Genomic DNA, 44751 nt, shown 5'->3' with positions numbered 1-44751 from the left:
GGCCGGCCTTCCGCCCCGCCGCGACGTGATGGCGGCGACCGAATCCCGGACACGCGTGAAATTGCTGTGACAATCGCCTGGTCGGAGAAAGTCGTAGTAGTCTGAAGACAGCCCTGCCGGGAAGGAAGGCCTCGCGTGTCCGGTTCCAGATTGTCAGTCACACCCAGCCTCTGCGCCGTCGCGTTCATGGCACTGCTGCTCGCCGCGCCGACGGCATCGGCGCAGGACGACGCGGCCAAGTCCGCTTTGTCGGCACCGGCGAATCTCTCGGGTCGTTGGGACTTCAATGCGCGGCAGAGCGACAACCCCTCCGAGGCCGCACGAGGGGCTGGCGAAGGCGGAGAGGGTCGAGGCGGACGGGGCGGCGGCGGCCGTCCCCCGGGGGGTATGGGCGGCGGCATGGGCGGACGTGGCGGGGGCGTGGGCGGCGGTGCGGGAGGCCGGGGCGGTCGGATGGCCGGCGGCGAGGGCCGTCCTGCGGATCGCGGCGGCGCGTCCCGCGAGCAGATGCGCGCGTTGCTGGCGGCGCCGAAGACGCTGGTCATCGTTCAGCACCCCGACTCGATCAGCCTGACCGACGACGAGGGCCGGATAGTGGTGCTGAAGCCGGACGGCAACAAGGAGAAGCAGACGTTCGAGGGTGCGACCGTCGAGCGGAAGACCAGGTGGGACGGCCGCTCGCTCGTCACCGAGGTGAAGCTGGATGGCGGCATGAAGGTCACCCAGACCTACGTGAAGGCCGCCGAAGGCCTGCAGCTGATCGTGACGACCAGGGCCGAAGGTGGGCCGATGGGGCGCACGGTTGAACTGAAGCGGGTCTACGATCAGGCGCTCGACAGCGTGCGCTAGCGCGAAGCGGAGTCCTCCAGAGAATTCGCAGCGGCCGCAGAGTCGCTCGGGAGGCTTTCCCACTCCCTCCAGCCGTGAGATCATCTGGCTGACCCCCGTCAAGGTGCACGATGAGACAGCGAGTGACTATTCTCCTCTTTGTTGGCCTTCTGGCCGTGGTCGTGATGGGGCTTCGCGTGGCGGGTCAAGTGAACCCTCGCGGGCCGTCCGGGGCCCTTCGGTTCGTGGTGAGCCTGCCGGCGCAGGCGGGCTCGATCCCGATCGACGGGCGCTTGTTGGTGATGATCTCGAACGACGACCGCGCCGAGCCGCGCTTCCAGATCAACGACAGCCCGACCACGCAGATCGTCGCCGGCGTGGACGTCGATCGAATGACGCCGAACGTCCCCGCCATCCTCGACACGACCGCGGTCGCGTATCCCATCGACGACCTCTCGCACGTTCCGCCCGGCACCTATACCGTGCAGGCGCTGCTGCAGCCCTACGAGACGTTCCATCGGGCCGACGGCCACACGGTGAAGCTGCCGATGGACAGGGGTGAAGGACGACAGTGGAGTCGTGCGCCTGGCAACCTGTACAGCTCGCCGCGCAAGATCCGGATCGACCCGACGCGCAGCGGCGAGATTGCGTTGACCCTCGACAAGGTGGTTCCGCCAATCCCGGATCCGCCGGAGACCAAGTACATCCGGCACATCCGCATCCAGAGCGAGAAGCTGACGAAGTTCTGGGGGCGGCCGATGTTTCTCGGCGCTCACGTGCTCGTGCCGTTCGGCTTCGACCAGCATCCCGAAGCGCGCTACCCGCTCGTCATCGATCACGGTCATTTCCCGTACACCTTCGAGGGATTCCGCGAAGAGCCGCCGGATCCCAGCCTGAAACCCGAGCACTCCGAGCGTTTCAACTGGCCGGGCTACAACAAGACGGAGCAGGAGTACGCCCACCAGTTCTACAAGGACTGGACGGGGCCGAAGTTCCCGCGCTTCCTGATCGTGCAGATCCAGCACGCGAACCCGTACTACGACGACTCCTACGCGGTGAATTCAGAGAACCTCGGGCCGTACGGCGATGCGATCAACGAGGAGCTGATCCCGGCGATCGAGAAGCAGTTTCGCGGCCTCGGCGAAGGGTGGGCGCGGTTCATGTACGGCGGTTCCACGGGCGGATGGGAGGCACTCGGCGTCCAGGTGCTGTACCCGGATTTCTACAACGGCTGTTTCGCGGCGTGTCCCGATCCGATCGACTTCCGCCAGTACACCGTCATCGACATCTACAAGGACAAGAACGCGTACTTCACGGAAGGGCCGTGGCGGAGGGTCCCGCGGCCTGGCCTGCGCAATTACCTGGGACATATCAGTACGACTATCGAGGCGATGAACCGGCTGGAACTCGTGCTCGGTGACAAGGGGCGATCGGGCGGGCAGTGGGACATCTGGCAGGCGGTCTTCTCACCGGTCGGCCCCGACGGCTACCCGAAGCCGATCTGGGACAAGCGCACGGGCATCATCGATGCCGGCGTCGCGGCGTACTGGCGCGACCACTACGACATCGGCCACATCCTGCAGCGCGACTGGGCGAAGATCGGACCGAAACTCCGTGGCAAGATCCACATCTACGTCGGCGAAGCGGACAACTACCACCTCAACAACGCCGTGTACCTCGTCGAGGAATTCCTGAAGACCACCACGACGCCACCCTACGAGGGCGAGGTCGACTACGGCGCGCGTGCCGAACACTGCTGGAACGGTGACCACACGCAGCCGAACGCGATCTCGCGGCTGCGCTACGCCCAGATGTTCGCGCCGAAGATCGTCGAACGGATTCTGCTGTCCGCGCCGCCCGGGGCGGATGTGAGGAGTTGGAGGTACTGACGCGGTGATGGAGACGTGCAAAGTGCCAAGTGCTATGTGCGCTCGTTCTCGATGATGCGGAGCCGATCGGCCAGTTGCTCCGGGGAGACGAGGTGGAGGAGGAGCAGGTCGGCCGCGCGGAAGGCGTTGCGCAGGAGGTCCGCGTCGAGCGGCCGGCCGGCCGATGCGCATTGCCTTGCCGCCTCCAGGCGCAACACATCGAGAGCAACTTCCACCGAGCGCACCACCGTGCGGAGGCCGTGACCCTGATACGCACTCCAGTTGGCGAAGGCTTTCGACGCGACGTAATTGGCAATCGCGCGTGAGAACGCCGGCCAGGAAGGATCGACGTTCTCCGTCAAGGCCTTCTCCAGATCGAACGACGGGCCATCGCCCATCGTCTTGTCGGGAATCGCGGAGCAGACCAGCCGATAGGAGTTGATGACCGCTTGCGATGGGGGGCGCGCGGGCGGCGATGCGGCCGGTTGGTCGGCGATGGGATCACCCACGTCAGCGATCGCCGAATCGAGCGCCTCCGGAAGCGCGGTCGGTCCGGGCTGCCAACGACGCAATCGCTCGGTCACCTGTGATACCCGTGCAAGGGCGCGCTCCGGCGTGGCGTCCTCGCCGAGCGCCTCGATGAAGAAACGCTCCCAGGCGTGATAGATCTCGCGATCCGCGAGCAGGCCGGGACGAACGAGCGGCGGAAAAGTCTCTCGCGCGTCCAGCCCTTCGACCTCGATCTCGTTTCCATTGAGCGTGGAGGGAGCCTCGACGACTGACAGCTCGACGTCGGTCCGGAAGAGCAGATCGACCGCCGTGGGGCAGTAGTGGGAAAGCGTGACCCACACCACATCCGGCTCGAGGAGACACACACGAGGGAAGTGCTGGCAGGATGCCGGGAGGCTACCGTGGCCGAGCGCGTGCTGGATCGCGCACAGGCCGTCGCCACGACGGTAGAACGAGCAGGTGCCCGCCGCATCTGTCCGCAGCACGGCCGCGACCTCTGCCGGTGCGTGGTCGGGCACGAGGAACGGCGACGGAGTCCCGCTCGGCGCGGACGGCACGACCAGACGACCGGCGTCGATTGCGCTCGTGAGCCTGGGCAGCAACCCGCGCTCGACCGGGATGGCCCATCCGGACGTGCAGCACGCACCCGAGTGGCGGCAGCGATAGTCGGCGTGAATCGACAGGCACCGCACCTTCATCCGGGCCATTCTCGCACTCTTCGCCTCAGAGACACGGGCCTCGCTCCGAGCGCGGCCGGCCTGGAGCCCCGCGCCCCGCGCCCCGAGCCATGATAGTCTGTCGCTGTCGACCAGGAGAGAGCCACACGTGTACAACCGCAGCGTCTCCGACGCCGATCTCGTTCGCCTGAAGGGCGAGCGCGAGCAGGCCGATCGTCTCTACAACGACGCCCTTGGCGGCGTGGACGCGGCACTCACCAAGCCGCCTTCCCTGCCGCCTCTTCCGCCTCCGCCCGATCATTCGCAGCTGTCATCGCTCCAGGAGTTGCAGACGATCGTTCCGGCGCAGCCCGTGCCGTTCGACGGCTGGAAGGCGCGGGTCGCGGGTTTCGTCTGGCGGCTGATCGGGCCGATGCTCCAGCAGCAGCAGGCTTTCAACGCCGCGGTCGTTCAGCACGCCGTCCGCAACGCCACGCGCGGCGACGAATCGGCGGCGGCCGTGGCGGCCATGGCGGACCGGATCACCGACGAGTTCGGGGCGCTCGTTCGACTCCAGTCACGCCTCATCCACTATCTCCAGCAGGTCACGCTCTACGTCGATACGAAGGACCGCTACGAGATCGCCGTCCAGCGCCATGAACTCGAACGTCGCACCGAAGGCCTCGCGGCCGGATTGAACGCGTTCGGCGACGAACTATTGAAGCGCCGCGAGCAGTCCCAGTTTCGCGATCAACGCCTCGACACGAGGTTTGCCGAACTGCGCGCGCGCATCGAGCAGGAGTTGCGGCTCGCCCGGCCGGCAAGCGAGAAGAGTTACACGGTGGCGTCGAGTCCGTCGGTCCCACAGAGTGGGACGGGCGTCCCGCCGGGAACGAGCCTGTCCTCCCCACAGAGTGGGACGGGCGTCCCGCCCGTCGTATCTCCCTCCTCGCGCGAGCAGCTCGCCAGCGACGCCGATTCGCGGACCTACGCCGGCTTCGAGGACCTGTACCGGGGCTCGGTCGAGGACATCAAGGATCGCCTGGCCGACTACCTGCCGCTGCTCTCCGAGGCCGGAGATGTCGTCGATCTGGGGTGCGGGCGGGGCGAGTTCCTGCAGGCGCTGAAGGAGCACGGCATCACGGCGCGCGGCGTCGACCTGAACATGGAGATGGTGGCGCGGTGTCACGCGCTCGGCCTCGACGTCACGCAGGCCGACGGCCTGGACTTCCTCGCGGCGCTGCCCGACGAGTCGGTGGGGGCCGTGTTCGCCGCGCAGGTCGTCGAACATCTGCCGCCCGACCGGCTGCTCCACCTCCTCGATCTCGTGCGTGCCAAGCTTCGGCCTGGTGGACGCGTCGTGCTCGAAACCGTGAACCCGGCGTGCTGGGCGGCGTTCTTCTCGAGCTACATCCGGGACATCACGCACGTGCGCCCGATCCACCCTGACACGCTGCGCTTCCTGCTCGTGGCCCGCGGCTTCGGGAACGTGGACATCCGCTACCGCTCGCCCTACCCGGTTGAAGCGAAGCTGCATCCTCTCTCGCTCGCCGTTGGCGGCGTTGACCCATCACTCCGCGAGATCGCCGAGGAGTTCAACCGCAACGTGGACGTGCTCAACGGGCAGTTGTTCACCTACATGGACTACGCGGCCGTCGGGGAGAAACCCTAGCACTTCGACTCGCAACTACGGCCACAATCCGCACTCGGCGGCCGTCGCCGGTCATGGCCCCACCGCCTCCGAGACGACGCGCACCAGCGTGTCGGAGGAGAACGGTTTGGTCACGACCGTCGTGGCGATGTCGGCCCCGTCGCCACCGATCGGCTCACCCGCGAACCCCGTCATGCAGACGATCGGCGTGGTCGGACAGCGTTCCCGGAAGCGCGCGATCAATTGCCGGCCGTCCATCTCCGGCATCACGAGATCGGTCAGCAGCAGGTCGACCGCGGTCGATTCGGCGTCGAGAATCGCCAGCGCTTCCCGGCCTCCGGCGGCATCCAGTACCTGGTACCCGGCGCGCTCGAGCATGCGACGCACCACCGTCCGCACGCCAGGCTCATCGTCGACGAGCAGCACCCGGCGCCGTGCGCGCACGAGGCCTGGCGGTGGCGGCGTGTCGGCAGAGACCTCGGGTGCGTCCATGGTTCGCGGGAACAGGATAGTGAACGCCGTGCCCTGGCCCTCGGTGCTCTCGACGGCGATGTGCCCGTCGGACTGGGCGACGATCCTCTGCACCATCGCAAGGCCCAGTCCCATGCCCTTGTCCCTGGACTTCGTGGAGAAGAACGGCTCGAAGATCCTGAGCCTGACCGTCTCCGACATCCCCACGCCATCGTCGCTGACGATGATTGAAACATACTCCCCGGCTTCTGCCCCCCTGATGTCGAGGGACGGTGCGGTGATGGTCCGGTTCGTGGTCGTGATGCGCAGGCTGCCACCCCGGGGCATGGCGTCGCGGGCGTTCGTGGCCAGGTTGATGATCACCTGTTCGAGCTGCCCAGGGTCGGCTTTGATCGGCCAGAGCGACGGGCTGCATTGAAGCCGAACCTCGATGCGATCGGTCACGAGTTGACGCAGGAGTGGCCCGAGGCCTGCCAGAACCATGTTGAAATCGAGGACCTTGCGTTGAACGGCCTGTCGTCGGCTGAACGCCAGCAGCTGCCCGGTCACCGCCGCCGCCCGGTCGACCGCCTCTGTGATGTTCCCGAGGTCCGCCGCCGTTGACGATGTCGGCGGCACCTCTTCGAGCAGGAGCTCGGTGGACCCCCGGATGGCCGTCAGGGCATTGTTGAAGTCGTGTGCGATGCCGCCCGCCAAATGGCTGATCGCCTCGAGCTTCTGCGTGTGACGCAGTTTGCGCTCCACATCGTTACGGTCGGTGACGTCGCGGCCGTTCAGCACAAAGCCGCCGACGGCCGGGTCCGATCGCAGGTCGGTCGACAGCATCTCGATGTCGCGCCATCCGCCAGTGGCGGTCCTCATACGGCACGCGAGGCGATTCGAGTCGCGGAGCGTTCCGTCCAACAGCGGGGCCAGCCCCGCCAGGTCGTCGGCCGGAACGAGATCGCGGAGCGCGGAACCGACTTCGATCGCACCGTTCCCCAGGGCGTGCGAGGCGGACGGGCTGACGTACGAGATGCGGCCCTCATCGCCGATCACCAGGACGATGTCCGACGAGTTCTGGATGAGGGACCGAAACCGTGCCTCCAGCGCGAGCTGGTCCTCGAACAATCGTCGGCTCTCGCGCAGTTCGGCCACCTGTCTCGAGACCAGGAGCGTGCCCATCGCGGCCGCCGCGTACACGAAGACCCGGATGGCTCCAGACGGATCGGTGAATACCTCGTAGACGAGCAGCACGAACGCCGTTGCCACGATGGCCCGGGGCAGGGCTGCCCCGCGGAACTCACTGTCATCGTCGCTCTCGTCGCGGCCGCGCCCCAGGCGATACCGATGCCACGCGTATCGGGCCGCAGCGGCCTTCAAGACCCACGCGGAGAACCACAGGGCATCGACCGGGTTCCCGGCCCGATAGCTCGGCAGCGTCGTGAGCAGCCAGTTGGCCATCAGCACGCAGATGTTCGCGGCGAGCAGGCAAGCCGCGACCACGCGGATTGTGCGGTCGCGCTTGTGGAAGACCCCCACGGCGAGCGTGAAGAACACACCCCAGTCGAGCGCCGCCCGCACGATCACCAAGTTCAGCCACTCGACATTCGACACGGGTGCGATCACGGAGCTTCGGTAGAGCGCGGCGAGCGCACCCGACGCGACGAGCATCAAGGCGACATCCAGCCAGAAGCGGACGCGTGCCCGCGGGACGGGCCGGCGGGCAGGAAACGTCAGGCAGGCCGCGATGGTCAGGGACAGCTGGAGATACTCCAGGCCGTGGATCCAGCCCGGCGTGCTGGTCAGCCCGGTGAGCTTCACGAGGTTGGCCCAGGCCGTGCCACTGATCCAAAGCGTCAGCGCAGAGGCCGCGAGCAAACGCCACGCCACGCTGTCACGAACGCCCAGGCCCGTGCGCGAAGCGGCGCGGGCGTTGCGCAAGGCCAGCCAGCACACCGTCAAGCCCAACGGGTAGAACGCGGCGTCGGCGATGAAGTCGTTCAGCGGCGTCCCGGACTCGTGCACGGCTGCCCAGGCGAGATACGCCACGGCGTACAGCGCGGCCACGCCATCGCCCAGGTAGGGGGAACAAAGCGCCGCCCGCACCCGCGGAATCATGACGCGCGGTCCTCCACGCCGCGCGGAAGCAGGATCGTGCACGTCGTGCCGCGGCCCACGGCGCTCTCGACGACCACGCGTCCTCCGGAGTGGGTGACGATGCCGTGGACCATCGCGAGCCCAAGTCCGAGACCCTCATCCTTCGGCTTGGTCGAGAAGAACGGCTCGAAGATGCGCTCGCGCACCTCGTCCGACATCCCGGTGCCCTGGTCACTGACGACGAGAGCGATGTAATCGCCCGCCGGCAAGCCACCGGTTGCCGGCATCGGTGCGGTGAGAATGCGATTGGCGGTGCTGATTCGCACGCGGCCACCCTGCGGCATCGCGTCACGCGCGTTGCTGACCAGGTTGACGATGACCTGTTCCATCTGGCTCTGGTCGGCCCTGATGGTCCACAGCCCGACCCCGAAGTCGATGTCCACCTCGATTCGATCCGTCAGCAACTGCCGTAGCAGCGGACTGAGTCCGCGCAGCACCGCATTCAGATCCAGCACGGTTCGGTGAACGGCCTGCTCCCGGCTGAAGGCCAGCAGTTTCTGGGTCACGGCCGCGGCACGGTCGACGGCCTCTTCGATGTTCTGAAGATCCATTCCCGCCCGAGACGACGGCGGGAAGTCGTCGCGGACCAACTGGGCGTACCCGCGGATGACCGTCAACACGTTGTTGAAGTCGTGAGCCAATCCGCCCGCGAGATGGCCGACGGCATCGAGCTTCTGCGCCTGGCGGAGCTGGTCCTCGAGTTCGCTGCGCTCGGTCACGTCGCGACAGTTGAGCACGATTCCGCCGACGGCCGGATCGGCCCGCAAGTCGGTGGCCGCGATTTCGACGGCACGCCATTCGCCGCTGGCGGCGCGCAGCCTCGTCTGCCGCCGGGCCACGCCCCCCGGAGCCTTGGCGAAGGTGGCCGCGAGGTCCGCGACATCCTCGTTCGGAAGGAGGTCGGCCAGGCGAACTCCCGGGACGATGGCGCGTGGGCCAAGTATGCGATCTGCCGAAGCGCTGACGTACGACACGCATTCGCGTTCATCGATGATCAGCACAACGTCCGACGCGTTCTGGACGAGGGAGCGAAAACGGGCCTCCTGCGCGAGATGACCTTCGAAGACACGCCGGTTCTCGCGCAGTTCCACCACCTGCCTGATCAGAAGCAAGCCGGCCATGACCGTGGCCGAGAGCACGAACATCTCGAGGTGCTCGCGTTCGCCGAACGTCACCCGTCCGACGAGAAGCGCAAACGTTCCCGCGACGAGCGCGTACGAGAACAGGCCGCCACGGAGGTCGCTGACCGGCGTGTCGGCAGCGCGAAGGCTCGTGACCGGCGCCGCTCGATAGCGGTGCCACGCAGATCGGGCGGCCGTCCACCGACAGGCCCAGGCAGCGAACCAGATCCCGTCCACGCTGTCGCCAGAATGATAGGTGGGCGTTCCCGCCAACTGGTAATTGGCGGCCAGGTACAGCGTGTTGGCCACCAGCAACCACAGGAAGGCGCCGCGCGTCGCGCCCTCCCGTTTCTGCAGCACGCCCACCGCCAAGGCGACGAACACCACCCAGTCGAGCACGGACTGCACGTACGCCACTTCCGAGGGGCTCGCCGGCGAAGCCCGGGCTGCGGCGCGCGTGCCGTAGTGATAGGCCAGCACGAAGCCGGCGACCAGGATCAGCCCGAAGTCCGCCGCGAGACGTCTTCTGCCACGAGAGGTCACCGTGCGTCCGGGAAAGACCAGAAACGCAGCAACCAGGAGGAGCTGTTGGAGGATTTCCAGCGGGCCATCCCAGGCGGGATCCGTCGCGCTGCCGACCGAGCCAATGAAACTCGACCACGTGGCGCCGAGAATCCAGAGGACGAAGGCGCCGAAGCCGAGGAGCGTCCAGCCAAGACGGGTTCGGCGTTCCAGACCCGGCACGCCGGCGTTTCGGAGGTACAGCCAGCCGACGGCCAGCCCGAGGGGGTAGAAGGCGACTTCAGCAACGAAGAGGGTGGCCGGCGTTCCGGGCGTTCGGACGCAGAGCCAGCCGCAATAGGCCAGCCCGTAGGCCAAGGCCAGATAGTCGGCGGTGTATTCGGGCCGGACAACCCGTCTCATCGCGGCGCCCTCGAGCCCCCGCTCGCGCCCCGTGGCGCGGCTTCCCAAAGCGGCCCGAGTAGTCTATCGGCCGTTCGCGCGAAAAGCGAACACGACGAGTCCGATTTCCAACTCGCCTCGACCCCCACGACGCCCAGAACGCGGAGGTGCTGTCGGCCGTGTCAGGGCAGCCGTTCGACGCCGAGCCAGACGTGGTGTCCACCCGGCACGAGGCGCAGTCCGCGCATCGTGCCCGGCCGGACCGCGCCCGCCGGCAGGACGCTCGAGGTTGGCAGCGACGGCGTGGCACCGTCGAAGCGTGCAACCGTCCGGTTGACGAGGTCGCCGCCCACCATGTTCACGAGTTCCCTCATCGCGTCGAGGCGCAGGCCCTCGTCCTCGCCCGGGTCCTGGCCGGTGATGCGATTCGACAGTTCGCCTGCGGCACGCGCATCAGTCGCGAGGCGCACGATCCACCGTTTCATGTCGGCATCCAGCCGGACGCTGGCGCCGAACAGGATCGTCGTCGGCGGCTCGTCGCTCACGACGATCACCTCGGTGAACGCCATCTGTTCGAGGACCGACTGAAGGGCAGCCAGGCCGAGCGTCGTCAGCGCGGCTCCGTCCGGCAGGGGCGTCTGCGGCGGCTCTGCCTCGGCCTGCTCCGCCGCCGATTGGACCTCGTGCCGCAGGTACGGCCCGATCACGTCGGCGAGCATTGTCGGGTCGAACGGTTTCGGGACGATCTTCTGCGCGCCCAATCGCATGAGCTCGAGCTTCTTGCGGGCCGTGGCGACGCTCGTCACCATCACGAAGACGTGCTTCTCCGGGAGAGCGGCGGCCTTCTCCAGCAGGATCTCCCCGCTCATCCTCGGCATGTTCACGTCGCACAGCACCAGGATGGGGGCCTGCTGCGCCTGCAGCACCTCGAGGGCAGCGAGGCCGTCGCCCGCCTCGCCGATCTGGTCGTCTCGGATCCCGCTGTTGACCAGGCTGCGCTTGATGACCTTCCTGGTCGTCACCGAATCGTCCACGATGAGGATATCCATGTCAGTCCTCGCCACGCCGAAGCGCGAGCTCGACGTACAGATCCTCGCCGTCCACGCTGAATTTCCTCGCGCGGCGCGGCGGGACGGTGTTGAGAATCGAAGTCACCAGGAATTTGCCGACGATGACCGTGGGAAGCGAGAGTTGGATGGTCTCGCCCATGTCGCCGAGCACAATCGCGACGTTGCCGGCAATGATGTTGGCCACCTCACCGAACGCATCGCGCACCTCGTCGTCCACCTCGTGGCGTTCTTCGCCGAGCAGGGCTCCCGCGATGTGGCAGGCGAGAGCACTCGAGGAGTACACGCCCACCATGCCCGCGGAGCTTCCCGACAGGCCCACGAAAGCGACGATTTCCGTGCTGGCTTCAGTGTTGGGCAGGTCGATCAACGGGCCCTCCTTCGCCTGAAGACCCATCATCGACGCGAACAGTTCCTGCGTGGTTGCCGACACCCGTTCAGCGACTTCGAGCACGCCACTCCTCCTCCCGTGGTCCGCCTTCCACCGGCGCAACCATGCGGCCATCGTTGTGGAATCCGACCGACACTAGCCTCTCGCACGCCGCAAGAGGCCCTCGAGCTGCTTCGACACGTCCCTGTAGCCTGGAGCCTCCGCCTGCAATTCGAGGAAGATGGCGAGCGCCCGGTCCGACTCGCCGGCCGTCACCAGCGTGCACCCCAGGTCGTAGAGCACGTCGTGCGTGGCTTCCGGGCCAGGCGACGCCTGGGTCGCGCGCTCGTACCATTCGATCGCGTCGTGAAGCTTGCCGCCCTCGCAATAGATCGTGGCCAGGAGCCTGGCGGACTCGAACCGATGACGCGGCGATCGCACCGCCTCCTTCAGCGCCGCGATGGCCTCCTCAGTCCGTCCGGCTTTGCACAGACCGAGCGCGTCGCGGTACTGTTCCGTCGCGGCCGGCACACGTCCCGGGCGCGGCTTGCCACCGCGGGTGTCCTTTCGCGGCGATCTCGACTCGCTCGTGGCCGGCGCCTTGTCCTCGGTCCGGACGGTCGGCGCGCTGAGCGCCTCTGGCGCTGCGGGCGCCCGCACGGCGGCCCCGCCGGGATCGCCGAACATCGCGGACACCGGATCGGCGTTCAGCTGTTCGGCGATGCAGGCGTCTGGATCCGACTCGCCGAGCAGCGTCAGTGCCCGACGAAGCCGTTCGACGTTCGCCGGCTTCGACGGTTCGTGCACCAGAAGATCCTCGGCGATGACCCGCGCCTCACCGGCCCGGCCAGCGAGCAGGTAGACCTCCGCCAGCCGCGCCTGGGTGTCGTGCAGCATCTCGTCCAGCCGGCCATCGACGCACACCTCCACCAGCTTCATCAGCGCCGGGACGTGGGGCGGTACCGCCACCACGAACTCGTGGAGCGCCGAGGCGGCATCGGACCAATTGTGCTCCTCCAACGCGGCGTCGGTTCCGACATCCACGCACTCGAACGCGGCGTCCGCGGCGCGCTCACCGAGACGCAGGCCGAGCTGGATCAATTCCCCCCGACGCGCGGGGTCGGCTGCGATCACGCGCTGCGCCAGCGTGCGAACTCCGCCGGCGTTCCCGGACAGCAGCTCGATCTCGGCCCGGCAGAGCAGAAGGTCCGGTTGGCTCGGATCACCTGGCAGGCGCGCGCGGGCTCCGTCGAGGTCTCCGGTACGGATTCTCTCTCGGACGATCAGGAGGCGCGTCTCGTCGTCGGACGGGTCGCGTTCGAGCGCCTGCTCGAGTACCGCGAGCGCGTCCGCAGGGCGGTCCGCTGCCATCAGCGCCGCGGCGATCGTTCGGAATTCTCTGGAACCGGACGCGTACCCGACCGCACGGTCCAGTTCACCGGTCTCGATGCACAGGGCGACCAACGCCCCGACGACGGCAGTGTTCTCCGCATCGAGCCTCGCGGCCTCCTCGAGCGCCCCAAGGCTCCCCGCGAGGTCGCCACGCTGGCGGAACCGGTCCGAAAGCGAAACCAGGCGCTCGATCGCCACCTGCGTGTCGCCGATCGCACCACCCGCGACTGGGGCGGCAACGCCCGCGGCCAGGTCATCCGGGTCCAACTCGCCGATCCGATGGAGAATCTCGATCGCACCGTGCCGATCGCCACGCCCCAGCCGGCTCGCCGCGACCGCCGTCAACAGCCGCTTGGCCTCGACGAGCGAACCCTGGACAACCGAGATGTCCGCCGACCTCATCTGCGCGTGCTCGACGTCCGGCCTGAGCTTGAGGATCCTCCCGTAGACAGCGGCTGCTTTCGGCAGCACGCCGTGCGAATGGAGGTAGTCGGCGATACGGAGATACTGCTCGATCGCGCGTTCGATATCTCCGGCCCTCAGCAGGAGATCGGCGAGCGTGCCCACCGCGACCCAATTCCCGGGCGTGGCCTCGACGGCGTGCGAATACTCGGAGATGGCCTGGTTCAGCAGGCCCTGAGCAAGGAACTTGTCGCCCCGCCGGAGCCGATGGTGGCGAGGGCTGGCCGTCGGGTTCTTTCTCACCGGTCACTCCGTGCCGCCCGACCCAGGTCCGGCTGGCCGTCGGCCCGCGTCCCGCTGACAACTCGCTCCTCGCAAACGTCGGACCGCGCAAATGCGCCGTACTCTGCCTAATCGGCACCGGCTGAGGTTTCTTGAGACAGCAGGAAGACGATCCTCGCGCGGATGCCCACTAAAGCTCCAGCGCCCCCTGCCGATAATCTCTGGTGATGACCAGACGTGTATCCGCACTCATCACCCTGGCGGCCATGGCCATGCTGGCGACGGCGTGCTCGTTCGAGCAGAAGAGCAACCCGACAGCCCCAACCAACACCAACCCGACGCCGGGTACTCCGGCCGCGCCGTCATATACGGGGACATGGACGTCGGCCACCGGCACGTCTCCGACAAGTTCGCCGACGTCGTGCGGAAACTTCCAGTGGCAGGTGACGAGCCAGACGGCGACGTCGATCGCGGGTGACTTTTCGGCCGTGTGCGGCCCCTACACCGTCACGGGCTCGGGACAGGGTCAGCTCAACGGGTCAAAGGTGACCGTGACCGCGAGCGGATCGGGCACGGCGACCGGCCTCTCGGTGTGCGCCTTCACACTGAGCGGAACCGGCACAGTCAGCGGCGAAACGCTCCCTATCACCTACTCCGGCACCACGTGCTTCGGCCCGGTGAACGGCACCGAGACACTGAGGCGCGCGACGCCGGTGGCGGTCAATGCGCCCACCGCGGTCTCGCCCATCAACGGCGTGACGACGGCGAATGCGCAGCCGACCCTGCTGATCAACAACGCCAGCCGGTCGGGGCCCGCCGGCGCGATTTCGTACCAATTCCAGGTGAGCCGCGATTACATGTTCGTGTCGAACGTCATGTCGGGCGCGGTCGCCGAGCAGTCGAACCAGACGTCGTACGCGCCGCCGTCCGCACTCGTGGCAGGGACCGTCTGGTACTGGCGCGCGCAGGCCTCGGACGGCCAGCACACGAGTCCGTGGACGCAGACGCAGAACTTCGTCACGCCCGTGTCGGTCACGACGCCGCCGCCGAGCGGCAACCACGTCCCGGGCGGGCCGCTGACAGCCCAACGAGCCAGCGACATCGTCTACGCGACCGCGAAGGAGTTCCCGCAGTACACGGCCGTCTTCGGGACCGAGGGTGAGGCGGTTGCCGCGGCCGAGCAGTTGCTGCTCCGGACGATTTGGCACCTGCAACTGGGCGGCTTCCAGGCAGGGCGCCAGCAGAACCCGTCGGGTGCCATTTCCTGCGACAAGCTGACGATCGTCATCGACGGCGCATGGCACGCCTACGACATCTACAGCCTTGGCTACGGGGGCCGCGCCACGACCGTCCAGTTCCTCGAGGTGTGGCCAGCCAACCCGGTGCCGAGCGGTGGGATCCCGGACTAGCAGGGCACGCGTTCTGAGGCGCTGTCACTGATTCCGATCGAGGATCTGCTGCACTGAATTCAGTTCACTCACCTTCGCTCAGCCGCCACCGCCCTGCTTCTTCGGGGCGGGGCGTGCGAGCGCCCGGCAGTACAGCGTCAGGTAATCGATCTCCTGGGCGCTGAGGCTCCGGCCATATGGCGGTGAGAGCGGCGAGCGGCCCATGGCCGCGCTGCCTTCCGCGATCACTTTGCGCAGGTCGCCCTGATCGGGCGGCCGCTTCGGGGCAGTGAGGTCGGGCGGCGGCGGCGTGAGATTCGAGGCGTTCTGACCGTCGCCCTTCCCGCCGTCGCCGTGGCACGTGGCGCAGTAGCGATCGAACAGGTGCTTGCCCTGCGCCTCCGCGTAACCGAGGCCCGCCTCTCGCGACTGCGCGCGCAGGGCCTCGAGCATCGGGTCCGTCATCTGGACGGCGCCCTTCCCGTGGCATCCCGCAGCGCCAGGCACCACTATCGCCATCGCCGCGATCAGGCGCAAGACTCGCACGAGACCTCCTACTGTGTTCCGTTCGGCCGAGTCCAATCGGACAGGCCGCGAGCCGAGGTTCGAGCCCGGCCAGGCACGACCTTGGCCGCCGGCGCGTGCAGGCCGCTCAAGTACGCCGTCAGCGATCGCGAGTCCGCCGCTGACAGCCCGTAGTCGGGCTGCAGCGTGCCCGGCTTGTACTGAGCCGGGTGCATCAGCCACGCGTCGATCCACCCGGGCCGCAACCGCGCGCCAGTGTCGGACAGGTCGGGCCCAACGTATCCGCCCTGTGAGTTGATCTGGTGGCACCCCACGCATCCCAACTGTCGGTACAGGGCGCCCCCGCGGCGGCCGTCCTCGGCCGTGAAGTTCGCGTCGTAGCGGTCGAGTGTGTCATCGAGGAACACGGCCGCGGCGTAGTCGGCGATGGCAGACGCCTCGGTCGGCAACATGTGAAACTGCGGCATCCGCGCCTCGAGGCTGACCCGGACCGCGCCCGGGTTGAGCAGGTACGACGCCAGGTAGTCTCGCCGCAACTGGCTGCCGATCCGGTCGAGCGGCACGGTTGAGAGCGTGCCGCCGGATCCGTCGATGCTGTGGCAACTCAGGCATCGATACCGGGTAGCCAGATCGCCGAACGGTCCGCGAAGCTGGTAGGGCTTCGGTGGAATGGCCTGCTGCACACGGGATGCCGGAAGGTCGCCCTTGCGGAGGCTCGCAAGCGCCACGGCGACGGCTGCCGCGTCCCCTGGAGCAAACCCAAAAGTCGGCATCAGGGATGGAGAACCGAGCGCGTCCGGCTTCAGCACCTTCAGGTAGATGTAGTTGTCGGTCGAGTGTCGAACGCTCGATGAACCGTAGGTCTCCTCGTCGGGGTCACGGTCGGCGACTCCAGCCAGGCTCGGTCCGATTCTACCGGTCGCTCGAATGCCGGCGAGCCGGTGGCAGCTGTAGCAGCCGCGCCGCACGAAGACAGCCCGCCCGGCGGCAACGGTAGGTGCGTCCTGGTACGGCGCCGACGCGGTTTCCGGCTCGGTGCCCGTCTTGTATTCGTCCAGGAGGAACGCCGTCAGGTCGCGCAGTTGGTCATCGGTGAGGCGGTACTGGAGCATCGCGGTCTGCGGCTGGTCGCGGTGCGGATCCTTCAGGAAGCCGAAGAGCCAGTCGCGACGCACCTTGTCCCCTATTCGCGTCAGTTCTGGCCCCGTGGTGCCGCCCCGCCCCTCGACCGCGTGGCAGGTCACGCAGCGCAGCTCGCCGAAGAGCGCCTTGCCCTTGGCGGTGTCCCCTTTCTTCCAGTCAATCGCGGTGCTGTCGGCGGGTAACGTGTCGCGCTGGGACAGGAGCAGCGCCTGGAGGCCGGTGACCTCGGTCGCGGTCAGCCTGAAATTCCCCATCTTCGAATGGGGCAGATACGACTTGGGATCCCGCAGCCAGCCCTGCAGCCAGCCGGGCCGCACCTTGTAGGCGAGGCTGTCGAGCGCCGGGCCGCTGAACGTCGTCGACTCGAAGCCGGGAATCTCGTGGCAGCTCACGCACCCGGATTCCGCGATCAGGCGGCGCCCGGTCTGCAGCATCGGGGCATCTGGGGGATCGATGGCCCGGTGACAACTGCCGCACGTGGCTTCGATGGTCTCGAGCGTCCGCATGGGCCGCTGAACGAACGGGATCGGCTGATGTGCGGCGTGCCGATAGTCGGTCGCCTCGCCCTGTCCGTCGTGGCACACCGTGCAACCGTAGCGCTCGACCGGGTGCGTCGTCAGCCACGCGCCCGGGTGCGTGCGGAACGGCTGGGGCGCCGATGCGAACGCGGGGTCGTCGATTCCCAGGTGGCACGTCGTGCAGCGGTCCACGCGGCCGAGGTCGGCGAGCCACACTTGCCGGAGGCCACCGACCGGTGACGCCTGCGCGAGCTGGTGCGGGTTCTTGAGCGACCGCTCGATGGTCCCGAACCGCGCCTGCACCGCCCGCCACTCGGCGCCGTATTCGCTGAGAAACACCCACGAGAAGACCACCAGGAACGCGACGCTCAGCAGGGCAAACGCAACGTGGAACCTCGCTACCATGGCCACACCCAGGCCCAGTTCGCTCCGCGGAAGAGCGTGCCGACCACCGTCAGGACGATCGCCACGGCGACGATCGCCGTGAAGATCGTGTTGGCGAGACGACGCTCCGAAGCGAACCAGACGCCGGCACCATGCGGGTTCCGGTCGAGATACGGCAGCGCGATGAGTGCCGCCACGATCGCGGTCGGCACCAGCACCCCGCCGACGAACGCCGAGTAGTGGACGAGTTCCTGGAGGCCGAGGAAGTACCAGGGCGCCTTGGCGGGGTTGGGGGTCCGGGTCGGATCGGCCATCTCCTCGAGCGGCGCATTGAACAGCAGCGACACGATGTGGAGCGCGACGACGACCGCGAGCGTCACCAGCAACTCGCGGTACAACAGGTGCGGCCAGGCGAACACTTCGTCGTGCGGATCGCGCGCCGCCACCGACGCCGACGGCCGCCTGGTGAGTGCCATCAGGCCGTAGGTCTTCGTCGACGGCGGGAACACCCCGCCCGTCTCTTCCACCGGTGCCACCGTGACCGTGGGGCCGCTGAGGCCGTCCTTCCGCACGCGCCAGATGTGGAGTGACACCAGCATCACGACCAGGCCTGGCAGCACCACGCAGTGGAAGACGTAGAAGCGCAGCAGCGTCATCGGCCCGATGACGTGACCTCCGAGCAGCAGGAACTTGACCTCGCGGCCGACGAGCGGTGTGTACGCGGCGATGCTCGACCCGACGGTGATCGCCCAGTAGGCGAGCTGATCCCACGGCAACAGGTAGCCGGTGAACGAGAGGGCCAGGGTCAGGAGCAGCAGAGAGACGCCGACGATCCAGTTGAACTCGCGAGGCGCCTTGTAGGAGCCCGTCCAGAACACCCGGCACAGGTGCAGGAAGACGACGGCCACCATCGCGTGGGCCGACCAGCGGTGCATGTTGCGGAGCACCACACCGAAGGTCACGACGAACTGCAGATCCTTCATGCTCCGGTACGCCTCGTTGGGATACGGGACGTAATAGAGCATCAGGGCGAGCCCGGTAACCGTGAGCACCCCGAAGAGCACCGCCGAGACCAGGCCGAGCCCGAGCGTGGCGCGAGGCCGCAGCGCGTGCCGACTGACGCGCGCCGGATGGATGTGGAGGAACAGGCTGGAGATCATCACGGCCGCGCGGTCCTTGTCGGTACGCGGCCAGCCGATTCGAGCCACCGATCTTCCGATCGCCGTGAGCCATCCCGCCGTTCGGCGGACGATCGTCTCAGTCACTGGTTGCTCCGCGAGACGCGTTCGAGTGTTCGGGGCGCGAGAGACTCACACCCGCAGCCGGAAGTCCGGCCCAACGGTTCGATCCACGTCCACGACCAGTTCGCCGCGCGCCGAGAGACTGAGCGCATACCAGGCGAGCGGCGTGGGGGCCGGCCCGCGTGCGACGCGGCCGCTGTCGTCGAACTGGCTCCCGTGGCACGGGCACTGGAATCCCGGCCCCCCTCGCTTGACGTTGCATCCGAGGTGCGTGCAGACCGACGAGACGCCGTAGAAGCCCTCGGCCGTGTTGAACACGAACAGACGACGGTCTTCGAGGAAGGTGACCGAGCCCGGCGGAAAGTCGGCGGGGTTGCCGATGGTGAAGCGGCCTGGGGGCTCGTAGAGCACGTTGGGCACGAGAAACCGCAAGGTGCTGGCGACGAATCCGGTCACCGACACACCGAGGGCCACGACGCCGGCCAGGAAGAACTGGCGGCGATTTGCGCCGTCTGCCGCGCGGTCTGGCGTCACGCTCATCGCCGCGCCTCTCCCATCCCTTCGTGGAACAGACCGAGCGCCGTGACCGGCGACTCGTCGAGATCGAGCAGCTCCATCGTGATCGCCCTGGTCGGGCAACGCACCGCGCACAGGCCGCAGCGGATGCAGCGCTCCTCGTCCTTCACGATCGCGCCGGCATCCTCGCCCGCGTCGAGGGCCTGGCGGACGCCGTCCAATTCCACTCCGCCACGCAGTTGCGACACGGGTACGAGCGTCAGGCAGGCCTCCGGACAGATCTCCACGCAGGCGCTGCACAGGATGCATCGTTCCGAGTCGAAGACCGTCTGCACGTTGCACTGCAGGCAGCGGGAGCCTTCAGCGCGGGCTTCCGACTCTCCATACGCTTCCTCGACCTCCCGGAAGCCCGTCCGCCTGGTCACGGCCAGGCTCGGCGGTTCGTGCCGCCGAATCCGGTCGTAGTGATCGCCCGACCGGTCGAGCCCGGTGAGAACGAAGCGCGCCTTCGCTCGGGGCACGGCTCCGCCGCCGAGGTGCTCGTGGATCGCGAGCGCGGCGCGCTTTCCGTCAGCGACGGCCTCGATCACGATGCGCGGGCCGAATGCGAGGTCGCCTCCACAGAACACGCCCGGGAGGGTCGTCGAGAGCGTGCGCGGGTCCACCGCCACCAGCCCGCGCGGCGTGATCTCGATCTCCGAGTCCGCCGACAGACAGGCCGTGTCGGGCTGCTGCCCGACGGCCAGGATGATGGTGTCCGCCTCGACGCGCTTCTCGCTTCCGGCGACGAAGCTCGGGTTGAAGCGACCGCCGGCGTCGAACACCGACGCCACGTCGATCGTCTCCAGCGCCGACACGCGATTGCCCGACCCGAGAATCGCCTTCGGTCCTCGTCCCGCCAGCAGCGTGATCCCTTCTTCCTCGGCCTCGTTGACCTCGATCGGCGTCGCCGGCATCTCGTTCCTGGACTCGAGGCACACGAGCTGCACGTGACGGGCGCCGAGGCGCAGCGCCGTGCGGGCCGCGTCGATGAAGGCGTTGTCGTAGCCCCACGCCTGGAGCAGTTCACTTGCGCCGCGCGGAACGTCCGCGCGCTCCTCGGGCTGGGCGTACCGCAGCACCGTGCGCGCGACGTCGATCGCCACGTTGCCGCCGCCGATCACGACCACGCGTTCGCCAACCGCGACGTGGTAACCGAGATTGACGTTGAGCAGGAAGTCGACGCCGTTGATGACGCCGTCGAGTTCGCGGCCGGGGATGTTCAGGTCGCGCCCGCGCGTCGCGCCGAGGCCCAGGAAGACCGCGGCGTAGTCGTTGCGCATCAGGTCTGCCACCGTGAAGTCACGACCCAGCCGCCAGTTGGGACGGAACTCCACGCCAAGCGCCAGGACCTGGTCGATCTCGCTGCGGATGATGTCGCGCGGCAGGCGGTACTCGGGCACGCCCTGATACAACATTCCGCCGGCGACCGGTGCCGCCTCGAAGAGGGTGACCCGGTAGCCCATCATCGCGAGGTCGTGCGCACAACTGACGCCGGCCGGGCCGGCGCCGACGACCGCGATCCGCCTGGCCTCCCCGCCCTCTCGAACGGCCAGGCCCAGCGGCTGGAGCGGCGTCGTCCGGGGCGCGCCGATCCGGTTCTCGACGCCGTGGCGTTCGGTCAGCGTGCGCTTCAGCGCGCGAATGGAGATCGGCTGGTCGATGGTGCCCCGCCGGCATTTCGACTCGCACGGATGGGCGCAAATCCGCCCGCAGACCGACGCGAGCGGGTTGGGTGCGCGGGCGATGTCATAGCCTCGCGCGGTGTTGCCGTCGGCGACCGCGCGGACGTATGCGCCGGCATTGGTGTGCACCGGACACGCGGTCCGGCACGGGATCAGATCGAGGAAGTACTGAAACGTCGGCACGACCGTCGGGTAGAGGCGCCAGGCCATGCGTCTGCCTCCGTCACGCGTCACCGGGCGAGCACGAAGTCCACGGTCGCGGGCTTTCCCGCCTCGACAATCACCGGCTTGGGCTGCGCCTTGAGCTTCGGATGCCACACGGCCAGCGTGTAACTGCCCGGTGGAACGCCGTCGATCGCGAAATGGCCGGCCTTGTCGGTGACGCCGAAGTACGGGTTCTGCACGACGACGACGAACCCCTCCATCTCCGGGTGCACGCGGCACAGTTGGGTGTAGACGCAGGGGAACTTCGCGCACGCCGCGAACGGGCGGTCCTTGGTCTGACCTTGAGGCCACGTGCCCAGGTTGTACTTCTCGAAGTCCGGCGAGAACACGTTGTGCGGCGTGGGATCGCTGTTGAGGAACTTGACGACCGTGCCGAGCACGACGGGCATCACGTGCGGGATGAACTGGAACTGCTTCTGATCCATGGTCATCGGCTCGGCGGGCGGCTTGAAGGTGCCGGGCGCCTGCACGACGAACACGACGGCGTCGGCATTCGACGAGAGTCCTGTGGCCTTCACGGTTCCCGTGATTGCGGGCCCGGCGGCGTGCGCGCCTGGAAGCGCGACAACCAGGCCGATCGCGACGGCGATGACGAAGACGATCAATCGGCGGTGGCAGGTCATGCGAGTCTCCCGTGGTGTCGCGTGGTTCCGGGCGTCGGTGTGCTGCCGGTCGCGTCTCTCAGAACGCGAAGCGGACGACGATGTTGAACGAGTGGTTCTCGCCGGTCTCGAGGTCGCGTTGATACTCGACGATCGCCTTGACGTTGGCTCGAATGAGCGCACTGGCATTGGCCACCACCAGTCGCACGCTCGGCGCGTCGGGATCGCCCGGCCTCAGGAGTTCGTAGCGAAATGCCCCGTGGAGCCAGGGGTAGAAGACGTAATCGGCCTGCGCGAACCAGGAGTGATACGAGGGCGAGATCTCGTCGAGTTGGGCGCGGTTCGCCGGATCGAACGTCCGCAGCGTGTCGGTGCCGTGGACGTACGCGGTGTAGACGTTCAGGTCGCGCCAGTAGACGCTCGCATACAGGCCGGTCCGCAGGAAGTTGACGTCCTGCATGTTGACCGGCGTCTGCGCGTCGGTCGTCAGCGAGTAGTTGATGTCCGATCCGTCGCCGCGGTAGACGAAGGCGCCGACTCGCAGCGAGTCGTCGCGCCAGTTCTCGGCCGGCGCCTCGCGGCCGCCCATGTCGCCGTCGAGCCCCATGCCGCCGAACTTGTAGTCGACCCGCGCGTAGTAGTCCTTCGCGTTGTTGCCGTCGAACCGTCCGTTCGGGCCCGGCGAGATCCCGTTGGCAATGCCGGCCACGTACAGGATCCGGTGGTTGACGATTCCATACCCCTCGATCCCCCGGATCAGCTTCGGCAGGCCGATGGGCTCGGGGCTGATGCCCTCGACGAGCCCGGTGCCCCCGTGGAGCCCGATGGGGTTGTACGCGAACGCCGTGTCGATCCCCGCATCGGTCGAGATCCACATTTCCTGGAACCCGTCCACCAGGTTGGGCGTGAACTTGCCGACCTTGAAGTGGAACATGTTCTCGGGACCGAACGGCGAGTCGAAGGCGATGTTGGCGTGCTCGATCGACACGGAGACGGAGTCGTCCGGATTCTGGGAGAAGCTCAATTCTCCCAGGTACGACACGTGCTCTCCGAGCGTGCCGGCCGCAAAGATGTTCGCCTCCTGCGGGAACTGGAAGTCGTTCCAGACTTTGGTGACCGTGCCATCCGCGTTCAGCGTGGAGGTATTCACGTCGGCGAACTTGAAGTTGACCGCCAGCGGGACCGCGCTCGAGATTTCTCCCGGCCAGACCGCCTTGGGCCAGAGCCGCTTGTACGCCGGCGATCCGAGGCTGACCGGCTTCTCCTTGATCATCTCCTCGGTTTCCTTCGGCATCCGGTAGCCCGCCAATCGAAACGCTTCCCCGAAGGCGTTCAACTTCGGGAAGACGACGTGGCAGGTCTGACAGCTCGTTTGGTACTTCCGCGCGAACGCCGGAATCGCGCTGGCGTCTGTCGCGCCGAGCCCGATGAGCAGGACAATCAGCCAGCCGACTGACATCGAGACAGCCACGCGGCGCGGTGAGGGCTCAGCCATGCCGGACACTCCTTGGAGTTGGTCTGTGCGTAGTGATCTCATTACGCAAGGCCCGGGCCGGGCGCCCGTGACGCGAACTCTCGAGGTGGGGATGTCGTGTTGATGGGCCTTTCGGCCTGCTGATGCGCGGTCGGCGCCACGGCGCAACACGGCGCACTGTCAGAGAATCGGGCGTACTACGGCGGAGTCGTCAGAATGTCGGACGCAGTTCCGGCTCGTCGGCGAACTCCTTCAGCTTCCGATAAAGGGTATCGCGCGAGATGCCGAGCAACTCGGCGGCGCGCGTCTTGTTGCCCCCGGATCGATTGAGCGCGGCGCCGATCGCCCGCTGCTCGAGCGTGGACAATCGAAGCGCTTCCGGGTGGAAATCGAATGCCACGTCAGGTGTCCGGTGGTCGGGCGTCACGAGTTGCGCGATGTCGTGTCTCGTCAGCGTGTCGCGGTGCGTGGGCAACAGGGCCACGCCCGCCTGCAGCAGGTTCTCCAGTTGGCGGATGTTCCCCGGGAACGGCAATTCGCGGATCAGGTCGAGCGCCTCGTGGGTGATGCTGCAGCGGCGAGCGTTCGACTGGAACCTGGCCAGCAGGCGCGGCACGAGCTCCGGCAGATCCTCGCGCCGGAGTCGAAGCGGGGGAAGCTCGATCACCAGGATCGTGAGCCGGTAGAAGAGATCGTCCCGCATCGCGCCGTCGTGCATTTCGCGGATGGTTCGGTTCGTTGCCGCGATGATGCGTGCATCGACTCTCACCCGGTCGAGGCCGCCCACGGGCCGAATCTCGCCGTCCTGCAGGACACGTAGCAGCTTGGGCTGCGCAGCGCGCGGCAGATCCGCGATCTCGTCGAGAAAGATGGTCCCGCGGTTGGCGGCGAGGAAGAGCCCGCGATGATCGCTCACGGCTCCGGTGAATGCGCCGCGACGGTGTCCGAAGAGTTCACTCTCGAGCAGATCCGCCGGCAGCGCCGTGCAGTTGACCGGGACGAACGCCCGCGCAGCTCTCGGACTGCTGGCATGGATCGCCCTGGCCAATCTCTCCTTGCCCGTGCCCGTCTCCCCGACGATGAGGACCGGAGTGTCGCTTCGCATCGCCGCCCGAGCCAGTTCGAGCGGCCGCGTCATGGCTGGCGCCAGGCTCGACAGCGCCGCCAGTTGATCGTCGTCGGTGGTGCGCGAAATGGGCAAGCCGGCGGGCGCGCCCTGGGTCGAGGCGCCCAACGCGCGTGTAATCGATCCCATCAACGCGTCGTCCGAGCACGGGAATGGGACGAAGTCCTCCGCCCCGCGTCGAATGGCTTCTGTCGCCGCCCGGATGGACGGGGTGTCGCTGAGGATGATGACGCCGACGTCGGACCGGACCTGGCGGGCCGCGAGCAACAGCGAGGCACCGTCGGGGTGCTGCACGTCCGTATCGACGATGAGCAGCGCCAGCCTGGGGTTGCGATCGAGACAGTCGAGCGCCTGCGGCTCGGTGGGAGCGACGCGACCGATCAGCCCATGGCGCGCCAGCAACGCCAGAAGCGCGTCGCCACGTGACCGATCGGCCGTGCAGACCAACAGTTCACGCGCGGAAGAGGGCTCGGGGGGCACAATTCACACTCTCAGCGCAGCGTGAGGTCCGAGCCGCGCGTGCCGGGCAGTCGCGCCGATGGCCGCGGCGAGAGAACTCAGGCTGACAATTCGGAAGCCAGTTTCAGCGTAGTGCCCGCCGTCGCGCCGGGTCAAGCACAGCCGTCGCCGCTCTGGCCTATCGTGTCCTTGCAGGCTTCCTGGTTGTACCCGCTGCGCCCACTGACCGGCGATCGTCGCCGAGAACGCCACGGCGGTCGTGGCTCAACGGCGGTTACAATGGGGTCGCTTCGTGGCGGCCGCCGCGCGGGATTTCGCGCGCGAGCCGCCGTTGCCCCGCCCGCGGCTGGCGCAGGCCGGAAGCCTGGACCACGTGCGAACGCCGCGAAAGGTGTGAGAGTGAAGGCGCGACCGAATACTCCAGGACGGCCGGTTGGCATCAAGGATATTGCCCGTGCGCTCGGCGTGTCGATTGGCACCGTGGACCGCGCGCTGCACGACAAGCTTGGCGTGAACCCCGGGACGCGGGCGCGGGTGCTCGAAGCCGCCACGGCGCTCGGCTACCGCCCCAACCTCGCTGCCCGCCGCCTGCAGGCGGGGACGGCCCTCCGCATCTCGGTCCATCTGCCGCGCGAGCTGGCGCTGTTCTGGGACCCGGTCCGCGACGGCGTCCGCCAGGCGGCGGCACTCCTCCAGCCGACGCTCCAGGTGGAGTTCCGAGACCACGCGCGGCTCGGCCACGGCGACGTCGAGTCGTTCCGTGAGGCACTCGAGGCCGGCGTCCACGGACTGGTCGTTGCCCCGGGAGACCCGCTCGCGCTCGAGCCGTGGATCGAACGCGCCGCCCGGAAGAAGGTGCCGGTCGTGTGCGTCGTCACCGACGCGCCGGGCACCGAGCGACTCACGTCGGTGTCCGCCGACCCATTCACCGTGGGGGCTGTGGCCGGCGAACTCCTCGCGCGCTTCCTGCCTGGCGGAGGTCCGGTCGCCTTCTTCACGGGGTGGCTGGGGACGCAGGACCACGCCGACAAGCTCCGCGGATTCGAGTCGAGCCTCGCGGTGGCTGGCCCCCGGTTCTCCATGGCGTCGATCGTCGAGGCACACGACGACGAGAGCGCGGGGTATCGGCAGGCGGTCAGCCTGTTGAGGGCCCGCGACGACTTGCGGGGGATCTACGTCAGCACGGTGAACTCGCTGCCGGTGTTGGAAGCGATCAGACAGGATGGGCGCGCGGAATCGTTGACGGTCGTGACGACGGACCTGTTTCCGGACCTCGTGCCGTGGATCCGCCAGGGCGTGGTGGCAGCCACGGTGTACCAGCGGCCGATCACGCAGGGCCGCCTCGCGGTGCAGGCGCTCTACCAATTCCTGCTCGACGGCACCGTTCCGCCGCCGCGGCTGATGGTGGTGCCGCACGTGGTCATGCGGAGCAATCTCGACCTGGTGCTCGACCGGCTGCGTCCCGACCGGGATGACCTCGAAACCCGCCCGCCCGATCTGGAGTCGCCCCGGGCTCCTCGCCCACGCTGACACTTGCCGGCCTGCGCAGCATGCCGAACTGCTCCATGACGGCCGTCTCCGGCGCGGCCAACCGCGCGTCATCGTCGAGCGTGCCGATGGGTCCGGTCGAGCGCCCGTGTGCAACGACCGCGACGCAGAGCAGCGCTTGGCGTGTTCGGGCACGCGTTCGAACACGCGTTCGAGCATTCGGTGAGCATCCGGTGAGCATCCGGTTGACAGGGACTCCGTCTTTGCCTAAGCTACGGCCCACCGTGAACGTTCACGGTAAGCCGTGGCCCCAATCGTGAACGTTTACGTCCGAACGACGGCCCGGTACCAGCCGGGTCGCCCCGGCCGGCCTCGTTGATGGAGGAGTGTCATGAAGAACCGGTTCTACCGCCGGCGAATCGCAGCCGCCGTCCCCCTCATCCTGTTCTGCCTGCTCGCGCTCGCGGTGCCGGCCGTCGCCCAGCTGCAGCTGGCAACCATCCAGGGCACGGTCACCGACCAGACTGGCGGCGTGCTGCCGGGCGTGACCGTGACCGCCACCAACACCGGCACCCGCGTTGCGCGGAGCACGGTCACGAACGAGCGCGGCGTCTACCGGCTCCCCAGCATCGAGCCCGGCGTCTACGATGTGACGGTCGAACTGCAAGGCTTCGGCAAGCTCTCGCGCCCGAAGGTCGACATCGAGGTGGGCGCGACGCTCGGCCTGAACTTCACCCTGCAGCCGGGAGCGATCGCCGAGACCATCACGGTCACCGGTGAGGCGCCCATGGTGCAGACCGAGATTGCCAGCGTGTCCGCCGTGGTGGAACGGAAGCAGCTCGAGGCGCTGCCGCTGGTCGGTCGGAACGTCATGGCCCTCGCCGCGCTGCAGCCGGGCATCAACGGCATCCCGGGCTCGACCGACTTCCTGTCCGCCGAGCAGGGGCTCGGGATCACGGCGAGCGGCCAGCGCGGCAGCGGCAACAACGCGATGGTCGATGGGATGAGCATCAACGGGACGCCGTGGGGCGGCACCGTGCTGGTCGTGCCGAACGCCGAAGCGGTGCAGGAGTTCCAGGTCATCTCGAACAACCAGTCGGCCGAGTACGGCCGCAACAGCGGCGCGGCGGTCAGCATCGTCACCCGTGGAGGGACCAACCGGTTCTCGGGCAGCCTGTTCGAGTTCCACCGCGACCAGTCGCTGCGCGCCCGTGGCATGTTCGAGACCAAGAAGCCCGATTTCAAGCGCAACGACTTCGGCGGCAGCTTCGGCGGGCCGGTCAAGCGGGACAGGACCTTCTTCTTCGGGTCGTTCGAGGGCGTGCGCGAGGTCTCGGGGTCGGGCTCGCTCGTCACCGTGGAGACCGAGGCGTTCGTCAACTACGTCACGTCCACCCGGCCCAACTCGATCGCGGCGAAGCTGCTCAGCACGTACCGGCCGCCGTCCTACCCGACGACCGGCCTCACGGACCTGGGCAGCCCGGCGAAGGGCGCGAACGTCTACTCGAAGACACTGGACGGCATCCCGGACGTCGGGCAGATCAACTACAACAGCCGGAACAACCGGACCGGCAACCAGTTCAACGTTCGCATCGACCACGTGATGAACGGGGGCAACGACCGGATCCGCGGCACCTATTACAGCTCGGGCATCGAGACGTGGACCAACTACGTGCGCTCCGCGTTCAACCACCCGTACCCGGTCGCCAACCAGCTCTTCACGCTCGGCTACACGAAGGTCCTCTCCAATACGATCTTGAACGAGGTGGGATTCGGCTTCGTGCGGATGCACGGTGAGACCGGCGACCCGACGCCCGAGACGCCGACGATCTCCATCTCGGCGATCGGCGGCATCCCGGGATTCGGCGTGGACTTCTGGCACCCCATCTACTACACGCAGAACAACTTCGAATTCAAGGACACGCTGACGATGACGCGCGGCAGCCACAGCCTGCGGATGGGCGGGCAGTTCAGCTGGGGCGCGGACGACAGCGAGATGCACCACTGGCAGCGTCCGAACTACAGCTTCCAGAGCATCTTCGACTTCGCCGACGACGAGCCGTTCACCGAGACGCGTGCGGTGGACCCGGCGACCGGCAAGACGATCTTCGCGACGTCGCACTACCGCACGAAGGAGTTCTCCGGGTTCATCCAGGACAACTGGAAGGTGCGGCCGAACCTGACCCTCAACGTCGGGCTGCGTTACGACAATTTCGGCAACCCGACCAAGTCGCCCGGGCAGTTCAACGCCATCTCGATCGGCTCCGGCTCGACCCGGCAGGAGCAGATCGCGACGGCGAAGGCCGTGGCCGCGGACAGGTTGTACAACACCGACTGGAACAACGTCGCGCCGCGTTTCGGCTTCGCGTGGGATCCGACCACGACGGGTCGGATGGTCGTTCGCGGCGGCTGGGGCATCTCCTACAACCGGATCAACAACACCGTCTGGAGCGACGAGAAGTTCAACCCGCCGCAGTTCGCGCAGGCGACTGCCGGCGTGCAGAACGGCACGCCCATCGTCTACACGCTCGGGCCGAACTATCCTGACAACCCGGCGCTCGGGCGCGGTGTGGACGCAAACGGGGGCATCAAGGGCGCCCGCGTGGCGCTGCGGGTCATCGATCCGGCTACCACGACCCCGTATTCGTACAACTGGTTTGCCGGGATCCAGCGCGAGATGCCGTGGAAGCTCGTCCTGGACGTCAATTACATCGGGTCGGCAGGCCGGAACCTGATGAGCACCGACGGCCCGGGCGGCGAGGACTACAACCGGTTCGCGGGTGACATGCTGGACGGCGTGCGCAACCGGCTCAACCCGAGCTTCGCGAGCGTCGGGCTGGCGGAGAGCCGCATCGACTCGAAGTACAACGGCTTGGCCCTCGGCCTGAAGCGGCGGCTGGACCACGGCCTCTCGTTCCAGTTCGCGTACACGTTCGGCAAGACGTACGACACGCCGGCAAGCGCCACCGAGGTCACGCAGCCGCAGCTCGACTACGGGTACGCGGACTACGACATCCGCCACAAGATTGCGGCGAACATCCTGTGGCAGATTCCGTTCAACTCGGCCCACAAGGCGATGAACGCGGTGTTCGGCGGCTGGCAGATCAACACGATCACCTTCTGGCAGAGCGGCGCCCCGTTCAACGTGACGTGCCCGTCGACCTACCCGACGTGCGATTTCAATGCGGATGGCGTGACGGGTGATCGCATCAACGGGCCAACCAGTGATCTGAACCTCGGGAGCAAGACGCAGGACGACTGGCTCACCGGGGCATTCAAGCTGTCCGGCTTCTCGTTCCCGTCGCAGGGGACGCTCGGGAACCTCGAGCGCAACTCGCTGCGCGGCCCGTCCTACTTCAACACCGATGTGTCGCTGATCAAGAGTGTCTCGATCAGGCGGACCGTGCTGCAGGTCCGCATCGAGGCGTTCAACGCGTTCAACCAGGTGAACCTCAACAATCCGTCGACCAGCACCACGAGCACGACGTTCGGCCGGGTGACCTCGACCCGCTCCATGCGGGTGATCCAGCTTGGTGCGAAGCTGTCGTTCTAGACCCTGAGCTCACGGGTGTCGACCACGCTTCGCGCCCTGCGCACCCTGTGGAACGGGCGCTTTCCGCGCGAGACGTTGGTCAACACGACGGAGTCGAAGGGTAGGCCCTGGAGGTCGGCACCGGGCCGCAGGCGAAGGGTTCGCTGGCGTCGCTCGCCGAACGGCTGGTAATGTGGGGCGGGACCTGACTCGGGTCCCGCCCCGCGTTGTTGTTGCGCGTCGACCTGACTCTCGGGAGACGACCATGACACGTGCACTGCGTGCCGGCGCGCTCGCGCTCGGCGCCTGCCTCTCTGTGGCGGCCGCGGGCGGCCCAACGGGTTCCAGTATCCATCAGCGCCCGCCGAAACCGGTCCCGACGCCGGGTCCGATGCTCGAGCAGGGTACGTTGACGCTGGACACGCCGGACTTCGAGTTGACGCTCGTGCGGTCGTCGCAGACCGTCGCCGCGCTCAAGTCGAAGCGGGCGGGCGGGTTCGACTTCACGCCCGGCGACCTGCTCGTCGAACGCTCGCGGAACGGCTACTACCATCTCGGCGATCTCGATCTGCGCGTTCGCGTGGGAACTGCCGGCGCGTGGAAGAGCTACTCGACCGCACGGTCGCGGACGGCGGTGACCGTGCTTCCGGCCTCACAGCCGCTCCTTGCGGCGGCCGATCTCTCCCCGACGCTGCCGCCCGACCTGCCCGTCCGCGTCACGCGCGAGTGGCGCGTCGAGAACGGCGCGCTGGTCCTCCGGTTCGTGCTGACGAACCACTCCGCGGAACCCGTGGAGGTGGGCAGTCTCGGGATCCCGATGGTCTTCAACAACATCTTGAGCGGCCGGTCGCTCGATCAGGCGCACGCCGCATGCGTCTTCTCAGATCCTTACCTGGGTCTCGACGCCGGGTACCTGCAGGTCACGCGGCTGAACGGGAAGGGGCCCGCCCTGCTGGTCGTCCCCGACGGCCGCACGCCGTTCGAGGCCTACAGCCCGATCCTCAACCCGCCGCGCCCACCCGGATCCCCGGCCGCTGGACCGCAGCCCGTCCCGGCCGAGCCGCCACCCTTCACCGATCCCACGCCGCGCGGCGTCACGTTCGAGGGCTTCTTCGACTGGATGGTGCACAGCCAGGCGCACGCCGAATCGGAGTGGAAGAACGTCGATCAGTGGAACCCGCCAACCAGGCGCACCGTCGCGCCCGGCGCGTCGGTGAGCTACGGTGTCGCCTTCGTCGAAGCGGCGGATATCCGCGCGATCGAACGAGCGCTCGCGGCACGCTCGCGCCCGGTCGCCGTCGGCCTCCCGGGCTACGTCGTCCCGGCCGACGCGGAAGCGCGGCTGTTCCTGAAGTACCAGAGCGCGATCGCGTCGATGCGCGTCGATCCGGCGGCTGCGCTGACCGCGACGAAGCAGGCGCCGACGCCCGGCGGCTGGAAGGCCTACTCGCTGCGCGGCACGACGCCCGGGCGGGCGCGCCTGACGATCACCTACGCCGACGGCGTCGTGCAGACGATCCACTACCTGGTCACCAAGCCGCCGTCCGAAGCGGTCGACGACATGGGCCGCTTCATGACGACGCGCCAGTGGTTCGTCGATCCAGCGGACCCGTTCAAGCGCAGCCCGTCGGTGATGACCTACGACCGCGACGAGAACCGCATCGTCACCGAGGACAGCCGTGTCTGGATTGCCGGCCTTGGCGACGAGGGCGGCTCGTCGTGGCTGGCGGGCGCGTTGAAGCAACTGGGCCGGCCCGTGGCGGCGGAGCTGGCCAAGTACCAGCAGTTCATCGACGGTGTGGTCTGGGGCGGATTGCAGTACGGCGACGGCCCGCGCCAGTACGCGGTCCGCAAGAGCCTCTTCTACTACCAGCCGGACCAGATGCCGCCCGGCTACTATCGGGGCGACCTCAACTGGACCACCTGGACGAGCTGGAAGAAGGACGCCACGGAAGCCGTGGATCGCTCCTACAACTACCCGCATGTCGCGGCGCTGCACTGGACGATGTATCGCCTGGCGCGGAACCACGTCGGTCTCGTGACCAATCACCAGTGGGACTGGTATCTCGACAAGGCGTACCGGACGTCGGTCGCGATGGTGGTGCACGCCCCGCGCTACGCGCAGTTCGGGCAAATGGAGGGGACGGTCTTCGTCGAGATCCTGCGCGACCTGCAGCGCGAGGGCTGGAAGGACCAGGCGGCCGACCTCGAGGCGCGGATGAAGGCGCGCACGGCGGTGTGGACGAAACTCGCCTACCCCTTCGGCAGCGAGATGCCGTGGGACTCGACGGGGCAGGAGGAGGTCTACGCCTGGACGACGTACTTCGGCGACCTGGCCAAGGCGCGGGTGACGCTGGATGCGATCGTCGCCTACATGCCCACCGTGCCGCATTGGGCCTACAACGGCAGCGCGCGCCGCTACTGGGACTTCCAGTACGCGGGGAAGGTGCGGCGCGTCGAACGGCAGCTCCATCACTACGGATCGGGCCTCAACGCGATCCCGGTGTTGGCCGGCTATCGTGAGCATCCAGAGGATCTGCACCTGCTGCGGGTTGGATTCGCGGGTGCCATGGGCGCGCTCACCAACATCGACGCCGACGGCTTCCTGGCGCCGGCGTTCCACTCGTTTCCCGACATGCTGAGGCGCGACGCGATCTCGGGAGACTGCGCACAGAACTTCCTGGGCCACGCGTTCAACACCGGGACGTACGTCGTGCACGACCCCGAGTTCGGCTGGCAGGCGTTCGGGGGAGTCGTTTCGGCGCGGGGTTCGCGGGTGGTGGTCGAGCCGCGGGATTCGTTCCGCATGCGCGTCTACCTCGCGCCGCTCGGGTTGTGGATCACGCTCGATGCGGGGCACTTCGAACGGGTGGAGTTCGACGTGGCCGCGCGGACCGTGCGTCTCAGCCTGGCCCCGGCAACCGGGGTGACGCCCGTGGCCCGCGTGCGGGTGGAACAGCCGGCGGCGGTGGCCGGCGTCGGCACGTTCGCACCGCGGGCTGCGGGCCTGAAGTCGGAGCGGGGCGCGTACATCGTGCCGCTCGGCGCGACGACCACGGTGCTGGACGTCTCGAGCGGCCGAGGTCGATCCAGATGAATCGAGTGCTCACGACTTGTGTCGCGGCCTCAGCCCGGTGAGCGGCCGCACAGGGGATCGCCCGAGTTGTCGGTGTCTTCAGCCACGGAGTGCTTCGGTATGAACCAGCGGACCTTCCTCGGACTGTTCTTGGCGGCGGTCCTCGCCGCGCCGGTCGTCTCCGGGTTCGACGTCCCTCAAGGGGGCGACCAGTTCCTCGATGGGATCGGCGAAACCGCGCTGGTTGCGCGCTACGTGTGCAGCCGAAACACGGAGGATTCCTCCAGGAACCAGTTCCATGCGGCGCTACGTGGAAGCGGCGGTGCGTTCGTCGAGGACCCCCGGTTCGGCACGGCGCTGGAGCTGGCGGGCAACGGCGCCCATATCGAGCTCCCCGGTCACGCCCTGGCCGGAGAAGACGCGATCAGCATCACGGGCTGGCTGTTCCTGCCGACCGGAGCCTCGGGACCCTTTTTCGATTTCGGGCAGAGCGGGTCGGCGAGGATGTTCGCCGAAGTGAGCGGGGCCGGCTTCCGCGCATCGATCGCGTCCGGCGACGCGCGGATGGAGACGACCGCCGCACCGGTGCCCGTGAATCAGTGGGTCCACTTGGCCGTCGTGCTCGACCCCGCACACCGCCTCTTGACGACGTATCTGGACGGCGTCCGGGTGGGCCAGGCGACAAACGTCACCGTGACGGCGGTGCAGTTGAGCAACCAGGCGTCCGGTGATGCGAAGCGTCTCTACTTCGGCCGTGTCCAGGACGCGGCGGCAGCGACACTCCAAGGCAGGCTGCGCGACGTCCGCATCTACCGCGTCGTGTTGACCGACGCCCAGGTGGCCACAATCCAGGGCAACGCCTCGGGCCGCCAGTCCGGCGGTCGCCGCGGCGCCCCGCCCGCGCCGGTCATCTCGACCGCCGCCATCCCCCGGGAATCCCCGCTGGCGTCGCGCGTGGACCGCGTTCCAGACATCCAGGCCGGGACGGTCGTGGGCCATCTCCCGCGGCTGCCGCGCGAGATCCCCGCGGTGTACCGGAATGGCGCCAGCGGCCCAGATGTCCGCGTGATCTGGCCGGCGCCGAGGGACAACAGCCAGGTGGGGAAGCCCGGCACCTACACGGTGACGGGCACCGTGCCCGGCACGACGTTCCACCCCAAGGCGACGGTGGCGGTGAGGCCGGCCAGCGATCCGGCCGCGGTTCCCGTGCGCACGGTGGAGCCCTTTCCGCTCGGTCGCGTCGTCCTCAACCAGGACACCAAGGGGCGTGATACGCCGTTCATCAAGAACCGCGACAAGTTCATCCGGACGCTGGCGACGGCCAATCCCGACCGTTTTCTCTACAACTTCAGGGACGCCTTCGGACAGCCGCAGCCTGGCGGCGCGCAGCAGCTCGGCGGGTGGGACAACCAGACGACACGCCTGCGCGGGCACGCCACCGGTCACTACCTGTCGGCGATCGTCCAGGCCTACGCCAGCACCACGTACGACGAGTCGTTGAGGGCGAACTTCCTCCAGAAGATGAACTACCTGATCGACACGCTCTACGAGCTCTCGCAGAAGTCGGGCAGGCCCGTGGAGCCAGGCGGCCCGTTCAACGCCGATCCGGCCGCAGTGCCGCCCGGCCCGGGCCGCGCCGGCTATGATTCGAATCTCAGGGTCGGGGCGATCAGGACCGACTACTGGAACTGGGGACGGGGCTTCATCAGTGCCTATCCCCCCGATCAGTTCATCATGCTCGAGCGCGGCGCCACCTACGGCACACAGGACACGCAGATCTGGGCCCCCTACTACACCCTGCACAAGATCGTCGCCGGCCTGCTCGACTGCTACGAAGTGGGAGGCAACCGCAAAGCCCTGGAGATCGCCCAGGGCATGGGCGCGTGGGCCTACGCCCGCCTCAAGGTCCTCCCGGCCGAGACGCGCATCAGCATGTGGGGCCGCTACATCGCGGGCGAGTACGGCGGCATGAACGAGGTGATGGCACGCCTGTACCGGTTGACCCGCGACCGGCAGTTCCTGGAATGCGCCAGGCTGTTCGACAACACCAACTTCTTCTTCGGCAACGCGGCGCACGATCACGGCCTGGCCAGGAACGTCGATACGATTCGCGGCAAGCACGCCAACCAGCACATCCCGCAGATCACGGGTGCGCTCGAGACCTTCCGCGACACCGGTGAACGGCCCTACTATGTGATCGCCGACAATTTCTGGGACATGGCGACCAACGACTACATGTACAGCATTGGGGGCGTGGCCGGCGCGCGCATTCCGAACAACGCGGAGTGCTTCACCGCCGAGCCCGACACGTTGTGGGAGAACGGCTTCGCCAACGGCGGGCAGAATGAGACGTGCGGCACCTACAACCTGCTGAAGCTCGACCGCCAGCTCTTCATGTTCGACCAGACGGCGAAGTACATGGACCACTACGAGATGGCGCTCTACAACCACATTCTCGCGTCGGTCGCCGAAGACGACGCTGGGAACACCTACCACGTCCCGCTCAATCCCGGATCGCAGAAGCGATTCGGGAACGCCGACATGAGCGGCTTCACCTGCTGCAACGGCACCGCCCTCGAAAGCAACACCAAGCTCCAGGACTCCATCTACTTCAAGAGCGCCGACGACAAGACGCTGTTCGTCAACCTCTTCGTGCCGTCCACGCTGCATTGGGCCGAGCGCAAGGTGGTGGTGAAGCAGCAGACCGATTTCCCATACGCCGACACGACCAGGCTCGTCCTCGAGGGCGGTGGGGCGTTCGACATCAAGATCCGGGTGCCGCGCTGGGCAGCCCGCGGCATCTTCGTCCGGATCAACGGCCGCGAGCAGCCGGTCAAGGCGGTGCCAGGCAGCTACCTGACGCTGCGCCGGACCTGGCGGTCGAACGATGCGATCGAGCTTCGCATCCCGTTCAATTTCCACCTCGTGCCGGTCGTGGACCAGCCGAACGTCGCCAGCCTCTTCTATGGCCCGGTCCTGCTCGCGGCCGAGGAAGCGGCCCCGCGCAGCGACTGGCGCCCGGTCACCCTCGACGCCTCCGATATCGGCAAGACGATCACGGGCGATCCCGCGACGCTCCGTTTCAGCATCGACGGCGTGCCCTTCAAGCCGTTCTACGAGACGTACGGGAGGTATTCGGTGTACCAGCACGTCACGCTGAAGTGAGCGCCCGGCTGAGCACTCGCCGAGCGCACCTCAGCGACAGTGCAGCCACCTGATCAGCCTGGCGCCTGAATATTGGTGATTTCGTGTACCTGAAAATTGCGACCTGGAACGTCAACGGCATCCGTGCGCGAGAGGCGCAGGTGCTGGACTGGCTGGTGCGCGAGCAGCCGGATGTGCTCTGCCTCCAGGAAATCAAGGCCGCGCCGGATCAGATACCGGCATCACTCATCGACATGGACGGCTACTGGTGCCACTGGCACGGCGGCAAGGGCTACTCCGGCGTGGCACTGCTCGCTCGCAAGGACACGTGCCCGGAACGCCCGCGCTTCTACCACCCTCCCTTCGATTTCGAAACGCGCATCGTCGAATCCACGATCGGGGACGTGACCGTGAGCTCGGTCTACGTGCCGAACGGCGGCAAGGACTTCCCGGCGAAACTGCGGTTCCTCGAGGCGATGGACGACTACGTGCGCGCCGCCGGTGATCGGGGACAGGCGCTCGTCCTCTGCGGCGACCTCAACATCACGCGGACCGAGATGGACGTGCATCCGAAGGAGCGGAAGCCGAACGCCATCGGCCAGCTTCCCGAAGAGCGGGCGCTGCTCGAGCGGATCCTGTCTCGCGGTCTCGTCGATGTCGGCCGCGCCCTCGACCCGGACAACGACCAACTGTTCACCTGGTGGCCGCCGTGGCGCAACATGCGACAGCGCAACATCGGCTGGCGCCTCGACTACGTGCTGGCAAGCCGCGCCGTCGCCGCCCACGCCGTCCGCTGTCCCGTCTATCGCGAGGAGGGGACGAGCGACCATGCGCCAGTGGTCGCGGAATTCGAAATGCTCTAATGCAGCGGTCGGAGTTCAGGCAGTCTCAGCGCCGCCCCTTCAGTACCGTCCCTTCAGCACCGCACCTCAAGCACCTCTGGCACCCGTAGCACCCCCAGCACCAGCACCTATAGCACCCGAAGCACCTGTAGCACCTTCAGCACCTGATTGGTATCCTATCCCGTGCCCATCACGACCCTCTTCCTCGATGCCGGCGGCGTTCTCGTCGTTCCCAACTGGCAGCGCGTGAGCGACGCGCTGGCCGCACACGGTGTGGACGTCTTGCCCGCCGTCCTGGCCGACGCCGATCCGCGGGCCAGGCACGATCTGGATCTCGGCCTTTCCAGGGCCGTGAGCGACCAGCAACGCGGCTGGCTCTACTTCAACCTGGTCCTCGACAAGGCGGGCGTCACGACGTCGGAGAAGACGGATGCTGCGCTGGCCGACCTGCAGGCGTACCACACCCGCGTGAACCTCTGGGAAACGGTGCCAGATGGCGTCCGCGAGGCCCTGGAGCGGATGCGCGGCCTCGGCCTGAAGCTGGTCGTGGTGTCGAACGCGAATGGGAAGCTCAGGTTCCTGATGGAGCGCCTGGGCCTCGCGCCGTTCTTCCAGTTGATGCTCGACTCGACGGAAGAAGGCGTGGAGAAGCCCGACCCGCGGCTGTTCCAGCGGGCGCTCGAACGCTCCGGTGCGATCGCGGTCGAGACGATGCACGTCGGCGATCTGTTCAACGTGGACGTGATGGGAGCCAGGGGTGCCGGGCTGCAGGCGGCGCTCCTCGATCCGCTCGACCTCTACGCAGCCTTCGACTGTCTCCGCGTGCACTCGCTCGGCGAACTCGCGACGCTGCTCGAGCGAGCGGGCTCAGGGCTCAAGCCGTAGTCCTCGCAGGCGTCATCAGTTTCTTCACCATCCAGACGATTGTGCCCGCGGCTGTGACGAGCAGCAGCGCAAACACGGCGATCGCGCCCCACTGAGGGGCGAGCGATGTCGTGATTGCGAAGCCCGCGCCTTGCAGCATCGCGCGGCGGACAACGTCGCGGACGAAGGCCATCGACGCCAGACTGACGGCCAGGCTGCCGACGCCGCCGACAACGAGCGAGCCGGGCGCACCGGCGTAAGCCGCGGGGATGAAGTGACCGAGCGCCGACAGGGCCGCGAGAATGCCAACGCCCATGGCGATGGTCCCGGCGAGGTCTCGTCCCATGAAGCGCAGCAGGATCTCCGAGGGCAGCGCGCCCAGCCACCAGAAACCCGCCAGCAGGTTGACCACGGTTCCGCAGGCGCACCACAGCACGCCGTGATGCACGAGCCAATTCGCGAACAGCACATCGCGCCGCCGGGCCACCAGGCCCATCGCGGCGACAGCCGCGCCCGACACGGCGACCGACCCGATCAGCATGTGCAGGCAGCGAGGTGCAAGCGTTGGATCGCCGAGGTTCCAGTGCAGCCCGGCAGCGCTGAGCGCGAACTTTGCCGAGAGAGATGGCGGCCGAAGCATCAGGCTCATCACGTTCGACTGGATGAAGCCGATCGCGGCGACGAGCACGACAATCACCCAGGCCAACCCGGCCGACCGCCGAGCCGCGCCGACGTACGTGCCGTAGTAGGCGAGGATCAACAGGACGACGAGACCCAGCCACGCGGCGGCCATCAGCACCGCCGCCGTGAAGAACAGACGGCCGTAGAGCGCCTGCACGAACAGGAGTGCGGCCACACCGAGGGACACCGTCGCCGCCACGATGACGGGGAGCGCGTGTGCGATGAGGTCCGCGAGCGCGGCGGCGTGGGCGTTCGTGCGGCCGCGGATGCGGGAGACCGCCGCGATGATAGAACCGCCAAGCAGGAGGTTCATCGGCACCAGATGCAGCACGAACAGCAGCATCAGCAACGTCGAGAGCAACCAGGGCGGCGCCGGGAGCGGCACGACATCCGGTCCGGGGATCATCGGACACCTCGCGTTCCAGCAGCCGCCGGCAGCGTCGTCAAGTAATCGGCGAGCGCTCTGCGTTGGTCGTCGGTCCCGTTGAATGCCGACATCACGTCGTTCACCTGCGGAAGTCTGCCGAGCGTCTCGTAGTACTGCGCGACGGTGCGGCCGCGTCCGCCGATCTGGAAATCGGCACCCGAGCCGTGACACGCGGAGCAATTGGCCTCGAAGTACGTGTAGCCGACATCGGCCGATGGTCCGTCCAACCGGGGCGTGAGCCGGCCGCCGCCGAGACGTGTGAGATAGGCAGACAGTGCCTCGCGTTCGGCATTGGTCCCGGTGAAGGGTGGCATGCGTCGGCCCCGCCAGGTGTCCAGGTTCGCGAGCGTCGAACGGATGGCCTCCTGGCCCCTGCCGCGCACCAGTGGTCTGATGGCGAGATATCCATCCTGCGTGTGGCACGGCGTGCAGAGCAGCCGGAACACCTCCGCACCTTCGGCGGCCGTGCGGTCAGCGGTCGCCCCGATGGGCCGCTTCCACAGCGCCGACTGCAGCACGCCATCCCGGTTGACGGTGGTGATGGAGAAGCGGTCGTCCGCGGCGGACGTCGCGCGAACGCCGTTCACGAACATGTAGCCGCCGATCACGTACGGCTTGCGCAGGTCCTCCCGAACCCACTCGCCGGCGCCCATCGCGGTGAAGGTCGCGGCGAGGATGGCCAGCGCCAGGGGCAGGCCGTACCGCCGCCGCCGGATCGTGGTGGCCACGAGCGCCAGCAGCAGCGTCCACGTGGACGCCACGATGACCACTTGCGTCGCGCGAATCGCGACCGGGTTGCCGCTCGCGCTGCCGTGGAGGAGCGCGCTGGCGAGGCCGTCGACCGCGCCCGAGTTCCCGCCGAGCGGTTCGCCGATCGGCACACCGACGAGGAAGGCCACGCCCAGATACGACGTCACCGCGACCGGCAGGCCGATCGCCATCGGGACGATCCAGCGCAGCGCGTACCGCGCCACCTTCTCCTTCAGCGCCGGGTCCCGCATCCGGGCCGCCGTCAGCAGCGCGTACAACCCGGCGAGGCCGAACGCCACCAGCGTTCGCGCGACGAGCGACGGCAGGAAGGTCGGATTCAGGAAGCCAGAGACGAGGCTGCGGTTCGTAATCCAGCTTCCGGGCGTCAGCATGAAGCTGAGAATGCTGTTGATGACGAAGAGGCTCAGCCAGGCGGCGACGAAGTAGATCCAGCCGACGGTGACGTGCGTGCGCGCATCGAGCCGGTCCCAGCCGTAGTAGTAGACCATCGCCGCGGCAATCTCGGTCGCGAACAACGTCCACTCGATCGCCCACGCCCAGAGGAAGACGCTGATGAGCGTGGAGGTGGCCTGGGGGTGAACCAGGCCGATCGTGGACCAGATGCCGACACCAGTGATCGCTCCGAACACGAGTGTCAGCATCACGAAGAAGCGGCTGTGCTGGCGGACGTAGCCGAGCAGCGCCTCGTCGCCCTCGCGCCGGGCCTTCCGCTCGGCCAGGACGAGGAAGAGGCCGCCGCCGACGGCGAAGTGCGAGATGAAGACGTGCACCACCGCCACGAAGGCGATCAGCAGGCCTTTGGCCGGCAGCGACCAGAGCGGGTAATCCATCCTACTTGAGTCGCGCTTCGACCGCGTTCCAGTCGATGTTGTTGAAGAACGCCGCGATGTAGTCCGGGCGCTTGAGGCCGTAGTCGATCATGAAGGCGTGCTCGAACACGTCCATGATGAGCAGCGGCGTGCAGCCGGCCGGATGGCCGCCGTCGTGCTCGGTGATCCAGAAGTTCGCCAGCTTCCCGTTCGTCGGATCCTGATAGAGCACCGTCCAGCCGATCCCGCGCATCGCGCCGGTCGCCTTGAAATCCTTCTCCCAGTTCTCGTGGCTGCCGAAGTCGGCCGTCAGCTTCCTCCCGAGCTTCCCGGTGGGAGCGAGCGGCGCCTTGCCGCCGAGGTTCTCGAAGTAGAACTCGTGGAGCCGCATCCCGTCGAACTCCCAGCCGAGACGCCGCTTCAATTCGGCGTACTCGGGCGTGCCAGCCTTGCCGTCCTTCAGCATCGCGTCGAGCGCGTCGAGCAGCTTGTTGGTGTTGGTGACGTAGCCCTGGTAGAGCGTGAAGTGGTTCTTCAGCAGCGTCTCGCTGAAGCCGGGCATGCCGATCAGGGCGGAGTAGTCCTTTGCCGTGTAAGCCATGCTGTGCCTCCTGTAGTGCTCGAAGGACACCCCTTCGAGATGGTCGTCCGCGGGCGGGAGAGAAGCTTGTGCTTCCGTGGATCAAGCTGGGATCGAGCCCATTAGTACAGAGGGTTTGTGGAGGAGTCAAGATGGAGAGAAGGGCCACGTGGTGAGTGCTGTGTGCGAAGTGCGCGGGAAGGTCAGTAGATGAATTCCCGCACGTCGTATCGCGCGAGCTGGGGTGCGGTGGCGCCGAACACGAGGGCGCTGCGGATGGCGGCGAGTTGGGCGAGGCGCGCATCGAGATCGAGCGGATCCAGGGCGTGCGCGGCGGCAAGCCCGGGGTATGCCGTGCCAGGAACCTCGACGAGGTCGCTGAAGTAGAGCACGTCGCCGGCGCCCAGGCCCATCGCGTTGACGGCGTCGACGGTGTCCGCGACGTGAGCCGCAGAATAGCGGTGCCCACCCAATCCGATCATCACGATCACACCCACCGACACCCCGCCCTCTTTCATGGCGTGCACCGCCTCGACGGCTTGAGTCCTGGTGGCAGGCTTGCGCACGAACGCCAGAAGCGGGTCGTGGCCGGACTCCAGGCCGACGTAGATGCGGCGCAGGCCGAGCGCGTGCAGGCATGAGTAGTCGGTCGACCCCTTGCGCGTTCCGGTGAAGCCGTCAACGAACGCGTGAACGGGCTGGTTCGCCAGGTCGAACTGGCTGGAGAGCACCCCGAACAGCTCCACCAGCCGCGGCATCGGGATGGCGATCGCGTTGGCGGCGCCGAGGAAGATGGAGCGTCGGCGCAGACTGATCGACTCACCCAGGTACGCCTTCACCTCGTCCGCATGTCGAGCGAAGTCGGCGGGAGACTTTACCCGATAGGGACGATCGTAGAGGTCGCAGAAGGTGCAACTTCCGAAGGAGCAGCCTTCCGTAGCCTGCAGGACCACCGACAGATACTGATCGGGGGGCAGCATCCCGATCGGCCGATAGACCGCGGCAAAGCGCTCCGCGTCTTCGCGCGCGGCTCGCGCGTCGAAGGCTGCGCAGCGGGCGAGAAGCGGCTCCACGTCCGCGCCGGGCATGCCGCCCGAACCGTCGCGCCAGCCTTCGCGAAACCGGGCCACCCGGTCGGCGGCCTCGGCCGCGCGGGCGGCAGCTTCGTCGACGAGCGCGTCTGCCTCCGCTCCTTCCAGGCGCACGCGGTGGCGCGCGTCGTACGGATTCAATGCGCCGCGCGTGTCATCACGCCACTTGTGCAGTACTTGTCCGGTGAGGCCGCGACGAAACGTGTGCCCATTCTTCCAGATGCTGTAGAGCCGGCCGCCGAGGTCCCACGCGGACACCCAGCCCTCGCCGACGGCCAGCGAAACGGAGGTATCCTTGTGACTCAGGGCCGCCGAATCGTTGCGAAGCCGCCCTCGAAACAGCATGGGGTCAGCATAGCAGGACCTCTGGCAGGAGAGCTTCCGATGAACGACCAGCGCGAATCGTCAGGGCACGTGACGGGACCGGTGGACCGTCGGCAATTCCTTCGCTACGGCGCGATCGGCGGCGCGATGGCCGCGGCCGTGTCGATGCCGCTTGCCGTGCCGGACGCCTCGGCGGCCCCGCGGCCGGCCCCCGCGCCCGTCCTGGCGTTCGATCTGGAAGAAGCGACCGTCGGGGACCTGCAGAAACGCATGGAGTCGGGTCAGGAGACGGCGCGCTCGCTCGTCGAGAAATACCTTGGGCGGATCGAGACGCTCGACAAGCAGGGCCCCGCGCTGCACCACGTCATCGAGCTGAATCCGGACGCGCTGGCGATTGCCGACGCGCTCGATGCCGAGCGGAAGAGCAAGGGCGCGCGAGGCTTGCTGCACGGCATTCCCGTGCTCGTGAAGGACAACATCGGCACGGCCGACCGCATGACGACCACCGCCGGTTCGCTCGCCCTGGAGGGCTCGATTCCCGCGAAGGACGCATTCGTCGCCCGCAGACTGCGGGAAGCCGGCGCCATCATCCTCGGCAAGACCAACCTCAGCGAGTGGGCGAATTTCCGTTCGTCACACTCGTCGAGCGGGTGGAGCGGGCGCGGCGGCCAGGCGAAGAACCCGTACGCGCTCGACCGGAATCCGTCGGGTTCGAGCTCGGGCACCGGCGGCGCAATCGCGTCGAGCTACGCGGCCGTCGGCATCGGCACCGAAACCGACGGCTCCATCGTCTCGCCCTCGAACAACTGCTCGCTCGTGGGCATCAAGCCGACGCTCGGTCTCGTCAGCCGGGCCGGGATCATCCCGATCGCCCACAGCCAGGACACCGCCGGCCCGATGACGCGCACGGTCGGTGAAGCGGCCATCCTCCTCGGCGCGCTGGTCGGCGCCGATCAGGACGACGTGGCAACGAAGAACGCGGCCGTGAAGAGCAAGACCGACTACACCACGTATCTCAATCCGCACGCGCTCGAGGGCGCGCGCATCGGCATTCCGCGAAAGGAGTGCTTCGGGCAGAGCGTTCACGCGGACAAGATCGCAGACGAAGCGATTGCGGTCCTGAAGCAGCTTGGCGCGGTGATTGTCGATCCGGCGAACCTGCCACCGTCCAGGGGATTCTCGGACAGCGAGATGGACGTGCTGCTGTACGAGTTCAAGGCCGACGTGAACGCCTACCTGGCCGCCCTCGGTCCAAAGGCCCCGGCGCACACGCTGAAGGAGATCATCGAGTTCAACGAGACGCACAAGGACCGCGAGATGCCGTTTTTCGGCCAGGAGATCTTCATTCGCGCCGAGAAGAAAGGACCGCTGACCGACGTCGCGTATCGCACGGCGTTGGCCACGAACCGCCGGTTGTCACGGGCCCTGGGCATCGACGCCGTGATGGCAAGATACAAGCTCGATGCGTTCGTGGCGCCGACCAGCGGTCCGGCGTCGCTCACCGATCTCGTAAACGGTGATTATGGCCCCGGCGGTTGCTCCACCTACCCGGCCGTCGCCGGCTATCCGCACATCACCGTTCCCGGCGGTTACGCGGTCGGGCTGCCCGTCGGCCTGTCCTTCTTCGGCCGCGCGTGGAGCGAGGGCAAACTCATCGGCTACGCCTACGCGTACGAGCAGGCAACGAAACACCGGAAGCCGCCCACGTTCCCGGCGACCGTGACGCTCTGAGGACATAGAACCGGTTTCAAAGCCCGCCAGCGGGTGGCGGCGACCGGTGACACGCCGGCCGGAGCAGGCGATTGCCGCGCAGACCGACCGGAGTCGGTGGGCGAACTGGCGGTCCACGCCGGACGATCGGCCGCCGCGGCCCGGTGACACGGCCGGCGGGGCGCCCATCGACGCGGCCCAGGGCAGAGTGAGCGGGGCCGAACCACGGGTCTCGCCAAGCGCGGCGTAGACCGCCCACCTGCGTCAGGGCATCGAGCCGGACGGTGGCGGCGTGGTGATCTGGCCGTGGGGGTATGGGGGCTCGGACCCGTCCTCTCCCCCCGCGGCCTGTCATCGGACGGAAGGCCGTCGCCGGGAGGCTTCGCCCGGACAGCGCGGCGCGGCGCGAGATCCGGGGATCGGCCGC

The 44751-nt window shown here is 67.6% G+C and carries 29 protein-coding genes; 11 read left to right on the top strand and 18 right to left on the bottom strand.

The window, feature by feature from the left end:
• Positions 1 to 135: 135 nt before the first annotated feature.
• Both VGK32_04670 and VGK32_04665 read left to right on the top strand, forming a co-directional pair.
• The gene (locus VGK32_04670) at positions 136 to 849 is read left to right on the top strand and encodes a hypothetical protein (GenBank protein HEY3381037.1); all 714 of its coding nucleotides are present in this window, start codon (positions 136 to 138) and stop codon (positions 847 to 849) included.
• A 122-nt stretch (positions 850 to 971) separates the two neighbouring features.
• The gene (locus VGK32_04665) at positions 972 to 2717 is read left to right on the top strand and encodes a hypothetical protein (GenBank protein ID HEY3381036.1); all 1746 of its coding nucleotides are present in this window, start codon (positions 972 to 974) and stop codon (positions 2715 to 2717) included.
• Positions 2718 to 2749: 32 nt separating this feature from the next.
• On the opposite strand, the gene VGK32_04660 is transcribed toward VGK32_04665, so the two are convergent.
• Positions 2750 to 3913, bottom strand: coding sequence for a hypothetical protein (locus tag VGK32_04660; protein HEY3381035.1), 1164 nt, complete (start codon positions 3911 to 3913; stop codon positions 2750 to 2752).
• A gap of 118 nt (positions 3914 to 4031) precedes the next feature.
• Here VGK32_04660 and VGK32_04655 point away from each other — a divergent pair, with 118 nt between their 5' ends.
• Positions 4032 to 5534, top strand: a complete 1503-nt coding sequence (locus tag VGK32_04655; GenBank protein HEY3381034.1) for a methyltransferase domain-containing protein — start codon at positions 4032 to 4034, stop codon at positions 5532 to 5534.
• A gap of 51 nt (positions 5535 to 5585) precedes the next feature.
• On the opposite strand, the gene VGK32_04650 is transcribed toward VGK32_04655, so the two are convergent.
• The 5 genes from VGK32_04650 to VGK32_04630 form a co-directional block, all read right to left on the bottom strand.
• Positions 5586 to 8084: an ATP-binding protein gene (locus VGK32_04650; protein HEY3381033.1), complete on the bottom strand. Its 2499-nt coding sequence runs from the start codon at positions 8082 to 8084 to the stop codon at positions 5586 to 5588.
• Positions 8081 to 10168 (bottom strand): ATP-binding protein, encoded by a 2088-nt coding sequence (locus tag VGK32_04645; protein ID HEY3381032.1) that lies wholly within the window; start codon positions 10166 to 10168, stop codon positions 8081 to 8083. Before VGK32_04645 ends, VGK32_04650 begins: the two co-directional genes overlap by 4 nt.
• 161 nt (positions 10169 to 10329) lie before the next feature.
• Positions 10330 to 11196 (bottom strand): response regulator, encoded by an 867-nt coding sequence (locus VGK32_04640; protein ID HEY3381031.1) that lies wholly within the window; start codon positions 11194 to 11196, stop codon positions 10330 to 10332.
• Position 11197: 1 nt separating this feature from the next.
• Positions 11198 to 11668, bottom strand: coding sequence for a chemotaxis protein CheX (locus tag VGK32_04635; GenBank protein ID HEY3381030.1), 471 nt, complete (start codon positions 11666 to 11668; stop codon positions 11198 to 11200).
• A 72-nt stretch (positions 11669 to 11740) separates the two neighbouring features.
• Positions 11741 to 13681 carry a tetratricopeptide repeat protein gene (locus VGK32_04630; GenBank protein ID HEY3381029.1) on the bottom strand — a complete coding sequence of 647 codons (1941 nt, stop codon included), beginning with the start codon at positions 13679 to 13681 and terminating at the stop codon, positions 11741 to 11743.
• Between the two features lie 206 nt (positions 13682 to 13887).
• On the opposite strand from VGK32_04630, the gene VGK32_04625 reads away from it, so the two are divergent.
• On the top strand, positions 13888 to 15069 hold the full coding sequence (locus VGK32_04625; GenBank protein HEY3381028.1) for a hypothetical protein: 1182 nt from the start codon (positions 13888 to 13890) through the stop codon (positions 15067 to 15069).
• Positions 15070 to 15147: 78 nt separating this feature from the next.
• On the opposite strand, the gene VGK32_04620 is transcribed toward VGK32_04625, so the two are convergent.
• The 8 genes from VGK32_04620 to VGK32_04585 all read right to left on the bottom strand — a co-directional run bounded on the left by VGK32_04620 (position 15148) and on the right by VGK32_04585 (position 25006).
• The gene (locus tag VGK32_04620; GenBank protein HEY3381027.1) at positions 15148 to 15594 is read right to left on the bottom strand and encodes a cytochrome c; all 447 of its coding nucleotides are present in this window, start codon (positions 15592 to 15594) and stop codon (positions 15148 to 15150) included.
• Between the two features lie 8 nt (positions 15595 to 15602).
• On the bottom strand, positions 15603 to 17639 hold the full coding sequence (locus VGK32_04615) for a c-type cytochrome (GenBank protein HEY3381026.1): 2037 nt from the start codon (positions 17637 to 17639) through the stop codon (positions 15603 to 15605).
• On the bottom strand, positions 17633 to 18883 hold the full coding sequence (locus VGK32_04610; GenBank protein HEY3381025.1) for a cytochrome b N-terminal domain-containing protein: 1251 nt from the start codon (positions 18881 to 18883) through the stop codon (positions 17633 to 17635). The genes VGK32_04615 and VGK32_04610 overlap by 7 nt, the downstream gene beginning before the upstream one ends.
• A gap of 45 nt (positions 18884 to 18928) precedes the next feature.
• Positions 18929 to 19399 (bottom strand): Rieske 2Fe-2S domain-containing protein, encoded by a 471-nt coding sequence (locus VGK32_04605; GenBank protein HEY3381024.1) that lies wholly within the window; start codon positions 19397 to 19399, stop codon positions 18929 to 18931.
• A complete protein-coding gene (locus VGK32_04600) occupies positions 19396 to 21309 on the bottom strand; it encodes an FAD-dependent oxidoreductase (GenBank protein ID HEY3381023.1) in 1914 nt (637 codons plus the stop codon). The genes VGK32_04605 and VGK32_04600 overlap by 4 nt, the downstream gene beginning before the upstream one ends.
• A gap of 20 nt (positions 21310 to 21329) precedes the next feature.
• Positions 21330 to 21947 carry a carboxypeptidase regulatory-like domain-containing protein gene (locus VGK32_04595; protein ID HEY3381022.1) on the bottom strand — a complete coding sequence of 206 codons (618 nt, stop codon included), beginning with the start codon at positions 21945 to 21947 and terminating at the stop codon, positions 21330 to 21332.
• A gap of 58 nt (positions 21948 to 22005) precedes the next feature.
• A complete protein-coding gene (locus VGK32_04590) occupies positions 22006 to 23421 on the bottom strand; it encodes a hypothetical protein (protein HEY3381021.1) in 1416 nt (471 codons plus the stop codon).
• A 190-nt stretch (positions 23422 to 23611) separates the two neighbouring features.
• Positions 23612 to 25006 carry a sigma-54 dependent transcriptional regulator gene (locus VGK32_04585; GenBank protein ID HEY3381020.1) on the bottom strand — a complete coding sequence of 465 codons (1395 nt, stop codon included), beginning with the start codon at positions 25004 to 25006 and terminating at the stop codon, positions 23612 to 23614.
• Positions 25007 to 25384: 378 nt separating this feature from the next.
• Between VGK32_04585 and VGK32_04580 the strand changes: the two genes are divergently transcribed.
• The 6 genes from VGK32_04580 (at position 25385) to VGK32_04555 (ending at position 37952) form a co-directional block, all read left to right on the top strand.
• Positions 25385 to 26515, top strand: a complete 1131-nt coding sequence (locus VGK32_04580) for a substrate-binding domain-containing protein (protein HEY3381019.1) — start codon at positions 25385 to 25387, stop codon at positions 26513 to 26515.
• A gap of 349 nt (positions 26516 to 26864) precedes the next feature.
• Positions 26865 to 30026: a TonB-dependent receptor gene (locus tag VGK32_04575; protein HEY3381018.1), complete on the top strand. Its 3162-nt coding sequence runs from the start codon at positions 26865 to 26867 to the stop codon at positions 30024 to 30026.
• Positions 30027 to 30270: 244 nt separating this feature from the next.
• Positions 30271 to 33102: a DUF5695 domain-containing protein gene (locus VGK32_04570; protein HEY3381017.1), complete on the top strand. Its 2832-nt coding sequence runs from the start codon at positions 30271 to 30273 to the stop codon at positions 33100 to 33102.
• Between the two features lie 99 nt (positions 33103 to 33201).
• Complete coding sequence (locus tag VGK32_04565) at positions 33202 to 36246, top strand: beta-L-arabinofuranosidase domain-containing protein (protein ID HEY3381016.1); 3045 nt, start codon at positions 33202 to 33204, stop codon at positions 36244 to 36246.
• 83 nt (positions 36247 to 36329) lie between these two features.
• On the top strand, positions 36330 to 37088 hold the full coding sequence (locus VGK32_04560; GenBank protein ID HEY3381015.1) for an exodeoxyribonuclease III: 759 nt from the start codon (positions 36330 to 36332) through the stop codon (positions 37086 to 37088).
• A 162-nt stretch (positions 37089 to 37250) separates the two neighbouring features.
• A complete protein-coding gene (locus VGK32_04555) occupies positions 37251 to 37952 on the top strand; it encodes an HAD-IA family hydrolase (protein HEY3381014.1) in 702 nt (233 codons plus the stop codon).
• On the opposite strand, the gene VGK32_04550 is transcribed toward VGK32_04555, so the two are convergent.
• The 4 genes from VGK32_04550 to VGK32_04535 form a co-directional block, all read right to left on the bottom strand.
• A complete protein-coding gene (locus tag VGK32_04550) occupies positions 37942 to 39018 on the bottom strand; it encodes a hypothetical protein (protein ID HEY3381013.1) in 1077 nt (358 codons plus the stop codon). The genes VGK32_04555 and VGK32_04550 overlap by 11 nt on opposite strands.
• Positions 39015 to 40640 carry a cytochrome ubiquinol oxidase subunit I gene (locus tag VGK32_04545; GenBank protein HEY3381012.1) on the bottom strand — a complete coding sequence of 542 codons (1626 nt, stop codon included), beginning with the start codon at positions 40638 to 40640 and terminating at the stop codon, positions 39015 to 39017. Before VGK32_04545 ends, VGK32_04550 begins: the two co-directional genes overlap by 4 nt.
• Position 40641: 1 nt before the next feature.
• Positions 40642 to 41220 (bottom strand): Fe-Mn family superoxide dismutase, encoded by a 579-nt coding sequence (locus VGK32_04540; protein HEY3381011.1) that lies wholly within the window; start codon positions 41218 to 41220, stop codon positions 40642 to 40644.
• A gap of 182 nt (positions 41221 to 41402) precedes the next feature.
• A complete protein-coding gene (locus VGK32_04535) occupies positions 41403 to 42635 on the bottom strand; it encodes a radical SAM protein (GenBank protein ID HEY3381010.1) in 1233 nt (410 codons plus the stop codon).
• A 39-nt stretch (positions 42636 to 42674) separates the two neighbouring features.
• Between VGK32_04535 and VGK32_04530 the strand changes: the two genes are divergently transcribed.
• On the top strand, positions 42675 to 44345 hold the full coding sequence (locus VGK32_04530; protein HEY3381009.1) for an amidase: 1671 nt from the start codon (positions 42675 to 42677) through the stop codon (positions 44343 to 44345).
• Positions 44346 to 44751 lie beyond the last annotated feature (406 nt).

Source organism: Vicinamibacterales bacterium (assembly GCA_036504215.1).
Classification (GTDB): Bacteria; Acidobacteriota; Vicinamibacteria; order Vicinamibacterales; family Fen-181; genus FEN-299.
The sequence above is the reverse complement of the archived record's forward strand: the minus strand, read 5'-3'. Positions and strand labels throughout refer to the sequence as shown.

Coding starts and splice junctions, on each gene's coding strand:
- VGK32_04660 (HEY3381035.1), bottom strand. CDS start 3,913: ATGGCCCGGATGAAGGTGCGGTGCCTGTCGATTCACGCCGACTATCGC.
- VGK32_04650 (HEY3381033.1), bottom strand. CDS start 8,084: ATGATTCCGCGGGTGCGGGCGGCGCTTTGTTCCCCCTACCTGGGCGAT.
- VGK32_04645 (HEY3381032.1), bottom strand. CDS start 10,168: ATGAGACGGGTTGTCCGGCCCGAATACACCGCCGACTATCTGGCCTTG.
- VGK32_04640 (HEY3381031.1), bottom strand. CDS start 11,196: ATGGATATCCTCATCGTGGACGATTCGGTGACGACCAGGAAGGTCATC.
- VGK32_04625 (HEY3381028.1), top strand. CDS start 13,888: ATGACCAGACGTGTATCCGCACTCATCACCCTGGCGGCCATGGCCATG.
- VGK32_04615 (HEY3381026.1), bottom strand. CDS start 17,639: ATGGTAGCGAGGTTCCACGTTGCGTTTGCCCTGCTGAGCGTCGCGTTC.
- VGK32_04605 (HEY3381024.1), bottom strand. CDS start 19,399: ATGAGCGTGACGCCAGACCGCGCGGCAGACGGCGCAAATCGCCGCCAG.
- VGK32_04600 (HEY3381023.1), bottom strand. CDS start 21,309: ATGGCCTGGCGCCTCTACCCGACGGTCGTGCCGACGTTTCAGTACTTC.
- VGK32_04595 (HEY3381022.1), bottom strand. CDS start 21,947: ATGACCTGCCACCGCCGATTGATCGTCTTCGTCATCGCCGTCGCGATC.
- VGK32_04590 (HEY3381021.1), bottom strand. CDS start 23,421: ATGGCTGAGCCCTCACCGCGCCGCGTGGCTGTCTCGATGTCAGTCGGC.
- VGK32_04575 (HEY3381018.1), top strand. CDS start 26,865: ATGAAGAACCGGTTCTACCGCCGGCGAATCGCAGCCGCCGTCCCCCTC.
- VGK32_04570 (HEY3381017.1), top strand. CDS start 30,271: ATGACACGTGCACTGCGTGCCGGCGCGCTCGCGCTCGGCGCCTGCCTC.
- VGK32_04565 (HEY3381016.1), top strand. CDS start 33,202: ATGAACCAGCGGACCTTCCTCGGACTGTTCTTGGCGGCGGTCCTCGCC.
- VGK32_04550 (HEY3381013.1), bottom strand. CDS start 39,018: ATGATCCCCGGACCGGATGTCGTGCCGCTCCCGGCGCCGCCCTGGTTG.
- VGK32_04545 (HEY3381012.1), bottom strand. CDS start 40,640: ATGGATTACCCGCTCTGGTCGCTGCCGGCCAAAGGCCTGCTGATCGCC.
- VGK32_04540 (HEY3381011.1), bottom strand. CDS start 41,220: ATGGCTTACACGGCAAAGGACTACTCCGCCCTGATCGGCATGCCCGGC.
- VGK32_04535 (HEY3381010.1), bottom strand. CDS start 42,635: ATGCTGTTTCGAGGGCGGCTTCGCAACGATTCGGCGGCCCTGAGTCAC.
- VGK32_04530 (HEY3381009.1), top strand. CDS start 42,675: ATGAACGACCAGCGCGAATCGTCAGGGCACGTGACGGGACCGGTGGAC.